Here is a 55,758-nt window from a genome sequence, read left to right as displayed (position 1 = left end):
CAGGATTGAGGGTAGTGGATCAGATCGTGGATACGCACCGTTTGTGAACTGGCGTTGCGATAAGCGTGCGGCCGATCGGCCTGAAAGCGCATCGCCTCGCCGGCGGCCAGGCTGTGCCATTCGCCGTCTATCGCCAACTCCAACCGGCCGCTGATCACGATCACATGCTCGATCACGCCCGGCTCATGGGGCGACGACTCGCTGAGCGCGCCCGGCGCAAGATCGATGACGAACATATCGAAACCCAGTTGGCGATCGTAGGGAAACAGCGGCACCACGCGCATGTCGGCGTTGTCCTGATCGTACACCGGCAGATCGCCGTAGCGGTGCAGCGTCGCCTGCTGCTGCGCGGGGGAGGCTTCGAGAAAAGCGGAGAACGCCACGTTGAAACCGGTGGCGATCTTCCACAGCGTCGCCACCGTCGGGCTGGATTCGCCGCGTTCGATCTGCCCGAGCATCGCCTTGCTGACGCCGGTGTATTCCGCCGCCTGAGTCAGGCTCCAACCGCGCTGTGCGCGCAGCGTGCGAAGGGTGTGTGCCAAATGGCCGGCAAGTTCCTGCATCCAGTTCTCCTCTGCGTGTCGAGCCCGATTATACCCGCTTGTGCGCTATAGCGCACGGTGCTATGCTGATTTCTCAACGTGCGTTATAACGCACAATCACCGATTGGAGCCACTCATGCGCCCAGCCCTCTCCCTGCGCCATCTGACCCTGCCCGCCATCATGGCCGGCTTTGTCGCCGTTCTGGTGGGTTACACCAGCTCCGCCGCGATCATTTTCCAGGCCGCCGCCGCTGCGGGCGCCACGCCGGCGCAGATCGGCGGCTGGCTGAGCGCGCTGGGGATCGCGATGGGCGTCACCTCGCTCGGACTCTCGCTTTACTACCGTACCCCGATCCTCACCGCCTGGTCGACGCCCGGTGCGGCGCTGCTGGTCACCAGCCTGCCCGGCACGCCGATCAACGAGGCGATCGGCGTGTTTATCTTCGCTTCCGGTCTGATCCTGCTGTGCGGCGTCACCGGGCTGTTCGCCCGCCTGATGGACTACATTCCGCAGGCGATTTCCGCCGCGATGCTGGCGGGGATCCTGCTGCGTTTCGGCCTGGACGCCTTCGCTTCGCTGCAGCTCAATTTCCCTCTGAGCGCCGGCATGGGGCTGGCCTATCTGCTCAGCCGCCGTTATCAACCGCGCTACGCCATCGTGCTGACGCTGGCGGCCGGGCTGGCGATCGCCGCGCTGCAGGGCAATATCCAGCTGACGCAGCATGCGCCGGCGTTCGCCATGCCGGAATTTATCACGCCGCACTTCAGCTGGCCGACGCTGCTGGGCATCGGCGTACCCTTCTTCGTGGTGACCATGGCTTCGCAGAATGCGCCCGGCATCGCCACGCTGCAGGCGGCGGGCTACCGCGTGCCTACGTCACCGCTGATCGCCTGGACGGCGCTGACCGCGTTGCTGCTGGCGCCGTTCGGCGGCTTCTCGGTGTGCATCGCCGCGATCACCGCCGCCATCTGCATGGGGTCGGACGTGCATCCCGATCCGCAGCGACGCTATATGGGCGCGGTGGCCGCCGGCGGTTTCTACCTGCTGGCCGGGCTGTTCGGCGGCGCCATCGGCCTGCTGTTCAGCGCGTTGCCGGTCGCCCTGATCCACACCATCGCCGGGCTGGCGCTGCTCGGCACCATCGGCGGCAGCCTGCAACGCGCCCTGCATGATGAAAAGCAGCGCGACGCGGCGCTGATCGCCTTCCTCATCACCGCCTCCGGCGTCACGCTGCTCGGCATCGGTTCGGCCTTCTGGGGCATTGTCGGCGGCGCCATCGCCCACCTGCTGCTGTCGCTGCCGCGGCGAGGAACGGCAGCATAAAATGCCAACCGCACGCCGTGCATTGACAAGCACGGCGGTGACGCCTTCACTGGATGGGCACACTGCGATTTCCGCACGAGGCCCACATGAAAGAAAAGGAACAATGGCCCCAGGTCGATCGCTATATCGTAGACAGCCTGGTAGAACAAGACGATGCCCTGTTGCAGGCGCTGGCGACCAACGCCGCCGCCGGGCTGCCGGCGCATGATGTGGCACCGAATCAGGGCAAACTGCTGCAGCTGTTCGCCCGCATGGTTAACGCCAAACGCATTTTGGAAATCGGCACGTTGGGCGGCTACAGCACTATCTGGCTGGCGCGCGCGCTACCGGCGGATGGCAAATTGATCATGCTGGAAGCGGATGAAAGCCACGCCGCCGTCGCCCGCCGGAATATCACGCGCGCCGGTCTCGACGGCCTGGTTGAGCTGCGCGTCGGCCCCGCCATGACTCACCTGCCGACGCTGCACACCCTGGCCCCCTTTGATCTCATCTTCATCGACGCCGACAAACCCAGCAACCCCGATTACCTGCGTTGGGCGCTTAAACTCGCGCGCCCGGGCACGGTGATTATCGGTGACAACGTGGTGCGCGATGGCGCAGTCACCGACGCCGCCAGTACGGACGCCCGTGTACAAGGCGTGCGCGAGTTCTTCACGATGATGGCGCAGGAACCCCGTTTGACCGCCACCGCCTTGCAAACCGTGGGCAGCAAGGGCTGGGACGGATTTTCTCTGGCTATCGTCAATTTTTAAGTGACAATGTCACCAAGGAAGCCTATGACTGAGAAAGCCGCGCTGTTAGCTCAGCGCTTGATACGCAATGTCGAACGGGTAGATAAGCAACACGATCGGCGGCCGCCGCTGTATGACAGCGTCGGCGCTCGCCTCGGCACCGGCACCGCCGCCGACAAGCTGGGCGCCTCCTTCGATTGCGTGGCGCCGGGCATGCGTTCCTGCCCCTACCATTTTCACTACGCTCAGGAGGAAATGTTCATCATTCTGGAAGGCAGCGGTACGCTGCGGGTGGCCGGAGAAATGCTGCCGATCGTCAGCGGGGATGTCATCTTCATTCCGCCGGGCCCGGAATACCCGCACCAGATCATCAATACCTCCGATGCGCCGCTGAAGTACCTGTCCGTCAGCACGCGCGAGCAGCCGGAGCTGGTAATGTACCCGGATTCCGGCAAATACCAGGCGATGGCGCGCAGCGCAGACGGCGAGCAGGTACGCTACCTGCAGCGCCCTTCAACCTCGCTCGATTACTGGCAGGATGAACCCTGAATCGCCGTCCGGGAGCGGGAGATCCAATGCGCGCGCCGCCAGCTCGGCCACGCGGAAGTCGATATCCGCCGCCTGCCCGTCTTCCATAAACCAGGCGGCAGAGAGCCCCGACCAGGCCAGGATCCATTGCAGCAAGCGCCGGCGCTCCAGCCCGGCCAAGCAACAGACCTGTTCCACGCGCCGCTGGAAAATGGCCGGGTCGGTGGCGATGCCGTAGTTGGGATTACAGAAGATATTGGCGTAATCGAAGCCCCGTTCGCCGTACAAACGCTTGGGATCGATCGCCAGCCAGCCGCGTTCGCCGAAGTCCAGCACGTTGTCATGGTGGATATCGCCGTGCAGCACGCTTTCTTCTCGCGGGCTGCTCAGCAGCTCCGCCGCCGTCGTGGCGCTGAGACGCAGCATGCCGCCGTGCGCCTGCGCCGCCGGCCACAGCGAGCTGAACCACTCCTGCAGCAGGATCAGCTCGGGCAACGGCGCGGCACGCGGCGCATGCAACGCGGCGATCGCCCGACAAAGGATCTGCGTGGCCTGCTCATCGTCGCCGTCACGCACCAGCTGCGCCAGCGAACCTTCACCCTGCGCGCGCTCCAGCAGAATACCGTCATCGTGCCACGCCAGCACCTGCGCGGCGCCTTCCCCGCGCCACCAGCACATCAGCTGGCCGCCGAAGCGCTCTTCCTGCTCGCGGGCGATCTTCAACATAGCCGCCTCGCCCCGGAAACGCACCGGCATCAGCAGGCTGCTGTGGGTTTCGAAGGCTTTGCCGTCCTGTTCCAGTTGCCAGCGTTGCAGGTAGGGAGTAAAAAGCGGGTTCATCGTCTCATGCGTCCTTGTGGCCGATCTGCGCCGCACTGTCACATTCTGGTGAGAGAGGGCGTATAAAATAAAGAAGGATGATACTCTCAAATATCATCGGTGCGCGGCGTCTGGCCGCCGTTTCCTCAGTATCCTAACCAAGTTTGTCGATTTTATTAACCGGTCTTGCGCGGGGTTTGATCATGACATCATTAAAACGCACGAATTATCCGCAGTTGCCTACGCCGGGCGGCCCCTATGTGCATGCGGTGCGCCACGGCGATCGCCTGTACGTGTCGGGATTGACGGCCTTCGCCACCGACGCGCAAGGCTTGAGCGCGCCGGAGCAAACGCAGGAGATCCTCGAGCAGTTAGCCACTATCGCCGCCAGCGAAGGCGTTAATCTTAAAGCGTTGATTAAAATCAGCGTGTTCCTGACCGACATCGCCGATCTGGCGGGCGTGCGCCCGGTGCTGTTTGACTATTTCGATGGCGCGCTGCCGGCCTGTTCACTGATGGCGGTCAGCGCGTTGTTTTCACCGCAGGTGTGCGTAGAGATAGAAGCGGTGATGGCGTTGCAATAATGCGCGGCTAGAGCGCGCCCTCATCCGGCACGCAGGGGCCGATCTTGAACCAGGCTTTGGCGATCCGCCCCTGTTCCACTTCGTAAATGGCGATGACATCCATTTTGCCGCGCCCCTGCGGGAAGTTGCGCGTCACCACTTCCTGATCGACCACCATGTTCCCCACCGCCATGCGTTTTATCCGTTCACCGTACAGACTCGGCTCCTGGAAACGCACCAGATGCCGTTCGCGGATCGCCGCCTTGCCGCTGGCCAGCAGCGTGTCGGGATGCTCGTAATACTGCGCGTCGTCCGCCCAGCAGGCCATGAAGGCGTCGATGTCGCGGGCGTTATAGGCGTCAAGCTGTTGCTGAACCACATCCTGCGGGCGTGCCGTTTTATCGTTCATCACATCCTCCTGCTGAAGTTAACCGCCGCATGTATCGAACCCATCACGTTAACCGCCCGGTGCTGCAGCTTGATGACACGGCGAATTTTGAATAAAAACCCAAAAATAGCGAATAAATAACCTACCACGCCCAATGGACAATTCAAGCGTCCGGCATAAATTTTCTGCCCCGCGCCAGCGGCGGGGAAAACCGCATGGCACCGCGCGTTAATCTTTGCGGCGGTTAGGGAAATTCTGCTAATTTAGCGTGAACAGCCTGATGATAACGAAACGCTATGCAGCAAAAACCGGTGTTGGACGAAGCCAGACAGTTAAAGCGACTCAACGCTGCCACGCGGCGTCAATCCCATATGTATAAATGGATCGCGCTGATTGCGGCGCTGGATGCGCTGCTGGTGTTTTGGTATGACCGGGATATGCGCAACGTCACCTTCTCGGGAGCGGTTGCGCTGGTGTGCGGCTATCTGTGGATCCGCGATCGCAACAAGGCCCGGGGTTACCGGCGCGAGTTCGACCGCAAATTCGGCAAGCGCAGCGGCGATTAAGGCTGCATCGCTTCCAGCACTTTGGCGCTGTCGACGATCTGCACGAACTTCACGATTTTGCCGCCGCGCAGCGTATAAATATGCGCAAAAGAGGCGCTGAAGGATTTGCCGGTGGCCCGGTAGGTGCCGTGATAAAAACCTTGCGCGATCACATTGTCGCCGGCGTCGTAAAAGTGGTCGACGTCGGCGCGGTAACCTTGCCATTCGCTGCCCAGGCGCTGATGCACGTTCTTGATGATATTTTCCGGGCCGATATAGGTACCGGCGTAGGGGAAACCGGCAGCTTCGGTCCACTCGGCATCGGGGGCCAGCGCCGCCAGCAGATTACGGCCGTTTTCTTCGGAGCTGCCTTCATAGGTTGCGCGCACTATTTCAAGAGGGGTTGGCATATCTCTTCTCCCATGGCTGATGAGGATATTCCGGCCATCTCCGCGGACACAGGCTCTCACCAAGCGGAGACGGCGGAATACGGCTATTCTAGGTTGCTTGTTTCGCTGCAAAAACCGCAGTTATGACAATAGTGGGTTGCACTTTAGTAAACAATAGCCGTTTTTCTGTCATTCTCCCGGCATCCGGCGCGGCTATGCTGATTGACCGATTTCCCCCAACAGGAGCTGAACGTGTCTTTACCCTCGCTGATGCAAGAGCTGTTACAACCTTTTTCCCCCTATCAGGCACTGGCGCAAACGCTGCTGCCGCTCACCCTCGAGTCGGACGATGGTTCGCATGACGTGGCGCATCTGCACCGGGTCTGGAAGAACTGCCGCCGGATCAGCAAGCTGGAAGGCGGCGACCGGCGCATTCTCTGTGCGGCGGTGCTGCTGCACGACGCCGTCGCGGTGGAAAAGAATTCGCCGCAGCGCCATCTGGCCTCACGCATGGCGGCGGAGCAAGCCACGCTGACGCTGACCCGGCTGGAATGGGCGCCGGCGGATATCGCGGCGGTGGCTCACGCCATCGAAGCGCACAGTTTTTCCGCCGGCATCCCACCGCAAACGCTGGAGGCGAAGATCCTGCAGGATGCCGACCGCCTCGACGCCATCGGCCTGATCGGCGTGGCGCGCTGCTTCTATATCGGCGGCCGCATGCGCAGCGCGCTGTACGACGCCGCCGACCCGCGGGCCGAACATCGCCAATACGACGACAAGCGTTTCAGCCTGGATCACTTCGAAACCAAGCTGTTCAAACTGCAAGACGGCTTCCAGACCGCCGCCGGGCGGCACATGGCCGAACTGCGCACCGAACGCATGCGGCGCTTTGTCGACGATCTGCTGGAAGAGGTGTAATGCCGGCTTACCGCGCATTTCGTTATGCCCATAACATTTTCGGTCACATAACGCCGCTAAACTGTAGGTCAACTTCACCGAACGGGCGGCACAGATGAAAAAGTTGACGTTGAAAGAGATGACGGAAAGCGAACAGCGGGAAGTGAAAACCGAACTGGACAAGGCGCGCAAGAGCCACGGCAGGCCGCTGACCAACGCCGAACAGCACAAGGTCAAGGATGAAGTGGTGGCGCGCATCATGGCCGTCAGAGCGAAGCTCGCCAAGGCGGAGCGTGCAGAACGCAAGGCCAACCGCTATCGGCCGAGCGGCGACACCTTCAGTTGGTCCGCCACCATCGGCTCCCGCCCGCCGCGCTGAACCAGCCAAACTCTCCCCGCCGCTGCGGGGATTTTTATTTATTAGCCAAACTCATCCTCGCTACCGAATCATGAATAACAATGTTATCAATCTGTTGTAAATTGACAGCCTGATGAAGAATATTCATTATCACCCCACTTCCCCTTTTCACGAGACCGCCATGGCCTACCCACGCAACGCCGACTTTCTGATAACACCTGCGTTGCCCGTTGGCGATTTGGCGGCGGTTAAATCGAAGAAACAGACGCTCATTTGACCGGGGCGAGCTGTCCCGTCAGATGAGCTGACTGGATGGCGCGCAACGCCCCGCCTTCAATTTTCTCATCTGGCTTCTCTGTCGGTCACACAGAAGGAATATTTTATGGCCTCATTTTCGGGTATTTGGGTGGCGATGGTTACCCCTTTCAATCACGATGCCGTCGATTTGCCGGCGGTGAAACGCCTGGCGCGGCACCTGCTCGACGCCGGCATCGATGGCCTGGTGGTCTGCGGCTCCACCGGTGAAGCCGCCGCGCTGAGCAAAGAAGAACAGCTGGCGGTGCTCGACGCCGTGCTGGAAGTGGCGCCCGCACACCAGGTCGTGATGGGCCTTTCCGGCAATAACATGGCCGCCACGCTGCAGATGCAGCAGGCCATTCAGCTGCGCGACATCGCCGGCGTGCTGATCCCGGCACCTTACTACATTCGCCCTTCGCAATGCGGCCTGATCGATTATTTCACCCAGTTGGCCGACGCCTCCAGCGTGCCGGTGATCCTGTACAACATTCCGCAGCGCACCGGCATCGCCATGGAGCTGGCCACATTGCGCCGGCTCGCGCGCCATCCGCGCATCACCGCCATCAAGGACTGCGGCGGCAATCCTGACGCCACCATGGCGCTGATCGCCGACGGCGAAATCGATGTGATGACCGGGGAAGACAATCTGATCCTCACCACGCTGTGCCTCGGCGGCACCGGTGCCATCTCCGCCGCCGCGCATGTTCACCCGGAACGTTTCGTGCAGCTGGTGCAGCAGGTCGCCGCCGGCGATTTGGCCGCGGCGCGCAGCAACTTCTATGAGCTGCTGCCGATGATCCACCAGATGTTCAGCTTCCCGAATCCGGCGCCGGTCAAGACGGTGCTGGCTCAGCAGGGGCTGATCGCCAACGAGCTGCGCTCGCCGATGCAGGTAGCGCCGCAGGCGTTGCAACAGCAGATCGCCGCAACGCTGACGCAGCTGCAGCCCGCCGAGGCGATCATCGGTTAAATTTGTTAGCTAAGCCGCTGTAATTTTGGCGCTATGGGACTACGATGAGAGGTTAAGCATGCCCGTCATTCGTCATCAACAAGGAGCTTCCGATGAAACTGTTCTATAAAGCCGGCGCCTGTTCGCTGTCCCCGCATATCGTGCTGCGTGAGGCAGGGCTGGATTTTACGGCGGAGAAGGTCGATCTGGCGCAGAAGAAGACCGAGAGCGGCGCCGATTACCTCGCCATCAACCCCAAGGGACAGGTACCGGCGCTGCTGCTGGATGACGGCAGCCTGCTGACAGAAGGCGTGGCGATCGTGCAATACCTGGCGGACCGCGTGCCCGATCGCAACCTGATCCCGGCGGCGGGCACCCTGTCGCGCTACCACGCGATCGAATGGCTGAACTACATCGCCACCGAACTGCACAAAGGGTTCAGCCCGCTGTTCAACCCGAAAACGCCCGAGGAATACCAAACCATCGCGCGCGCCAAGCTGGAGCAGCAGTTCAGCTATCTGGATTCGGTGCTGACGAAGCAGCACTTCCTGTTGGGAAGCCGTTTCAGCGTAGCCGACGCCTACCTGTTCACCGTGTTGCGTTGGGCGTTCGCCCTGCAGTTCGACGTGCGCAAGCACGCCCATCTGGCGGCCTGGTTCGATCGCGTTGCGGCGCGCCCGGCGGTAGATGCGGCGCTGAACGCCGAAGGATTGAAGTAAAGTTTCAGCCCCGGCGGCTGTCGCCGGGGCTCGATGCACTTACAGCTTTACCGCTTTGAATTCGCTGAGCGGCTGCACGATCCGATCCTGCGCCGCCACCACCTGCAGTTCGTATTCGCCCATCTCCTGCGTGGTCAGCATCACCTCATACACGGCGGCGGTCACGTGCTCCAGCGCTTTGTCCAGCGCCTCGCCCTTCAGCAGATCCACCAGCAGCAGACCGCTGGTCAAATCACCGACGCCAACCGGTTGACGCGCGCCGAAGTCCACCAGCGGCCGGCTGATGTGCCAGGCCTCGTCCGCCGTCACCAGCAGCATTTCGAAGCAGTCGGCGTGATAGCCGGCGCGGGCCAGGTGCTTGACCAGCACCAGCCGCGGCCCCTTGGCGATCAGCACGCGGGCGGCCTGCACCGCGTCGGCCACGTTGGCGACGGCCATCTGGCTCAGCATCTCCAACTCCAGCAGGTTCGGCGCCACCATGTCGCTGCACGGCAGCGCCTGGCGGCAGTGAAACTCGGCCACGCCCGGCGCCACGATGCAGCCCTTTTCAGGATGCCCCATCACCGGATCGCAGAAATACCAGGCGTTCGGGTTCGCCTGCTTAACCTGACGCACGATCTCCAGAATATGGTCGCCCTGCTCCGGCGAACCGATATAACCGCTCAGCACGGCATCACAGCGTTGCAGCTGCTCGATATTGGCAATACCCTGCGCGATCTCGGTCAGGTGGCTGGCCGGCATGACGCAGCCGGTCCACTGGCCGTATTGCGTATGGTTGGAGAACTGCACCGTGTTCAGCGGCCAGACATTGACGCCCATGCGGCGCATCGGGAATTCAGCCGCACTGTTGCCGGCGTGACCAAACACCACGTGCGACTGGATAGAAAGAATGTTTTTCATCGACAGAACTCGTTCGGAATACCGCAGCCGGGCGGCTGCGCAAAAATAAAGGGGCCACCAGGGCCCCTTACCGTCATTATTCGTTACTGCCAATCCACCAGGCAGTAGTGTTTCTTGCCGCGGCGCAGCAGCGTGTAGCGGCCGAACAGACGGTCCGCATCGCTGAAGCGGTATTCGGCATCCGATTGTTTCTCGCCGTTGATGGTCACCGCGTTGGAGCCGATCATGGTGCGCGCCTGGCCGCGTGACGGCACCAGTTCGGCATTCACCAGCGCCTGCTGCAGATCGGCGTCGCGCTCCAGTTTAATGGTCGGCATGCCGTCCTGTGCCAGCTGGGCGAAGTCCGCTTCGGTCATGTCGTGCAGCGCGCCGGAGAACAGGCTCTGAGTGATGCGCTTGGCGGCCGCTAGGCCTTCCGCACCGTGCACCATGCCGGTCACTTCTTCCGCCAGCACGTACTGGGCGCGCGGCGCCTTGCCGCTGTTCTTGTCTTCTTCCTCCAGCGCGTTGATGTCTTCCAGGCTCATGAAGGTGAAGAACTTCAGGAAACGGTAAACGTCGGCGTCGGCGGTGTTGATCCAGAACTGGTAGAACTTGTACGGGCTGGTTTTTTCCGGCGCCAGCCAGACCGCGCCGCCTTCGGTTTTACCGAACTTGGTGCCGTCTGCTTTGGTGATCAACGGCACGGTCAGGCCGAACACCTGCTTCTGGTGCTGACGACGCGTCAGATCGATGCCTGAGGTGATGTTGCCCCACTGATCGGAACCGCCGATCTGCAGCTCCACCTGGTGGCGGTTATATAGCTCGGAGAAATCGTAGCCCTGCAGCAGGTTATAAGAGAACTCGGTGAAGGAGATGCCGGAGTCGTCGCGATTCAGGCGCTGCTTGACCGCTTCCTTGTTGATCATCTGGTTGACGGAAAAGTGCTTGCCGATGTCACGCAGGAAGGTCAGCACGTTCATGCCGCCGAACCAGTCGTAGTTGTTGGCCGCGATAGCGCTGTTGCTGCCGCAGTCGAAATCGAGGAACGGGGAAACCTGCTTGCGGATCTTCTCGACCCACTCGTTCACCGTATCGGTGGTGTTCAGCTTGCGCTCCGCCGCTTTGAAGCTCGGATCGCCGATGAGGCCAGTGGCGCCGCCCACCAGTGCTACCGGCTTGTGGCCGGCCAGCTGGAAGCGCTTCAGGCACAACAGAGGAACCAGATGGCCCAAATGCAAGCTGTCAGCGGTCGGATCGAAACCGCAATACAGTGCAATTGGCCCTTGCGCCAGTCGCTCCGCTAACGCTTCCTCATCCGTAACCTGGGCAACGAGGCCCCGCTCTTGCAGTTGTTTAATCAAGTTGCTGCTTGCCATCAATGACTCCATGTATAAACGAATGCACCTTTGCCGGTACACGGCCTTTCGCCCAGTGGCGAAATAAAAATTCAGGGTAGCGCATAGAATAAAGCGCCGGCGGCGTCAGCACCAGCGCTTAGAGGGGATTTTCCGTCTTCAGGGTGCCAGTCGGTCAATTTTCCAGTCATTCCCGTCCCGCTGATACAGGAAACGGTCATGCAGGCGATGGGCGCCGCCCTGCCAGAACTCGACGGAGTCAAATTTCACGCGGAATCCGCCCCAGAAACTCGGCAATGGCACCTCGCCCTGCTGGAACTTCTGCTTCAGCTCAAGGAATTTGCTTTCCAGCACGCCGCGCGCGGAAATGCGCGACGACTGCTGCGACACCCAGGCGCCGATCTGGCTGTCTTTCGGCCGGCTGTTGAAATACTTCAGCACTTCGAGGGTCGACAGGCGCTCCGCCTGCCCGAGGAAAATCACCTGGCGATCGAGCATGTGCCAGGGGAACAGCAGGCTGATATGCGGGTTGTGCGCCAGCTGCTGCGCCTTGCGGCTGCCGAGGTTGGTGTAGAACACCAGCCCCTGCTCATCGAAATGCTTCAGCAGCACGATGCGTTGATAAGGCTGGCCGTGTTCGTCGACGGTCGCGACGCACATGGCGGTGGGATCGGCCAGGCGCGCGTCGCAGGCCTGTTTCAACCAACGCTCGAACAGTTCGAGCGGGTTGGCGGTCAGATCGTTGCGGCGCAGGCCGCCTCGGGTGTATTCACGGCGCAGGTCCGCAACATCAAACTCACTCTTTTCAATCATCTGGGTTATCGACCAACTGAAAAAATCCGTCGTTACATTCTGCGCCTGCGGCGTCAGGAACTCAATCGCTCCGACGCCGCCGTCGACCTTCACTCCGTCAACACGCAGTCGCTCATGACTACCTTGCCGTTGCGCTCAAGATAGGCGTTACTGTCTTTCGACCAAAAAGTGTATTTGCCGTCGCTGTATTTGGCGCCGGTCAACGCCAGCACCTGCTTGAGATGCAGCTGTTCGCCGTCCATCAGCAGGCTGACTTCGCTCGCCTTGCCGTCAAGCGCCACCGTCAGCGGCGTGGTGCCGCACTGGTAGTGCATCGTCTGGCTGCTTTGCGGCAGGATGTAGCTGCAGCCGGACAGCGCCAGCGCGCCGGCGACGAAAATGACTTTTTTCATGCTGTTGCTCCTTAGAAAAATCCTTCACAGGCTATCCTAACAGAGCTAACGGGCCCCCAATGGCAAAACCGGATAAATCCCACCCAACACCGTTTCACGGCTGGCGCCGGTCACCGAAGGCAGATTGCCGGCCTGGCCGGACAACGTGCGGAAGGCCAGCCAGGCAAAGGCCAGCGCCTCCATGTCGTCGCCGCTGACGCCAAAATCGTCGGTCAGCCCGACCTCCGTGCCCGGCAGCAGCGCCGACAGGCGCGCCATCAGCAGCGTGTTGCGCGCCCCGCCGCCGCAGACCAACAGGCGCTCGCACCCGCCGGCCAGCAATACCTGCTCGCTGATGCTGACAGCGGTCAGCTCCGTGAGCGTGGCCTGCACGTCGACCGGCGCAATCGCCGGCAATCCGGCCAGCTGCCGCTCCAGCCAGGCGATATTGAAATACTCGCGGCCGGTGCTTTTCGGCGCCGGCAGCGCGAAGTACGGATCCGCCAGCATCTGCTGCAACAGCGGCAAGCAGACTCGCCCCTGCATCGCCCAGCCGCCGTCCTGATCGTAAGGCTGCGCGCGGTGGCGCCATACCCAGGCGTCCATCAGCATGTTGCCCGGCCCGGTATCGAAACCGCGCACCGGCGTACCGGGCAACAGCAGAGAAAGGTTGGCGATGCCGCCGACGTTCAGCACCATGCGCCGCTCGACGGGATGCCCCAGCAGCGCCTGATGAAACGCCGGCACCAGCGGCGCGCCCTGCCCGCCGTAGGCCATGTCGCGCCGGCGGAAATCGCCGACGGTGGTGATATCGGTCAGCGCGGCGATGCGGTTGTTATCACCGAGCTGCATCGAGAAACGCGCGTCACCCTCCGGTTCGTGCCACACCGTCTGGCCGTGGCACCCGATGGCGGTGATCTGCTCAGCGCCGATGCCGGTTTGCTTCAGCAGGCCGAGCACCGCCTCGCCGAACAACGTGCCCAGTTGCGCGTCCAGCCGGCCGACGGCGGCCAACGTGGTTTGCTGCCCCTGGCACATGCCCAGGATCTCTTTTTTCAACGCCATCGGCATCGGATGGCTATAGCTGGCCTGCTGCGCCACCATGCGATCGTCGATCGCGGCCAATACCACATCGATTCCGTCCAGACTGGTGCCGGACATGACGCCTATATAGCGGCCTGACTTCATAGCAACATCCTCTAACCCGCGCGGTAAGCAAAATTCATCCTGACAAATAAACCAGAATTGCCGGATTAACGCCATGAATTATGATGCTTTTTTTACGGTTCGTGAGCCAGATACCCCCCGACGCCGCTGTGGCACGGGTTATGTGTTAAACCGTGCCATAACAGGCGACGGAATGTCGCCAAGGCTGTCATAAAGGTAAACCGCGGTTTATTATTGGTTGAACAGAGAAAAGTTAAGCTGCATGCAGCGATGAAGCATGGCGGTGTGTCAACTTTCAGCCATACTTTGTCTATCGTTTTCACTGAATCTTGCCTGGGGAGCATTACCAGGTTATGGACTACTACCATCAGGAGTTTTGTATGATCAAGCGTCTTCTCGTCGTTGCCGTCGCCGCCGTTACGCTGGCCGGCTGTGCCAATGAATCCATGTCCGGTGATGTCTACTCGTCCTCGCAGGCCAAGCAGGTGCAGAACGTCACCTACGGGACGCTGGTTTCCGTGCGTCCGGTTAAAATTCAGGGCGGCGAAGGCTCCAACGCCATGGGGATGATCGGCGGCGCGGTGATTGGCGGGCTGTTGGGCAACACCGTTGGCGGCGGCACCGGTCGTACGCTGGCTACCGCGGCGGGCGCTATCGCCGGCGGCGCGGCAGGTAACAGCATCGGTGAAGTGGCCGGCCGTACCTCCGGCTACGAGCTGGAGATCAAAACCGACCAGAAAGAAAACATCGTGGTGGTGCAGAAAGCGGGCGACACCAAGTTCAGCCCTGGCCAGCGCGTGCGCATGGCGCGCATGGGCGACACCATCACCGTTTCCCCGCTGTAAGCCAGCCGGCGACAAGCGGCAAACCGGAGGCAATCGCCTCCGGTTTTATTTCTGATGCTGTGAAACTGTAATCGTAGAAAATAAGAATATTATTATTTGTTCTGCAGTTCGGTGATATTTTGTTCTAACTTGCCAATCAGCCCTACCAACAGATGCACTTCGTCGGCGGTAATGCCGCTTAAAATCTCACTGCGCGTAGACGTGATCACACTGTCCACTTCCCTGATGATCGGATCGGCCGCTTCGGTCAGCTTGATGCGCTTCGCGCGGCGATCGTTGGCACAGGTGTGACGCGTGATCAGCCCTTTCTCCTCCAGTTGGTCCAGCGTACGGACCAGTGACGGTTGCTCGATACCGATCGCCTTGGCCAGCTGGATTTGCGACTGCTCCGGCGGCAAGCGATTGATATTGTGCAACGTGACCCAATGCGTTTGGGTCAGCTCCAACGGCTTGAGCCGATGATCGATGAGCGCGCGCCACACACGAACTAATCGTGCTAAATCTGAACCTAATGTTGACTCCACTTCCCCCTCCTTATAATTAGCATGCTAACATTACCTCCCAGAGCTTAGACTATTTTGGGTAACTCACATTAAAAACACAAATGTATATAATGTATATTGTGGAAATAGCCACTATTTTTAGCCGCTATTGTTTAATCGTTATGCAAATATTCAACATATTCACCCTTAGGGATTGTTAATGTGAATACATCATGGTTACACACCTCATCTCCCTTGCCCGATTTGGTCCTGGGAGCATCGCTTTATTTTCCACCTATATTTAAAGCTTTTTTACTAGGACTGCTCTTATGGCTGCTGATTCATCAGCTGCTGAGAGACTGGATGTATTCCGGTGAAATCTGGCATCCCATGTTGATGGACCTGTCCATTTTCGTTCTGACCGTCAGCGGTTCCTTATGGATTTTAGCGAGTTGGTAACCCATGCAGCATAAAACATTAAAATACTTCTCTACGGTGATCGTCTGCGCCATTGCCGTCTGCGCCGGTTGGTGGCTCTGGAATTATTATATGCAATCCCCATGGACCCGTGATGGAAAAGTGCGCGCCGAACTCGTCAATATCACCCCTGAAGTCTCTGGAAGATTAGAGAAAATAAGCGCGAATGACAATCAGTTCGTACCTGCGGGAAGTCTGATTTTTACCCTCGACCCGGTGCCCTACCAGATTGCGCTGGACAATGCCGAGGCCGCGGTGGCAAAAGCGCAATCCGATCTGGCCAAAGCGGACCACGAGGCTGCCCGCCGCCGCGGTTTACCGCGTAACGTTATTTCCGCTGAAGATTTGGACGAGTCAAATTTAGCCGCGCAGGCAATGAAGGCCGCCTATAAAGCCGCCCTGGCCAATCTGGAACAGGCCAAATGGAATTTGAGCAAAACCAAAATTTACGCGCCAACCGACGGTTATATCACCAACCTGCAGGCGCGGGTCGGGAACTACGCCAACGCCGGTACGCCGCTGGTGGCGTTGGTGGATGTGCATTCGTTTTATGTGCTCGGTTATTTCGAAGAAACCAAGCTGAAGCATATAAAAGAAGGCAATAAAGCGGACATCGTTTTATATAACGGCAACACGCCGCTACAGGGGGAAGTAGAGAGCATCGGCCGCGCCATTTACGATCAGAGCGTTGACAGCAGCAACGATCTATTAATGGACGTAAAGCCTAATGTTCCTTGGGTGCGTTTGGCTCAGCGCGTGCCGGTACGGATAAAATTGCTCAACGTGCCCGCCGATTTGACGCTGGTCGCCGGCACCACCTGCACCATTTCGATTCATCAGCGGAACTAAAGTGTGAACCTGCCTTTTTTGGAGTGGAGCCGCACCCCCTGGGGTAAGGCGACCGGCGGCCAATGGCGCTATGCGCTGCGCAACTCTCTGGCGATGTGTCTGGCGCTATGGGTAGCCTTCGTGCTCGAACTCGACGAACCCTATTGGGCGCTTACCTCCGCCGCGGTGGTGAGCTTCCCCACCATCGGCGGCGTGATCAGCAAAAGCATCGGCCGCATCTTCGGCAGCCTGGTAGGCGCCGCCGCGTCGGTGGCGATCGCCGGCCACTGCCTGAACGATCCCTGGCTGTTTACGCTGTTCATCGCCGCCTGGATCGGGCTGTGCACCTATGTCTCAAACCATTACCAAAACAACGTCTCTTACGCCTTCGCACTGGCGGGCTATACCGCCGCCATCATCGCCTTCGGCACGGTCAACGTCACCGATACCCAGCAGATCTTCGATATCGCGCAGGCGCGGGTTTGCGAAGTGATCACCGGCATTCTATGCGGCGGGTTGATGATGATGATCCTGCCCAGCACCTCGGACGGCGAAGCCCTGCTGACCTCGCTGCGGCGCATGCAGCTGCGCCTGCTGGAGCATGCCGCCATGCTGTGGCAGCCGGAGATCACCGCGCAGATGCGCACCTCGCACGAAGGGGTCATCGGCCAGATCCTGACCATGAACCTGCTGCGCATTCAGGCATTCTGGAGCCACTACCGGCTGCGGCGGCAAAATAACCTGCTCAACTATCTGCTGCACCAACAGCTGCGCATGACCAGCGTTATCTCCAGCCTGCGTCGCATGCTGCTGAACTGGCCGGATCGCCCCGCCAATCTGATGCCGGTGCTGACGCAACTGCTGGACGAGTTGCGCGATCCCGCCACCGACAAATACCGTTTGGCGCGCCTGCTTCAGCAGATCGCCCCGCAAGAGGCTACGGACTACCGCCATCGCGCCTTCTGGCTGCGGCTGCGCGATTTCTGTTGGCTTTACCTGCGCTGCAACCGCTGGCTGCGGCGGTTGGAAAGCGCCACGGCGGTCAGCGATCTCCAACCGCCGCGCGTCACTTCGCTGGCGCGCCATACCGACAGCTACGAAGCCGCCTACAACGGCCTGCGCACCTTTTTGTGCATCGTGATCGGCTGCGCCTACTGGATCAACACGCAGTGGGACGCCGGCAGCGCGGCGCTGACGCTCACCGCCATCAGCTGCGTGCTCTACTCTTCCACGCCTTCGCCGATCAACAGCGTCAGCACCTTGCTCAAGGCGATGCTGCTGCTCTCGGTCGCCTGCTTCGTGGTGAAATTCGGTTTGATGATCCAGATTGACGACTTCTGGGTGTTCTGCGCCTTCCTGTTCCCGATCCTGGTGACCATGCAGATGCTCAAGCTGCAGAATCCACCTTATGCCGCGCTCTGGGGGCAGTTGATCGTCTTTATGGGCTCGTTCCTGACCGTCAGCAATCCGCCGAGCTATGACTACCAGTCCTTTATCAATGACAACATCGCTAAAATCGTCGGCGTGCTCCTGGCCGGGCTGGCGTTTCAGATCCTGCGCCCCAGCTCGGACAAACGCAAAAGCCGCCGCATTATCCGCGCGCTGCGACGCGACTTTATCGATCAGTTGAGCAAACGGCCGCAGCAGAGCGAAAGCCAGTTCGAATCGCTGATCTACCATCGCATCAGCCAGCTTAATCAAAGTCAGGATCAGGACGCTCGCACCTGGCTGCTGCGCTGGGGCGTGGTGCTGCTCAACTGCAGCCATATCGTCTGGCAACTGCGCGACTGGCAAACCCGTTCCGATCCGCTCTCGGCGGTGCGCAACGTCTGTATCCACTGCCTGCGCGGCATCATGACGGAGAAAGGCGTGCAGCACAGTTCGCTGGACGCCACGCTGCAGGAGTTGCTGCGCATGAGCAACGCGCTGGCGCACCACCCGGAACAGGCGGCGCGCGATCTGGCCGGCCTGATCTGGCGGCTCTACTGCTCGCTGCAGCAGTTGCAACAGGCGATGGGCCAGCCCACCGCCGTACCGGCCGTTAGCGGCGGATAATCATTTGATCACACCGCAGGCGAAGCGTTCTCCGCCGCCGCCGAGCGGTTGTGGATGATCCGAATGGTTGTCGCCGCCGGCGTGCACCATCAGCGCTTTACCCTCAATGTCGCTGATTTTTTTCAGCCGCGGCGCCAACACCGGATAGTTCGCCATGCCGTCGGCGGTCACATAGATGGCCGGAAGGTCACCCAGGTGCCCGTCGGCATACGGCCCGAGGTGTTTTCCGGTCTTTTGCGGGTCGAAATGTCCGCCGGCCGCCAGCGCCGCCACCGCTTTGCCGTCCTTCATGCCCGGCTCGCAGCTGCCTTTCTCATGCACGTGGAAGCCGTGTACCCCGGCCGGCAATGCTTTCAGGCTCGGCGTGAAAAGCAGGCCATACGGCGTTTCGCTGATGGCCACCTTGCCGATGTCCTGACCGATCCCCTGCCCGGTCACCAGGTGCATCTCGACGTCGGTTGTCGCCGCCTGAGCCGCACCACACGCCATCAGGCCGAGCGCTGCATACCAATAACGTTTCATCAATCAGTCTCCTTAATGACTATATCGAGCTATCAGTATAGGAGAGCCTGCGCCGGCACTGTTAACCAACGCACAATCTCGCTAATTTGATTCGCGGGCCTAATATTTAACACTAATAATAATTCTACCGATGTTGGTCCTCTGACCAGCTGTCGTTCGGCTAACGTTGTTTCCCTGTTTCCACCGCCGACGCGTGTGAGTTCACTTACAGGCCCGCGGCATACTTCATAAGGAACTGATATGGGCATCTTTAGCTATAAGGATCTGGACGAAAAGGCGTCGAAAGCGCTATTTTCCGACGCCTTGGCCATCTCTACCTACGCTTACCACAATATCGATAACGGCTTCGATGAAGGCTATCACCAGACCGGTTTCGGGCTGGGCCTGCCGCTGACGCTGGTCACTGCGCTCATCGGCAGCACCCAATCGCAGGGCGGCCTGCCCGGCATTCCCTGGAATCCCGATTCCGAACAGGCCGCGCAGCAGGCGGTGAATAACGCCGGCTGGTCGGTGATCAGCGCCGCGCAGCTGGGTTACGCTGGCAAAACCGATGCACGCGGCACCTACTACGGCGAGACCGCCGGTTACACCACCGCTCAGGCCGAGGTGCTGGGCAAATATGACAGCGAAGGCAATCTCACCGCCATTGGCATCTCATTTCGCGGCACCAGCGGCCCGCGCGAGTCGTTGATCGGCGATACCATCGGCGATGTGATTAACGATCTGCTGGCCGGCTTCGGGCCGAAAGGCTACGCCGACGGCTACACGCTGAAGGCCTTCGGCCAGCTGCTGGGCGACGTGGCGAAGTTCGCGCAGGCGCACGGGCTGAGCGGAGAAGACGTGGTGGTCAGCGGCCACAGCCTCGGCGGGCTGGCGGTCAACAGCATGGCGGCGCAGAGCGACGCCAACTGGGGCGGCTTTTACGCGCAGTCCAACTATGTCGCCTTCGCCTCGCCGACCCAGTACGAGGCCGGCGGCAAGGTGATCAACATCGGCTACGAGAACGATCCGGTGTTCCGCGCGCTCGACGGCACCACGCTGACCGGGGCGTCGTTAGGCGTACACGATGCGCCCCATGCCTCCGCCACCAACAATATCGTCAACTTCAACGACCACTACGCGTCGGACGCCTGGAACCTGCTGCCGTTTTCCATTCTCAACATTCCGACCTGGCTGTCGCACCTGCCGTTCTTCTATCAGGACGGTCTGATGCGGGTGCTGAACTCCGAGTTTTATTCGCTGACCGACAAAGACTCGACCATCATCGTCTCCAACCTGTCGAACGTGACGCGCGGCAATACCTGGGTGGAAGACCTGAACCGCAACGCGGAAACGCACAGCGGGCCGACGTTTATCATCGGCAGCGACGGCAATGATCTGATCAAGGGCGGCAAAGGCAACGACTATCTCGAGGGGCGCGACGGCGACGATATCTTCCGCGATGCAGGCGGCTATAACCTGATCGCCGGCGGCAAAGGCCACAATATCTTCGATACCCAACAGGCGTTGAAAAACACCGAGGTCGCCTACGACGGCAACACGCTTTACCTGCGCGACGCCAAAGGCGGCATTACGCTGGCGGACGACATCAGCACCCTGCGCAGCAAAGAAACCTCGTGGCTTATCTTCAACAAACAGGTGGACCATCAGGTGACCGCCGCCGGATTGAAATCGGACTCTGGCCTCAAAGCCTATGCCGCCGCCACCGCCGGCGGCGACGGCGATGACGTCCTGCAGGCTCGCAGCCACGACGCCTGGCTGTTCGGCAACGCCGGCAACGACACCCTTAACGGCCACGCCGGCGGCAACCTGACCTTCGTCGGCGGCAGCGGCGATGACATCCTGAAGGGCGTCGGCAGCGGCAATACCTTCCTGTTCAGCGGTGACTTTGGCCGCGATCAGCTGTATGGCTTCAACGCCACCGATAAGCTGGTGTTTGTCGGCACCGAAGGCGCCAGCGGGAATATCCGCGACTACGCCACGCAGCAAAACGACGATCTGGTGCTGGCCTTCGGCCACAGCCAGGTCACGCTGATCGGCGTCTCGCTCGATCACTTCAACACCGATCAGGTGGTGTTGGCCTAAAGATCGACGTAAAAAAGCCGGGTGCTTTCGCCGCCCGGCTTTGCTCTTTTTTACTCCGCCTTAAGGCACGTCATACCCCAGCGCCGCCTTGCGAATGCGGAACCACTGCTGGCGGTTCAGCACCAGTTTCTGCGCCTTCAGCGCCGAACGCACCCGCTCAATCTTGCCGGAACCGATAATCGGCAGCGGCGACGACGGCAGGCGCATCACCCAGGCGTACACCACCTGCTCGATGGTCTCGGCGCCGATTTCTTGCGCCACCCGCTGCAGCTCGTCGCGCAGCGGCTGGAACTCGGCGTCGTTGAACAGGCGCCCGCCGCCCAGGCAGGACCAGGCCATCGGCTTGATGCGCAGTTGCTGGCACTGGTCGAGCGTGCCGTCGAGAATAGCCGGTTGGTGAATCGGCGAGATCTCCACCTGATTGGTCGCCAGCGAGAACGGCAGGCGCGACTGCAGCAGCTGGAACTGCGCGGGCGTAAAGTTGGAGACGCCGAAATGGCGCACCTTGCCGCTTTTGTGCAGCGCAACAAAGGCTTCGGCCACGTCGTCGGCGTCCATCAACGGATCCGGCCGGTGGATCAGCAGCAGATCGAGGTAGTCGGTATGCAGATGGCGCAGCGACTGTTCCGCGCTCTGTACGATATGGTCGCGGTCGGTGATGTAGTGGCCGATCGGGTTACCGGGCTTGGCGGTGGTGGCGATGCCGCATTTGCTCACCAGCTCCAGCGACTGGCGCAGCGCCGGCTTCAGGCGCAGCGCGTCGCCGAACGCCTGTTCGCAGGCATAGCCGCCATAGATATCGGCGTGATCGGCGGTGGTGACGCCCAGTTCGACATGCTGTTCGATGAACGTCAGCAGCTGCTGCGGCGACATGCCCCACTCCATCAACCGCCAGTAACCGCAAATCATGCGGGAAAATTCAGGCCCCTGCGGCGCGAGACTAATACGTTCTACCATTGCGAAAACCTCATGACATTAGTTGTCAGTCAGCATACACAAGCCGGTGAGGCACAGGGAAGCGGTAAGCCACACGAACGTGCGGCAGATCAGGAAAGGTTAAAACAGCGACGGCTGCTCCGGCAGCGGCTCGTCGGGCGCTTTATTGGCGCGCTGCAGGCGCAGGAAGCGCTGACGGCACAGGCGCAGCACCTCGCGCTTTTGCGCGTCGCTCATGTTCATCCAGCCAAAACGCTCCTCGCGGCTGCGCAGGCAGCCACGGCAGAATCCGCGATCGTCGGCCTGGCAAATGCCGCGACACGGGCTGGGAATGTCGAAAAACTCAAGCTGCTGCGCCACGGGGCTCCTCCTGCGTTCTCTTGCTAATTGAAGACGCCATCGCCGCCGCTGGCAAGTCCCTTTTCGCCATTGCGGCGAAAATAGTCGCGCAAATAGCGCAGCGCCTGGCGGCTTTTCTCCGGCACGTTGCGCTCGAGCGTCAGCGCATGCAGCCGCAGCGGCGCCGGCCGCCACTCAGGCAACAGCAGCAACAGCTCGCCGCGCTGAAGCTCGTCGCCAATTTCATACAGCGGCTGAACGGAAATGCCCAGCCCGGCGCGGGTAAAGGCGCGCATCACGTTCATGCTCTCGCTGACGATCTGCCCTTCCGCCAGCCGCAGCTTAACCTGCTGGCCGGACTGGTGCAGCAAGTCCAGATGGGCCCCGCTGTAGCCGCTGGAGATCCAGCGGTGCTGCACCAAATCCTGCGGCTTTTCCGGCACCCCATGCTGGCTGAGATAACGCGGCGCGGCGCACAGCACCATCGGCCACGCCGTCAGCGGATGCGCGATCATATTGGCGTCCGCCAGTTGACGGTTGGCCCGCAGCGCGATGTCGACCCGCTGCTCTATCATATCGACGATGCGATCGTCCGCCAGCACCCGCAGCGTCAGCTTGGGGTGCGCCTGCAACAGCGGCGCCAGCGCCTCCGCAAGCGATCGGCCGCCGATGCCGACCGGGGTGGCGATGCGCAGCTCGCCCACCAGCGTATCCCGCAATTCCGCCAGCCGCTGCTCCGCCTGCTGCGCCTGTTGCAGCATCGCCTCGCAGCCGGGGTAAAACGCCGCCCCGGCCTCGGTCAGCGCCAGACGGCGGGTGGAGCGATGCAGCAACGGCACCCCAAGCGCCTTCTCCAGCGAGCGCATGTGCTGGCTGACCGCCGACGGCGTCATGCCCAGCCGCCGCGCCGCGCCGGCCAGCGATCCCTCCGCCACCACGGTGGCGAATACCGCCATTCGATTGAGTTTATCCACGATTATGAAGTTTTACTTAATCAAGAAAGCATGAATATGGCACTAATCACGGCTATTGTTAAGGACTAGAGTAAACACCACGCAGCAGGCACATCGGCCTGCGTCACGATACTGAACCTATCCCCGAAGGAGCATGCAGATGAAAGTAGCCATTATTGGAGCAACCGGTTTTGTTGGCCGCCGCGTGGTGGATGAAGCGCTGGCTCGCGGTATTCAGGTGACGGCAATCGCCCGCCAGAAAAAAGATTTGCCGGAGCACGCCAACCTGACCGTCGCGCTGGGCGACGTTGCCGATACCGCCTGGCTGGCGGGGCAATTGCGCGGTCAGGATGCGGCGATCAGCGCCTACAACCCCGGCTGGGGCGAAGACAACCTGTATGAGAAAACCCTCCGCGGCGCCCAACAGATCCTCACCGCGGTCGAACAGGCCGGCGTCAAGCGCCTGCTGGTGGTCGGCGGCGCCGGCAGCCTGGAAGTGGCGCCCGGCGTTGAACTGGTGGATACGCCGCAGTTCCCGGAAAATATCCGCCCCGGCGCGCAGGCGGTGCGCGATCTGCGCAACAAACTGCGCAATGAATCGGCGCTCGACTGGACCTATCTCTCGCCGGCCGCCCTGCTGGAGCCGGGCAAACGCACCGGCCAGTTCCGCCTCGGCACCACGCAACTGCTGATGAACGGCGAAGCGCCGGCCAGCATTTCGGTAGAAGACCTGGCGGTCGCTATCGTTGATGAAATTGAAAAACCTCAGTTTATTCGCGCGCAATTCACCGCCGCCTACTAAACCGCCCCACAGCCAGGCCGCCCGGCCTGGCGTTTTCCGCGCATGTTCCGCCGCCAATATTCTGAGTTTCTAAGGTTTCCTTAAGTTTCATCCGGTAGATTTCAAAGCATTATCTACTTTCAGGATCCCGATTCGGCAATGTGGTTACGTCAACGCTTACGGTGCAACAGCCTCGGTTTTACCCTCGCCACCGCCCTGTTCTTCACTCTGTTTCAAAACGCGTTATTCCTGCATCGCGCCTGGTCGTATATCACCTTCGATAGCGTCCACAGCGTGATTTTCGCTGCCAGCATGCCGGTGGTGATCTTCTGTGCGCTGAATATCATCTTCAGCGTGTTGACCGTGCCCTACCTGCGCAAGCCGCTGATCATCTTTTTCTTGCTCGGCAGCGCCGCAGCCAACTATTTCATGTTCAGCTATGGTGTGGTGATCGACGGCAACATGATGCAAAACGCCTTCGAAACCAACCCTCAGGAGGCGACGGCGCTGCTAACGCCGCGCATGGGATTGTGGCTGGCGCTGCTCGGCATTCTGCCGGCGGTAGCGGTCTGCTTCACCCAGATTCGCCAGACTCGCCCCTGGTGGTACATGGTTGGACTGCGCGCCGCCAACGTCATGCTGTCGCTGGCGGTGATCCTGATCGTCGCCGCGCTGTTCTACAAAGACTATGCTTCGCTGATCCGCAACAATAAAAGCGTGGTGAAGATGTTGACCCCTTCCAACTTCGTCGCCGGCACCATCAAGTTTACCGAACAGCGTTACTTCACCCGCAATCTGCCGCTGGTCAAGATCGGCGAGGACGCGCGCAAAGGGCCGCTGATCGCCGGGCAGGCCAAGAAAACGCTGGTGATCCTGGTGGTGGGCGAAACCGCCCGCGCCGAAAACTTCTCCCTCGGCGGCTATCAACGCGAAACCAACCCGCGCCTGAAGCAGGACGATGTGATCTACTTCAAGAACGCCAGTTCCTGCGGCACCGAAACGGCGATCTCCGTGCCCTGCATGTTCTCCAACATGCCGCGCAAGGAGTACGACGCGACTCAGGCAACGCATCAGGAAGGCATGCTCGACGTGCTGGCGCATGCCGGCGTCAGCGTGCTGTGGCGCGATAACGACGGCGGCTGCAAAGGCGCCTGCGACCGGGTGCCGCACATCGACATGACCAAGCTGAAACTGCCGCAGGACTGCGACGGCGAGGTTTGCATGGACAACGCGCTGCTGTACAAGCTGAACGACTATATCAATGGCCTGAAAGACGACGGCGTGATCGTGCTGCACCAGATGGGCAGCCACGGCCCGGCTTACTACCGCCGCAGCACGCCAGAATTCCAGACATTTTCGCCGACCTGCAACAGCAATCAGATCCAGGATTGCAGCCATGAACAGCTGGTGAACACCTATGACAACTCCATCCTGTATACCGACGCGATGCTCGATGCCACCATCAAGCTGCTGCGGCAGTATGACGACCGGTTCAATACCGCGCTGGTCTATTTGTCCGATCACGGCGAATCGCTGGGGGAAAACGGCATGTATCTGCACGGCACGCCCTATGTCTTCGCGCCGAGCCAGCAGACGCACGTGCCTTTTCTGATGTGGATGTCGGCCGACTATCAGCGCAACTTCGGCGTCGATCGCCAGTGCCTGAACGCGCTGGCGGAAAAGGACGACGTGTCGCAGGACAACCTGTTCCACACCCTATTGGGCATGCTGAACGTACAGAGCCGCGAGTATCAATCCCGGCTGGATATCCTGCAGCCTTGCCGCAACGCGGCGTAAGGGCTTAACTTCCGCGTGCCGCTGGGGCACAATAGTTTGCAGACAACCGGCGTTTTGTGCGCCGGTTTTTTTATTCCCATTGACCTAGACCAATCGGTCTATTATGCTCGGCACCATGATGACCAAATCAACGCATTGCAACGTGGACACACGTGAACATCTGCTCGCCACCGGCGAAACCCTCAGCCTGCGCCTGGGCTTTACCGGCATGGGGCTGAGCGAACTGCTGGCCACTGCGGGCGTGCCGAAAGGCTCGTTCTACCACTATTTTCGCTCGAAGGAAGCCTTCGGCGAAGCGATGCTGCAACGCTATTTCGCCCATTATGATGCAGAAATGCAGGCGCTGTTTGCCGACAGACGCGGCGATGCCCGCCACCAGCTGCTCGGCTATTACGCTCAGGCCATCAGCTACCACTGCCGCAGCGAATGCCACAACGCCTGCCTGGCGGTGAAGCTTTCCGCCGAGGTGAGCGATCTGTCGGAACCGATGCGTCATGCGCTGGAAACGGGCACCGCTCGCGTGATCGGCCACCTGCAGGAGGCCATCGAGCGCGGTATCGCCGAGGGCTCGCTGTCGGTGGCCATGAGCCCCGCGGCGACCGCAGAAACGCTGTATTCACTGTGGCTCGGTGCCTCGCTGCGCGCCAAGATCCGCCACTCGCTGGCGCCGTTAACCAGCGCGCTGGAAAGCATCGAGTTGCTGCTGCGCCCGCCGCAAGCGTAACGGTAACAATTTCTTTTTATTGAAAATGCAGTTCGTGGTTTTTTATCGCCCACCACTAGACGACCGGTCTATTAAATACAGGATGCACTATGAAGACTGAAAAATTGCTCTCTCCGCTGAAGGTTGGCGCCATCACCCTGCCCAACCGCGTGTTTATGGCTCCGCTGACGCGTTTGCGCAGCATCGAGCCGGGCGACATTCCTACGCCGCTGATGGCGGAATATTATGCACAGCGCGCCAGCGCCGGCCTGATCGTGACCGAAGCGACCCAGGTTTCCTTCCAGGCGAAAGGCTACGCCGGCGCGCCGGGGTTACATACGCCGGAGCAGATCGCCGCATGGAAAAACATCACGCAGGCAGTGCATGACAACAACGGCCATATTGCCGTGCAGCTGTGGCACGTAGGCCGCATCTCCCACGCCAGCCTGCAGCCGGGCGGGCAAGCACCGGTCGCCCCTTCGGCAATCAACGCCGAAACCCGCACCACCGTGCGTGATGAAACCGGCGCCTGGGTGCGCGTGCCGACCTCCACGCCGCGTGCGCTCGAAACCAGCGAGATCCCGGGCATCGTCAACGATTTCCGCCAGGCAACCGCCAATGCGCGGGAAGCCGGCTTCGACTTCATCGAACTGCATGCGGCGCACGGCTATTTGCTGCATCAATTCATGTCACCGGCCTCCAACCAACGTACCGATCAATACGGCGGCAGCATCGAGAATCGCACTCGCCTGACGCTGGAAGTGGTCGACGCCACCATCGCCGAATGGGGTTCCGAACACATCGGCATCCGCATCTCGCCGCTGGGGCCGTTCAACGGGCTGGACAACGGTGAAGATCAGGAAGAAGCGGCGCTGTATCTGGTGGAAGAGCTGAATAAGCGCAACATCGCTTACCTGCACATCTCCGAACCGGACTGGGCCGGCGGCAAACCGTATTCCGACGCCTTCCGCGACTCGGTGCGCGCCCACTTTAACGGGGTGATCGTCGGCGCCGGCGCCTACACCGCCGAGAAAGCCGAAGCGTTGATCGAAAAAGGCTTCATCGACGCGGTGGCCTTCGGCCGCAGCTACATCGCCAACCCGGATCTGGTAGAGCGTTTCCGTCAGCACGCTCCGCTGAACGAACCTAAGCCGGAAACCTTCTACGGCGGCGGCGCCGAAGGCTATACCGACTATCCGTTTCTGGCGAAGTAACCCTTCCTGACCCCAACGGCCACGCAATCGCATGGCCGTTTTTTTGTGCGCCGCGCGCAAAAAGGCCCGCACGAGGCGGGCCGGTGTTCCCTGGTGTTGTTCTCTATTGCCGTTCAATTTTTACACGATTGCCGCTGGAATAGATAATTGATTGTGCAGATCAATTACTCTGTATCGATCGGTACGCTCGATCAATATTTAGACACCGTTGACGGAAAACTAATACGTGACATCGTCACTCACTCGTCACGTTGAATTCCCTTGCGGGACAAGGCTATACTCGCTTGTGCTTCAATCCACCCGCCGTCTGCCACGGCACAGTCAATCCAGAGGAATTATGCGCTTACTCCATACCATGATCCGCGTCGGTGACCTGCAACGCGCCATCGACTTCTACACCAAGGTATTAGGCATGCGCCTGCTGCGCACCAGCGAAAACCCCGAGTACAAATACTCGCTGGCTTTCGTCGGCTATACGGAAGAGAGCGAAGGCGCAGTTATCGAACTGACCTATAACTGGGGCACCGACAGCTACGACATGGGCACCGCCTTCGGCCACCTGGCGCTGGGCGTGGACGACGTTGCCGTCACCTGCGACAGCATCCGCCGCGCAGGCGGCAAGGTCACCCGCGAAGCCGGCCCGGTGAAAGGCGGCACCACGGTCATTGCCTTCGTTGAGGATCCGGACGGTTACAAAATCGAGCTGATCGAAAACAAACACGCCGGCCAGGGCCTCGGCCACTAAGCCTCCCCTTCAGGGCGCACCGGCGCCCTGCTGATTCTCCGCGCGATAGCGCCTGCAACCGGGCGCAAAATTTGCCATAATGCGCGCTGCATTCGATGAAGATAAGAAACTGATGGCCGAAAAAAGTGATCTTAACGCCCTGAGTGGTCGTTTTCGTGGGTTTTATCCCGTAGTAATAGATGTTGAAACCGCCGGCTTTAACGCCAATACCGATGCGCTGCTGGAGATCGCCGCCGTCACGCTGAAAATGGATGAGGACGGCTGGCTGCAGCGGGACGAGACCCTGCACTTCCACGTGGAGCCTTTCGAGGGCGCCAACCTGCAGCCGGAAGCGCTGGCGTTTAACGGCATCGATCCGCACAACCCGCTGCGCGGCGCGGTCAGCGAATATGACGCGCTGCACGCCATTTTCAAAGCGGTGCGCAAAGGGCTCAAGGATCGCGGTTGCAACCGGGCCATTATCGTGGCGCACAACGCCAACTTCGATCACAGCTTCCTGATGGCCGCGGCCGAACGCGCCGGCCTGAAGCGCAACCCGTTCCATCCGTTCGCTACCTTCGACACCGCCGCGCTGAGCGGCCTGGTGCTGGGCCAAACGGTGTTGGCGAAGGCCTGTATCGCGGCCGGTATGCCGTTCGACAGCAGCCAGGCGCACTCTGCGCTGTACGACACCGAGCAAACCGCCCTGCTGTTTTGCGAGCTGGTTAACCGCTGGAAACGTCTCGGCGGTTGGCCGCTGCCCGCCGGCGATCTCGCCGAATAAGCCCAACAAAAAAGGCGGCCCAGTTTGCACTGGCGCCGCCCGTTACGCGATAACCGCAAGCCCGTCGATTAAGACTGCTGGTCTTCCTGCGCTTTATACTTTTCTGCCGTTTCTTTGATCAGCTGCTGCAGTTCGCCGCGCTGATACATTTCGATAATGATATCGCAACCGCCGACCAGCTCACCGTCTACCCACAGCTGCGGGAACGTCGGCCAGTTGGCGTATTTTGGCAGCTCGGCGCGGATGTCCGGGTTCTGCAGAATGTCCACGTAAGCGAAACGCTCGCCGCAGGCGGACAGCGCTTGCACAGCCTGTGCGGAGAAGCCGCAGCTCGGCAGCTTTGGCGAACCTTTCATGTACAGCAGAATCGGGTTTTCAGCGATCTGGTGCTGAATTTTTTCAAGTGTCGTCGTCATTTATTGCTTCCTCAAGCCACATTTCATGGCTACAACATGCATCACGCGGGCTATTGTAGCGGCTGGAACAGTCGCAAGAAAACGCCATCTTTTGCAAGGATATTCGCCCGCCGCCGATCGCGTTTCACCGGCCACGTCATTCCGGTCAAAACATACGTTGAGAATAACATTTTTAATCCGACCATTTCACTAATATATTGCGCGGCGCTGACGGCGCGGATTAATTATATCCATAGCCCCCTGCCGGCGCTTTTTCATACACCAACGGGCTGATTTTGAACCAAAAAAAATGTCATTAACGTTTTCTCACAATATGGATTATTATTTATGAGTTCTTCGCTGTTTTATATGGCGAAATTCGGGAATACTGTAACTCTTTCGATATCCGTTTCGGGGCCAAGGTTGGTGACGTCGACATGCGTTTAATTCTTACGCTCTTTGCGCTGCTGTTTACGCAGCTCTTCTTCAATTTGGCGCACGCTGCGCCACAGGCGCGTGTTGCCGCCGAGCAGCGTAAAAGCCATGCTAATGAAGCGCGGCCCGATGACCGCAGAAAAAAGAAAGCGGACAAAACCGCTAAAAAAGCCAAAGTGACGGCCCCCGCGAAAAAAACCAAGACCGCCAAGGCGAAAAGCGAGAAAAGCGCGAAAAAGATCGCCAGCGCCAAACCCAAGGCCAAAGCGCAGAAAACCGCCAAGATTAAAGTCACCCCGCCGAAAAAGGGCTACAAAAAAGGCTACGGCCGCCACCGCGAAGCCGGTATGGCCACCGCCAAGCTGGCGCGTGATGAAAAACCGTTGAAACTCAGCCCGGCGCACAAAAAACGCTATCAGCATGCCAAGCAGACCGCGATGGCCAAGCTGATGGGCCAGATGGGCAAACCTTACCGCTGGGGCGGCAGCTCGCCGCGCACCGGTTTCGACTGCAGCGGCCTTATCTATTACGCCTATAAAGACGTGGTAAAAATCAAGATGCCGCGCACCGCCAACGAGATGTACCACCTGCGCGACGCGGCGCCGATCAAGAAAAGCGAACTGGAAAGTGGCGATCTGGTATTCTTCCGCATCAACAACCGCGGCGTGGCGGATCATGTCGGCGTTTATCTCGGCAACGGCAAATTCATCCAGTCGCCGCGCACCGGCGAAGAGATCCGCATCAGCCAGCTCGACAACGACTATTGGCAAAACCACTACATCGGCGCGCGCCGCGTAGTAACGCCGAAAACCATTCGTTAATTCCCTGCTCTGCGCGGTTGCGGCACCGGTCGCAACCGCCTGCTCAAGCTATCACCCCTAACACCACCTCACGCGCATTTCTCGCTTTTCTTCCTGTTTTTTATGATGAAAATTGTTAAGATTGAAAGACCACAATAAAAAACGGCCCATTCAGCTCCCGCTCCGGCGGAAAAAGAGTGGCGCTGTAAAGGAGGAAGCAATGTCGTTTGAATTACCTGCATTACCGTATGAGAAAAACGCGCTCGAGCCGCACATCTCCGCCGAGACCCTGGAATACCACTACGGCAAACACCACAACACCTACGTGGTTAACCTGAACAACCTGGTGAAAGGCAGTGAGTTCGAGGGCAAATCGCTCGAAGAGATCATCAAGACCTCAAACGGCGGCGTCTTCAACAACGCCGCGCAGGTGTGGAACCACACCTTCTACTGGCACTGCCTGTCGCCACAGGGCGGCGGTGAACCGCAGGGCGAACTGGCGGCGGCGATCGTCAAATCCTTCGGTTCTTTCGCTGCGTTCAAAGAGCAGTTTACCGATGCCGCAGTGAAAAACTTCGGCGCCGGTTGGACCTGGCTGGTGAAAAAACCGGACGGCGCGCTGGCGATCGTCAACACCTCCAACGCGGCCACCCCGCTGACCGGTGAAGACAAACCGCTGCTGACCGTTGACGTGTGGGAACACGCGTATTACATCGATTACCGCAATGCGCGTCCAAAATACCTGGAAAACTTCTGGGCGTTGGTCAACTGGACCTTCGCAGCGGAAAACCTGGCGTAAGCGCAGGTTCTGAGGTGATGAGGCGCAGCCAGGCTGCGCCTTTTTTATAACCGGGGGTAAATCAGTTCAACGCGGCAACGAAGCTGAAAGCGATAATGACCGCCAAGGCGCAGACGGTGGTGAACAGCGACATCTTCAATTCGGTATCCATGACAACTCCTTTAAAATGGGCTTTCCTAAGGATAAAAGGCGCACAATTAGTACGTCAAATCATTTTCCCACAGTTCGCCGATAAAATCTTGTTATCATTTCCCGGTTTATAATCTCGATTACCTCTTCCACTTTTGTTCAATATGCGACAAAATTCGCAGTTCACAACTGCGTACCGGCATCCATGCCCCTCCTGATTAAGCGCTGAAGACTTCAACACACTAAAAACTCAGTTTTCGCTTCTCTGGAGAAGGATCTACGTAGGCAAACGATTAACATCACACTTACATGCTGTAAACATGTGAGTTCAGGAGTCATTCCTTACATGGCAACGATTAAAGATGTGGCCAAACGCGCGGGCGTTTCCACCACCACCGTTTCGCACGTCATCAATAAGACTCGTTTCGTCGCCGAAGAGACCAAAGCGGCCGTGTGGGCCGCCATCAAAGAGCTGCACTACTCGCCGAGCGCCGTGGCGCGCAGCCTGAAAGTCAATCACACCAAGTCGATCGGCCTGCTGGCCACCTCGAGCGAAGCGCCCTACTTTGCCGAAGTGATCGAGGCGGTGGAAAACAGCTGCTACAGCAAAGGCTACACCCTGATCCTGTGCAACTCGCACAACAATCTGGACAAGCAACGCGCCTACCTGGCGATGCTGGCGCAAAAGCGCGTCGACGGCCTGTTGGTCATGTGCTCCGAGTACCCGGATCAACTGCTGGGCATGCTGGAAGACTACCGCAACATCCCGATGGTGGTGATGGACTGGGGCGCCGCGCGCGGCGACTTCACCGACACCATCATCGATAACGCGTTCGAAGGCGGCTATCTGGCCGGCCGTTACCTGATCGAGCGCGGCCACCGCGATATCGGCGCCATTCCGGGCCAGCTGTCGCGCAACACCGGCGGCGGCCGTCATCAGGGCTTTATGAAGGCGCTGCAGGAAGCGCATATCGACATTCGCGAAGAGTGGATCGTCCAGGGTGACTTCGAGCCGGAGTCCGGCTACAAGGCGATGCACCAAATCCTGTCGCAAAAACAGCGGCCGACCGCGGTATTCTGCGGCGGCGACATCATGGCGATGGGCGCCATCTGCGCGGCCGACGAGCTGGGGCTGCGGGTGCCACAGGATATTTCCGTGATCGGCTACGACAACGTGCGCAACGCCCGCTACTTCACCCCGGCGCTGACCACCATTCACCAGCCGAAAGAGCGTCTGGGCGAAATGGCCTTCACCATGCTGCTGGATCGCATTATCAGCAAACGCGAAGAGTCGCAGGTGATCGAAGTGCATCCGAAGCTGATCGAACGCCGCTCGGTCGCCGACGGCCCATTCATCGACTACCGCCGCTAATCCCCCGCGCCGGAAGCCTGCGCGGCTTCCGGTTCCACCTCGCTCAGCCACTCCTGATTCAGCGTCTCCCCATCGCCCAGATACGCCAGCAGCCAGCTCATCGCCGGTGACGGTTTATCCTGCTGCCAGGTCAGGCAGCAAGGGCTGGCGGGAAACGGCTGCTGCAGCTGCAACGCCGTCAGCTCACCGCGCTGCACCCGCGGCAGCGCCCGATGCGCCGGCATCATGCCGACGCACAGCCCGGCGCACAGACAGTCGAGCGCCGAAGTCCAATCCGGCACCACCAGCCGCCGCTGGTTATCCAGCGTCCAGGTGACGCGCTTGGGCAGATTGCGCGAGGTGTCCTCCAGGCAAAGCGAAGGGTACGGCCGCAGCTGATCGTCATTCAGCGGCCCCGTCAACTGCGCGAGAGGATGTTGCGGGCTCACCACGCACAGCCAGTTCATATAACCCATGTCGCGGAAGGCGAAGCCGCCGCCGACCGGCACCGCGCGCGTGGCGCCGATCGCCATGTCCGCCCTGCCGTCCACCAAGGCATCCCACACGCCGTTGAACACTTCGGGTTGCAGCATCAATTCGACGTCGGGGAAATGACGGTAGAAATCCAGCACCAGTTGGCGGCTGCGCTGCGGTTTGACGATGATGTCGACCGCAATATTCAGCTGGCCGCGCCACCCGTTGGCCACCTGCTGACAGTGGCGGCGGGTGTCGAGCATTTTTTTGATAACAACTCGCGCATCTTTGATAAACAGCGCACCGGCGGGCGTCAACTCCACATCGCGATGACGCCGCTCGAACAAGGGCACCGCCAGCCATTGCTCCAGCTGCCGTACGGTATAGCTGACCGCCGACGGCACCCGGTGCAGCTCCTGCGCCGCCGCGCTGAAACTGCCGGTGCGCGCCACCGCATCGACCACTTCAAGAGAATATTCAGACCACATCGCCTTGCCTTCAATTTTTTTAACAGCACTTTGCAAATATTACCGTTTCACAAGCAGAGATCCAGCCGGATACACTGGCCGGCGCTAAAAACCTGCGACATTAAAATATTAACGAGAAATACCATGCGAAATTCCTTTGGCTTTATGTTCTACCTCGCCGGCCTGAGCATGCTGGGTTATCTGGCGACCGATATGTACCTGCCCGCCTTCGGCGCCATGCGGGAGGAACTGCAAATTTCCGCCGGCGCGGTGAGCGCCAGCCTAAGCATCTTCCTGGCCGGCTTCGCCTTCGCGCAGCTGTTGTGGGGGCCGCTCTCCGACCGTCTGGGCCGCAAACCGGTATTATTGATCGGGCTGACGCTGTTCGCCCTCGGCTGCCTGGGCATGCTGTGGGTGGAAAACGCCGTGCAGCTCTGGATCCTGCGCTTTATTCAGGCCGTCGGCGTCTGCGCCGCCGCCGCCATCTGGCAAGCGCTGGTGGTTGACCGTTACCGCGAAGGCCAGGCCAACCGCGTGTTCGCCACCATTATGCCGCTGGTAGCGCTGTCGCCGGCGCTGGCACCGCTGCTCGGCGCCTGGTTGCTGAACCACGCCAGCTGGCGCGCGATCTTCGCCGCACTGTTGGCCATCACCGCGCTGCTGCTGCTGCCGACGCTGCTGCTCAAAGAGCGCGCCAAAACGCAACCCAGCGCCGATGCGCCAAAAAACGGCGTCAGCTTTTGGCAACTGTTGAGATCCCCGGTGTTCAGCGGCAACGTCGCCATGTACGCCGCCTGCTCGGCCGGCTTCTTCGCCTGGCTGACCGGCTCGCCGTTCATCCTCGGTGACATGGGCTACAGCCCGAGCGATATCGGCCTGAGCTATGTGCCGCAAACGCTGGCCTTCCTGCTGGGTGGCTACGGCTGCCGCGCCGCGCTTAAGCGCATCAACGGCAAAACCCTGCTGCCTTGGCTGCTGGTAGCTTATGGTGTCAGCATGGTGGCGCTGTATCTGGTGGCCACCCTGACCGATCCGACGCTCACCACGCTGCTGATCCCATTCTGCGTGATGGCGCTGGTCAACGGCGCCGGCTACCCGATCATGGTGGCGAATGCGCTGATGCCGTTCCCGGAAAGCAGCGGCAAGGCCGCCGCGCTGCAAAATACGCTGCAGTTGGGGCTGTGCTTTGTGGCGAGCATGCTGGTGTCGGCATTTATTGCCCAGCCGCTGTTGGCGACGGTGACGGTGATGGTGTCTACGGTAATCCTGGCCGCGCTGGGGTATTTCCTGCAGCGGGGAAAAGCGGCCGATGCGCAGCAAAAGCCGCAGCGGGAACATGCTAACTCAGCGTCATAATTGCCAAGTTTAATAATCACTTAAAGAATATGCGTGCCGAGTGCGATTTACAGTTGAGTCAACGCCTCGGCACGCCTATACTCAAAAACAACCTTGTAAAGTAACACCTTATAATCTCTATATCTCAATTAGCGCTTGTGTACGCGCTTTGCGTCACACTCTTTTTTTAAGGATGCGTTTATCCCGCGCCGTTCGCGCCGGGTCGCTTCTTTAAATTTCCTCTGTTCATAGTCGGATATCAGACGCCGCGGGCCTATTTTCCGCCGGTAAACGTATGCACCCGCAGAAATTGTCTAAGCTGTTTCCTAACGGGTCATCAGTCAGAAGAAGGTGATGGAGAAGCTATGAGTTCATCGTGTATAGAAGATCTGAGCATCCAGGACAATCAGTGGTACCGTATCGCGCACGAAATGCTCGGCCTGGCCGGCATTGAAATCAACGGTTCGCGCCCCTTCGATATTCAGGTTAAAAACCCCGATTTCTTTAAACGCGTCTTGCAGCAAGGGTCGCTGGGCCTGGGCGAAAGCTATATGGACGGCTGGTGGGAATGCGAGCGGCTGGATATGTTCTTCCAGCGCGTGGTCAGCGCCGGGCTGGAGAAGAAACTCCCCCACCACCTGAAAGATACCCTGCGTATCGCCGCCGCGCGCCTGACCAATCTGCAATCGAAAAAGCGCGCCTGGATCGTCGGCAAAGAACATTACGATCTCGGCAACGATCTGTTTACCCTGATGCTCGATCCTTACATGCAATATTCCTGCGGCTACTGGAAAGACGCCACCACGCTGGAGGAGGCACAGGAAGCCAAGCTGCGGATGATCTGCGAGAAACTGCAGCTGCAACCGGGCATGCGCTTGCTGGACATCGGCTGCGGCTGGGGCGGCCTCTCCGCCTATGCGGCGAAAAATTACGGCGTATCGGTGGTCGGCGTGACCATCTCCGCAGAACAACAGAAGCTGGCTCAGGCGCGCTGCGCCGGGCTGGATGTGCAGATCCTGCTGCAGGATTACCGCGATCTGCATCAGCAGTTCGATCGCATCGTCTCGGTCGGCATGTTCGAGCACGTCGGGCCGAAAAACTACCGCACCTATTTCAATGTGGTAGAACGCAATCTGGCACCGCACGGTCTGTTCCTGCTGCACACCATCGGCTCCAACAAAACCGACATGAACGTCGATCCGTGGATCAACAAGTACATTTTCCCGAACGGCTGCCTGCCTTCAGTGAGCCATATCGCCGAAGCCAGCGAGGGCCATTTCGTGATGGAAGACTGGCACAACATCGGCGCCGACTACGATCGCACGCTGATGGCCTGGTTCGAGCGCTTCAAACAAGCGTGGCCGCAGCTTGCCCCGCGCTATTCCGAACGCTTCGAGCGGATGTTCAGCTATTACCTGAACGCCTGCGCCGGCGCGTTCCGGGCGCGCGATCTGCAGCTGTGGCAGGTGGTGTTCAGCCCGAAAGGCGTTGAAGGCGGCATCCGCGTCGCCCGCTAAGCGCTTGCCCGACAAAAAAGGCCCCGGCAGCAATATCGCCGGGGCCTTTTTTTGCTCGTTCGACGCGTACGGCTTAGCCGCAGTAGACGCGGATGATTTTATCGTCGCTGTCGCCAAGGAAGTTCAGGCGGCGCAGGTTGAAATCCATGGTGACGGCAGAGTTGTACGGAATGGCGCGCACCTTGGCGTCGATCCGCACGCCTTCCAGCGAGGTCATCGGTTTGCCGACGAAGTTTTGATACTGCGAAGCGCCGCAGGTATCATCCGCATCGGCCATTTGCGCGCCCGCGCCCTGCTCAGGCGAACTGCTGCAGGCGCTCAGCGCCAGCAACGCGGTTAACATCAACGTTTTCCCATAAAACTTCACGCGTTTCTCCTCTCTGCTTATGATTCGATTCCGGCGGCAACGCCCGAATCGCTGTCAGTCTTTGTGCGCCGGCGCCATCGCCGCCGCCAGCGCCGCTTCCCGATTGGCCAGCACGCGCTCGACGGTGTCCACCACCGCCTGCGTTTGCGGATCGATCTCGATGTTCACCTTGTCACCCAGGCGTTTCTTACCCAGCGTGGTGCGATCCAGTGTTTCCGGGATCAGGTGCACGCAGAAACGGTTATTCACCACTTCGCCGATGGTCAGGCTAATGCCGTCGATGCCGATGAAGCCTTTGTGCAGCACATATTTCATCAATTCGGCATTCGGCATGCGCAGCCATACCTGCCGGTTATTTTCCGAGGTATAAATCTTGGCCACTTCCGCCGTGCAGATAATATGGCCGGACATCAAATGGCCGCCAATTTCGTCATTGAACTTCGCCGCGCGCTCGATATTGACGATGTCGCCCAGCGCCAGATCGCCGAGGTTGGTCAGGCGCAGCGTTTCCTTAATCAAATCGAAGCTGACGCGGTTGCCTTCCACCGCGGTGACGGTCAGGCAGCAGCCGTTATGGGCCACCGACGCGCCCAGCTCCAGCCCCGGCAGCAGCTCGGCAGGCATTTCGATCACGTGGGTGCGGAAATTGGGTTTCTCATCAATGGCGACCAGCGGCGCGGTGCCTTGTACGATACCGGTGAACATATGTGCCTCTTTTACTAAATAGGTTAAAACGCTATCGGCAGTTTGCCCCAGTTGGCGCTGAAAACCAAATCCGCGACGGCAAAAAACGAATGGCTGCGCATTTAATAACTATTTATCTGCGGCGTTTGCTTAACGACGCCGAGCAGGTACAATCTTTTTGACAAAATTCCGCTATTTTAATTGTTGTCCTCTCGCGGCAGCCCTCCCTCCCACATATATAAATAGAAAAGGTGTATGCGTGCAGAAGTACTTAATTGAAGCGCGTAGTTTATTGGCTCTCGCTATCCCGGTCATCATCGCGCAAATATCGCAAACCGCCATGGGCGTGGTGGATACCATCATGGCCGGCGCTTACAGCGCCACCGACATGGCGGCGGTTGCGGTCGGCACTTCAATCTGGCTGCCGGCCATCCTGTTCGGCCACGGCCTGCTGCTGGCGCTGACCCCGGTTATCGCCCAGCTCAACGGCGCCGGGCGTCGCGATCGCATCGCTCACCAGGTGCGCCAGGGTTTTTGGCTGGCTTCCGGCGTGTCCGTGCTGCTGATCGTCGTGCTGTATAACTGCAAGTTCGTCATCGACATGATGCACAACATCGATCCGCAGCTGGCGGATAAAGCCGTCGGTTATCTGCACGCCATCATGTGGGGGGCGCCGGGTTACCTGTTCTTCCAGGTGATGCGCAACCAGTGCGAGGGGCTGTCCAAAACCAAGCCCGGCATGGTGATCGGCTTCCTCGGCCTGCTGGTGAATATCCCGATCAACTACATCTTCATCTACGGCAAATTCGGCATGCCGGAGCTGGGCGGCGTCGGCTGCGGCGTCGCCACCGGCAGCGTCTACTGGATCATGTTCCTGATGATGCGCGGCTACGTGAAGCGCGCGCCGTCGCAGCGTGACATCAAACGCCAAACCGGCGATCTCGGCGGCCCAGACTGGGCGGCGCTGAAGCGCCTGATCGGCATCGGCATGCCGGTAGCGCTGGCGCTGTTCTTCGAAGTCACGCTGTTCGCCGTGGTGGCGCTGCTGGTGTCGCCACTGGGGATCGTCGCGGTCGCCGGCCACCAGATCGCGCTTAACTTCAGCGCGCTGATGTTCGTACTGCCGCTGTCGCTGGGCGTCGGCGCCACCATCCGCGTCGGTTATCGTCTGGGGGAAGGCTCGGTCGAAGGCGCGCGCGTCGCTGCTTACTCCGCCATCGGCGTCGGCATCACCATGGCCGTCTGCACCGCGCTGTTTACCGCCGCCTTCCGCGAACCGATCGCCCTACTGTACAACGACAGCCCGGCGGTGGTGGCGATGGCCTCGCAGCTGATGCTGCTGGCGGCGCTGTACCAGATATCGGATTCTGTCCAGGTGATCGGCAGCGGCGTGCTGCGTGGTTATAAAGATACCCGCGCGATCTTCTTCATCACCTTCATTGCTTATTGGGTGTTGGGCCTGCCGAGCGGCTATCTGCTGGCGTTAACCGACGCGGTGGTGTCGGCGATGGGGCCGAGCGGTTTCTGGATCGGCTTTATCATCGGCCTGACCTTCGCCGCCATCATGATGGCGCTGCGCATGCGCTGGCTGCAGAAACAGCCGACCACCGTCATCCTGCAGCGATCCACGCGCTGAATCCGCAGCCCGGCCGGTTTCATCCCCGGCCGGGCTGCGGTTTGCGGAAAAAAACGCCGGACTGCGCACAACCTCAGCAATCGCGTGAAATACCAAATAAAATTGCGCTTTTCCCCTTGCCAGCACGCGGGTAGCTCGTTAATATTCGTCCCCGCTGTCAGCCATGACAGACAGGAAAAGATGCGTCCGTAGCTCAGTTGGTTAGAGCACCACCTTGACATGGTGGGGGTCGGTGGTTCGAGTCCACTCGGACGCACCATATTGCTGATTCACCTCCCCCTGTCGCGTTATACTTCCCGTTATTTCGTCTCTGCCCGACCGCCTGCTCGTTATGTCGATCGCGCCGTGCTACCGTCATCAGGAACGCCACATGACCACTTTTACCGCCAAAACCGCCTTTTTACCGCTCGACAATGGCCTTGCCCGCCGTGAAGGCGTGATGAGCGACGGTTCGCCGGCGGCGGAAGTGCGTTTCGAGGCCGGCGCCTTCGGCCAGTTGCAAAAGCCCCCGCACGCGCTGCAAACCCGAGTGATATCCGGTGAATTCGAGTTCACTCTCGGCGGCGATACGCGAGTGGTGCGGGCCGGCGAGAGCCTGATATTGCCGGCCAACGTCGCCAGCGGCTGCTTCTGCCTGAGCGCCGGCGTGCTGCTGGAAATCCCCCTAACGCGGTAAGCCATATTTACAGAAAGGTTATTTGCGCAACAAGCGGCCCACAACGCGTTGCATTTGCGCCACATTTGGCCCCGTTTTGCTATATCCGCCGCACCGCCGCGGTTTTTTATTTTGTTTCCCGCCGCTTAGCCTTTATAATGCGCAACGTCTATCAGTTGAATGGTTTCAGCCCTTGATCTGCGAAAACGCAATAACAACACGATGTGATCTTACCCCGTTGCGCAGCATCCCCGCGCCCCCGCGCGGGCTGAATTTTTCCGCCCCACTTCAACTGTCGTCACCTATCCTTAACTATGTTTTTCACCACCAGGCACGGCCCAAATTCCCTACCGGCGTAAACCGCGCCGGTCAAATTCGTTTTTTTATCCATCACAACTTGTAGAAAACTCCGCCATGAAAAAGACCAAAATTGTTTGTACCATCGGTCCAAAAACCGAATCGGAAGAAATGCTGACCAACCTGCTCAATGCGGGCATGAACGTGATGCGTCTCAACTTCTCTCACGGCGACTATGAAGAGCACGGCAACCGCATCAAGAACATGCGCGCCGTGATGGCGAAAACCGGCATCAACGCCGGCATCCTGCTGGATACCAAAGGCCCGGAAATTCGCACCATGAAACTGGAAGGCGGCAAAGACGCCTCGCTGGTCGCCGGCCAAACCTTCACTTTCACCACTGACCAGAGCGTGATCGGCAACAGCGAACGCGTGGCGGTCACCTACGCCGGCTTCGCTGCCGACCTGAAAATCGGCAATACCGTGCTGGTTGACGACGGCCTGATCGGCATGGAAGTCACCAACGTGACCGAGAACGAAGTCGTTTGTAAAGTGCTGAACAACGGCGACCTGGGCGAGAACAAGGGCGTCAACCTGCCGGGCGTATCCATCCAGCTGCCTGCGCTGGCCGAAAAAGACAAACGCGACCTGATCTTCGGCTGCGAGCAAGGCGTCGACTTCGTGGCGGCGTCCTTCATCCGTAAACGCTCAGACGTGCTGGAGATCCGCGAACACCTGAAAGCCCACGGCGGCGAGCAAATCCAGATCATCTCCAAGATCGAAAACCAGGAAGGCCTGAACAACTTCGACGAGATCCTCGAAGCGTCCGACGGCATCATGGTTGCCCGTGGCGACTTGGGCGTGGAGATCCCGGTCGAAGAAGTGATCTTCGCCCAGAAGATGATGATCGAGAAATGCAACCGCGCGCGTAAAGTGGTGATCACCGCCACCCAGATGCTCGACTCCATGATCAAGAACCCGCGCCCTACCCGCGCGGAAGCCGGCGACGTTGCCAACGCCATCCTGGACGGCACCGATGCCGTCATGCTGTCCGGCGAGAGCGCCAAGGGCAAATACCCGCTGGAAGCGGTCAACATCATGGCGACCATCTGCGAGCGTACCGATCGCGTGATGCCAAGCCGCATCGACGCCCTGAACGATCGCCGCAAGCTGCGCATCACCGAAGCGGTGTGCCGCGGTGCGGTTGAAACCGCCGAGAAACTGGACGCGCCGCTGATCGTGGTCGCCACCAGCGGCGGCAAGTCAGCGAAATCCGTGCGTAAATACTTCCCGAACGCGGTGATCCTGGCGCTGACCACCAATGAAACCACCGCGCACCAGCTGGTGCTGAGCAAGGGTGTCATCCCGCAGATGGTCAAGGAAATCGCCTCTACCGACGACTTCTACCGCATCGGTAAAGAAGCCGCCCTGGCCAGCGGCCTGGCACAGAAAGGCGACGTCGTGGTGATGGTTTCCGGCGCGCTGGTGCCGAGCGGCACCACCAACACTGCCTCGGTACACGTGCTGTAATATAAAACGTGACATAATTGCCTTGATCAAAACGCCGCTTTGCGGCGTTTTTTTTATCGGCAGTAAACTATTTTTCTCAAAACGCAACCGCGATCCGCTCATTATTTAGCTAATAAAGAATCGGAGTAGTCCCATGGAAGCCGGCTGTTTTCCCTCGTTTTTTTAACTAATTTGTAAAACCAGATGCAAGTTTGAGCGAACGATCAAAATAAAGCACCTCAACACTAAAAAATTATTCTCTTTCGAAAAAAGTTTGTGTAATACTTGTAACGCTACATGGAGATTAACTCAATCTAGAGGGTGTTATAATGAATCGTACTAAACTGGTACTGGGCGCGGTAATCCTGGGTTCCACTCTGCTGGCTGGCTGCTCTAGCAACGCTAAAATCGATCAACTGTCTTCTGACGTTCAGACTCTGAACGCTAAAGTTGATCAGCTGAGCAACGACGTGAACGCAATGCGTTCTGACGTTCAAGCTGCTAAAGACGACGCAGCACGCGCTAACCAGCGTCTGGACAACCAAGCTCACGCTTACAAAAAGTAAGATAGCTTTGGTTATTGAAAACGGCGCACATTGTGCGCCGTTTTTTTTTGCCTGTCCCTTGGACTGGTTTTTCCTGCACCGCAGGCAAAAAAAGAGGCTCAGCACGCTGAACCCCTCTTCGACCACACAATCCTGCAAACTTAGTTCACGGAACTGATTGGCGCTGCCTTGAATGGGCTCTTATTCGCCTCAGGCGTCGCTGCAGGCGTCAAACTCACCGCCGACGGGCTCTCCCCTACGTTGACCAGCACCGGCATGCCAGAACGGCGTACAACCGCGCTATCGAACACGGCGCGATCGGTCTGAGCATCCGCAGCGAAGGCTTTCTCCGCTTTTGACAACGCAATCGGCATGGTCTGCGGATCGTCGCTTTCTACCCGCGACAGCGGCTGATGCACTTCCACATAGCGTTTGCCGTCCGGCTCAACCGAAATCTTCACCGGATCGTTGATCACCTGCACCCGCGTACCGCGCGGCACCTGATTGAACAGCGCTTCGATATCCGTCGGACGCAGACGAATGCAGCCGGAGCTGACGCGCATGCCGATACCGAAGTTGGCGTTGGTGCCGTGGATCAGGTATTCACCGCGCCCCATCGCCAGACGCAGGGCGAACAACCCCATCGGGTTCTCAGGGCCGGCCGGCACCACCGCTGGCAGCGTCACGCCCTGGGACTGATAGCGTTTGCGGATATTGGCGGTTGGCGTCCAGGTCGGGTTAGGGATCTTCTGGCTGACGGAGGTCACCTCCAGCGGCGTGTGCATCCCGGTCTGGCCGATACCGATCGGATAGACGATCACTTTGTTCTCGCCTTTCGGGTAGTAGTAAAGACGCAGCTCGGCCAGGTTGACGATGATCCCTTCACGCTTGGTGTCAGGCAGCAGCATTTGGGTCGGAATGGTCAGCACCGTACCCGGCTTGGGCAGGAACGGGTCAGTGCCGGAGTTGGCTTCCAGCATGCCCAGCAGGCCGATCTTGTAGTCGGCGGCGATCGCCTCCAGCGGACGGCCGTCGTTTGGCACGGTATAAGTGGTGTTTTCACCGATCAGACGGCTGTCCGGCGGCGGCAGCGGGTACTCGGTCGCACTGGCGGCCTGAGTGCCGGCCAATACGGTGGCGAAGACCATGCCCATTAAACTCAACGCACGTTTCATTATCATCCCTATATTTTTTTATGACGGTTCGCCCCCAAGGCTAACGAGCGCCTGGCGGTGGGTAAATCAGACAATACCTGATTAATACTAGCAACGCTGGTATCAAAGGCAATAAGTCCTCTAAAAATCAACACGTTATAACGTAATCGCCGCCGCTGATTGTCAACGAAACGTCAATAGGTAAGCTGCTGAAATATCACTGAATTGGGAGCATTGCCCAGGGGAAAACTGCGGATTGTAAAGACTCATTGACAAAGCGAAGGTATCAATGAGCCTTGAGGATACGGGCGTTATGGGTCAGGCCAGCTGCGCCGCTTTGCTGCGAATGGCGCGGATCATCGCCTCCAACCCCTGTGAACGCGAAGGCGTCAGATGTTGGCTGAGCGCCAACTCGCTGAAAAACGGCCGCACATCGAGATCGACGATCTGCTGTGGCGTCAATTGACGATAAAGAATAAACACCACCGCCAGCAGCCCTTTGACGATCGCCGCGTCGCTGTCGCCGTGAAACTCGACCTGCCCCTGCTCATCACGGCGCATCACGATCCATACCTGGCTCTGACAGCCGGAGATCAGGTTGCCGGCCTGCCGCTCGGCCTCGTCCAGCGGCGGCAATTTGGCGCCGAGTTCAATCACGTACAGGTATTTCTCCTCCCAGTTCAAACAGCGGGAGAAATTACGCACCAATTTATCTTTGTCCGGCAAATTCGCCATGGGGATCCTTTTGTACCGCCGGGGATGCGCCCCGGCCTAGCCTAATAGCTGATGAATGCGTTGCAGCCCGGCCACCAGCCGGTCCACCTCTTCGCGGGTATTATATAACGCCAGCGAAGCGCGGCACATGCTCGGCACCTGATAAAACGCCATCAGCGGCATTGCGCAGTGATGGCCGGTGCGAATGGCGATGCCGTACTGGTCGAGGAAGCTGCCGACATCATAGGCATGGTGCTCCCCCAGGTTGAAGGCGATCACCCCGGCGCGATGGGCCGGACCATAAACTTTCAGCGTCGGCACCTGCCTGAGCGCCTCCAGCGCGTAGTGCATCAGCGACTGTTCATAATCGTGGATCGCATTCAGGCCCAGGGCTTCAACGTAATCGAACGCCGCCCCCAGCCCCATGATGCCGGCGGTGTTCGGCGAACCGGCTTCAAAGCGCCACGGCGGATCGGCGAAGGTGGTGCCCGCCGTCAGGCTGACCTGGCGGATCATCGAGCCGCCCCCTTCCCACGGCGGCATCTGCTGTAACAACGCCTGGCGGCCGTACAGCATGCCGATGCCGGAAGGGCCGTACAGCTTATGGCCGGAAAATACGTAAAAATCGCAGTCCAGCGCCTGAACATCGACGCGCTGGTGCATCACCGCCTGCGCGCCGTCCACCAGCACCGTCAGCTCCGGCGCCAGGGCTCTGGCGCGGGCGATGATGTCGCGCACCGGGTTGACGGTGCCCAGCACGTTGGAGACCTCGGTCAGCGCCAGCAGTTTGCAGGACGAGTCGACCAGCTCCGGCAGCAGCGCCAGATCCAGCGTACCGTCCGGCTGCAGCGGCCACACCCGCAGCTGCAGCCCGCGCTCCTGCGCCAGCATCTGCCACGGCACGATATTGGCGTGGTGCTCCATCTCGGTGATGAGAATCGCATCGCCCGGCTGCAGCAGGTGGCGGCCAAAGCTGTTGGCCACCAAATTGATGCCTTCGGTGGTGCCCTTGACGAACACCATCTCTTCCGCCGAGGCGGCGTTGATAAAGCGCGCCGCCTGTTCCCGCACCGCTTCCATCTGCTGGGTCGCCTCGGCGCTCAGGGTGTGGATGCCGCGATGCACCGCCGCATAACCGTGGCGGTAGAACTCCAGCTCGCGGTCGATCACCACCTGCGGTTTCTGCGCGCTGGCGGCGCTGTCGAGATAGGCCAGCGGTTGGCCATTCACCTCACGCGCCAGCAGCGGGAAATCGCCGCGCACGCGTTCAATCGGATAACTCATTCAGCCTCCCCCGGCAGGCGCTGGGCGATACGCGCCAGCACCCGTTCCCGGATGGTGTCATTGGCGATGCCTTCGGTGAGCTCGGCGGCGAAGGCGAAAATGATCATCTGCTGCGCCGCGTGTTTGTCGATGCCGCGCGACTGCAGATAGAACAGCTGCTCTTCATCGATGCGCCCCACGGTGGCGCCGTGGCTGCATTTGACGTCGTCGGCGTAGATCTCCAGCTGCGGCTTGGTATCCACCTCCGCCACCTTGCCCAACAGCAGGTTATGGTTAGTCATCTGGCCGTCGGTTTTAATCGCGTGCTTGGCCACTTTGATCATGCCGTTGAACACCGCCTTGCCGCGATCGCTGACCACGGTTTTATGCAGCTGGCGGCTTTCGCAATAGCCCTTGTTGTGCTCCAGATAGGTGCGGGTATCGCAGATCTCTTTGCCTACCGGCAGCACCAGGCTGTTGATCACCAGATTTGCGCCTTCGCCGTTCAGCTGCGCGCTGGTGTTGTGGCGCGTCAGGCCGGCGCCCAGCAGGAAGCTGTCGCTTTTCACCCGCGCGTCGCGACCGATGACCAGATCGTTGTGGGCAAAGTGATAGCTCGGCTGGCTCTCAAACGCCAGCTTGCAGTGCAACAGCCCGGCGTTGTCCGCCACGTTGGCGGTCAGGCGCGCGCCGGTGAAGTGCGCGGCCTCGCCCAGGCTGACGTAGTGTTCAATCACTTCCGCCTCGGCCCCGCGCCCGATCTCCAGATGGTGACGATGATGCACGGTGTTCACTTCCCCGGTGGCGCCGCGTCCGCTGCTGATGTGCAGCAGGTACAGCGGGCGGGCTGGGACCTTGCCGGCCGGCAAGCGAATCAGGCTGGTTTCCTGCGCCAGGCTTTCGGTCAGGTGCAGGAAAATTTCCGGCTGGATCGGCTCCGGCAGCGCCTGCGGCGTGCCGTAGGCGGTCAATTCAAACTGGTAGTCGCCCAAATCGCCATCGCTCAGCGCGGCGCTGTAGCGGCCGTCGATAAACACCAGCCGACAGGCATCGATGCCGAGCGCCAGCGCCTCCAGCTGCTCAGCGCTCACCGGCGCGGGCTGCGGTTCGAGGAACTGCTGCTCCAGCAGGCTCTCCAGCGGCGTGTATTTCCAGTTTTCATGCTTGCGCGTTGGCCAGCCGAGGCGCAGCGCCTGCTGCCAGTGCGCCAGCGCATGCGGCGAACGCTCGCCGCCGCGGCCTTCGAACAGGCGATACAGCTGCTGCAGCGCGTTTGAATTACTGTTGGTCGGTAAGCCAGCCATAGCCCTGCTCCTCCAACTGTTTCACCAGCGAGAAATCGCCGGATTTGACGATGCGCCCCTGGGACAGCACGTGTACGTAATCCGGCTGGATGTAGTCCAGAATGCGCTGATAGTGGGTGACGATGATAAACGCGCGCTTGCCGTCCCGCAGCGAGTTGACGCCGTTGGCGACGATCTTCAGCGCGTCGATGTCCAGGCCCGAGTCGGTTTCATCGAGAATGCACAGATCCGGCTCCAGCGCCGCCATCTGCAGAATGTCGTTGCGCTTTTTCTCGCCGCCGGAGAAGCCGACGTTGACCGAACGGGTCAGCAGATCGGCCGGCATATCCAGCAGCGCGATTTTCTCTTCGATGAAATCGGCGAAGTCAAAGCGATCCAGCGGCTCCTGCTCGCGGTATTTGCGCACCGCGTTGACCGACGTCTGCAGGAAGAAGTGGTTGCTGACACCGGGGATCTCCACCGGGTACTGGAAGGCCAGGAACACGCCTTCGCCGGCGCGATCTTCCGGATCCAGCTCCAGCAGATCCTTGCCTTTGAAAGTGACTTCCCCTTCGGTCACTTCGTACTCTTCACGCCCGGCCAGCGTGGCGGACAGCGTGCTCTTGCCCGAGCCGTTCGGCCCCATGATGGCGTGCACTTCGCCCGGTTTGATCTCCAGATCCAATCCCTTGAGGATCTCGTTGCCTTCCACGCTGACTTTCAAATTCTTGATGCTTAACATGCTGTGTCCTCAGATAGCGCCGGCGGCGCTAAAAATGCGGCGATTAACCCACGCTGTGTTCCAGGCTGATGGCCAGAAGTTTCTGCGCCTCGACGGCGAACTCCAGCGGCAGCTCGGAGAAAACGTCCTTGCAGAAGCCGTTGACGATCATCGAAATGGCGTCATCCTCGCTGATGCCGCGCTGCAGACAGTAGAACAGCTGGTCGTCGCCGATCTTCGAGGTGGTGGCTTCGTGCTCCAGCTGAGCGCTGTTGTTGCGCGCTTCAACGTAAGGGAACGTGTGGGCACCGCTGTCCGGCCCGATCAGCATCGAGTCGCACTGGGTAAAGTTACGGGCGTTTTCCGCCCCCGGCAGGATTTTCACCAGGCCGCGATAGGTGTTCTCGCTGTGGCCAGCGGAGATGCCTTTGGCGATGATGGTCGACTTGGTGTTTTTGCCGATGTGGATCATCTTGGTGCCGGTATCGGCCTGCTGATGGCCGCTGGTCAGCGCCACCGAGAAGAATTCGCCGATCGAATTGTCGCCCTGCAAAATCACGCTCGGGTATTTCCAGGTGATGGCCGAGCCGGTTTCCGACTGGGTCCAGGACATTTTCGAGCCGGCGCCTTCGCACAGCGCGCGCTTGGTGACGAAGTTGAGGATACCGCCCTTGCTCTCGCCGCCGGAGAACCAGTTCTGCACCGTCGAGTATTTCACTTCGGCGTCTTTATGCAGGATCACCTCCACCACCGCCGCGTGCAGCTGATAGCTGTCGCGCACCGGGGCGGAACAGCCCTCGATATAGCTGACGTAGCTACCTTCGTCGGCGATCAGGATGGTGCGCTCGAACTGGCCGGTTTTGGCGGCGTTGATGCGGAAGTAGGTCGACAGTTCCATCGGGCAGCGTACGCCCTTCGGCACATAAACGAAGGTGCCGTCGGAAGCCACCGCGGCGTTCAGCGCGGCGAAGAAGTTATCGTTGGACGGCACCACGCGCCCCAGGTACTGACGCACCAGATCCGGGTATTCCTGGATCGCTTCGCCGAACGAGCAGAAAATCACCCCGCTCTCCGCCAGTTTTTCACGGTAAGTGGTAGCGACAGAGACCGAGTCGAAGATGGCGTCCACCGCCACCTCGCTGCCCTCGCGCACCGGCACGCCGAGCTGGTTGAACGCCAGCTCCACTTCGCTGGTCAGGTAATCTTTTTCCGTCGCCGCGCCCGGTTGCTGCTCGGCGCCGGGTTGCGAACCGCAGGCGTCGTCGCAGCTGCCGCAGGACGGCGCCGAATAGTAACTGTAGTCCTGGTAGTTCAGGCGATCGTAATTGGCCTTCAACCAGTGCGGCTCTTCCATCTGCAGCCAGGCGCGGTAGGCCTCGAGGCGGAATTCCAGCATCCACTCGGGTTCGTTGCGCTTGGCCGAGATGGCGCGCACCACCTCTTCGTTGATGCCTTTGGCCAACTCATCGGTTGCCAGCTGGGTGAAGAAACCTTCTTTGTAGCGACCTTCGCTGACCCAAGCCTGCACTTCATTAGGCATTTCTACATTGCTTCGTGTCATGTTGATTGCATCGCTCAAACGCCAAAGCTCTCGCCGCACCCGCAGGCATGCTGAGCTTTAGGGTTGTTAAATTTGAATATCTGATTCAGCCCTTCGCGGACGTAATCTACCGTGGTGCCATCGATGAACGGCATGGCCTTCAGCGGCACATAGAGTTTGGCGCCGTCGCGCTCAAACAGCAGATCGTCATCGGCGGGTTCGCGGGTCAGATCCAGCACATAGGCAAAGCCGGCGCAGCCGGATTGTTTCACCCCTAGCTGCAGCCCTTTCACCTGCGGATCCTGCTGCATCAGTTTGGTTATTTGTTGTACGGCGCTGTCGCTGAGCGAAATGCCTTGCCAGACATTTTCATCCAGAGAAAAAGTGCCGACATTTTCCGTTTGCATAGGGTCTACCTCACACTCGTGTTTGGCCACAGCCAATCTGGGTTGCTTATATGTTAGTGATAACGATTATCACTTCAACCGTTTGTTTTGCGGGGGTATCCGCCGCGAGCGCGGTTTTTCGCTGCGGCGCGCGGCAAGCCAACGGGACACCCGTGGCGGCTTGCGGCGTCTGGCGGCAAGGCGTGCATGCTATCCCTATGAATTTGTTCTCTATCCTGCATCACCGTACCGCACTCCCCGGTGGCCCGTCAGCGTTACAGCGCCGCGGGGCGTTGCCGATCTAAACATTCATAGAAAATACCTATTTCTGCATTCTGTCTGTCGTAAATGTGCGTTTATCGGCATTTCGTGGCGCGGCTCAAGCGCGCACCCTCAGGTTAAAGTTTAGTCGCTCAGGATTAAATTGGGTCGTCGGCGGCCTTTTACACCCCCGCGCGATGAAAAAACGCCGCGCCGGGGATTGATCGGCAACGCGGCAGTTTATATGATAATGATTATCATTCAATTGTAATTTGAGCGCGAAGCCAATGACTCTTTCGATCAACGCATGGTTGCTGGGCAAGATTGATGACTACAAATTCAGCGTGCGCGACGCCACGGTGGACTTTTACATGGCCGAAGCGGCGCTGCGGCGCCCGGAATGCAATATCGACCACCTGAAGCGGTATAACAGCGTCAGCCTCACCATGGCCAATCTGTGTCTGGAGAACGGCGACGACGACAGCTACCTGCATGCGCTCAGCAAGCTGCACAACCGGCTGATCGTCGAGATCAACAACCCACAGCGCTGCCAGCTTTTTCGGGTGCAAAGCTACCACTTCGCTCGCCACACGCTGACGCTGATTTGCCAAAAATATGCAATGGAAGGCACCTGGGAGAAGGCAAACGCGTTTCAGAAGGACTTCGTCAAACGCGTGCCGTTTCAGCTGTAAGGCGCAAGGCTCCGCAGGCCGATCGCCTGCGGAAACCGGCGGGAATCAGTCGATGACCGCCGTGGTCAGACGCGAAGTGCAGCACAGCCGATCGCGCGCGTCGAAGATCTCGATTTGCCACACCTGATGACGGCGGCCAACGTGCAGTGCGCGGCACACCCCGCGCACCTGGCCATCGAACACCGCGCGCAGGTGGTTGGCGTTGATCTCCAGCCCCACCACTTTCTGCTCGCCCTCGCTGCACAGGTAACCGGCCATCGATCCCATCGATTCCGCCAGCACCACCGACGCCCCGCCGTGCAACAGCCCGAACGGCTGCCGGGTGCGGCCATCGACCGGCATGGTGGCCTCGAGGAAATCCTCGCCCAGCTGGGTAAACTCGATGCCCACATGGCTGACCATGCAGCCGTCGCCGGCGCGGTTCAGCTGCTCCAGCGATGTTTCACGTTTCCACAATTTCACTCAATCATCTCCAGAAGTGCCTGTAAGGGGTGGCGCACGCCATTGCCCTCGATGCGTTTCACCTGGCTGCGGCAGGAATAGCCGGTCGCCAGGCAGCGCTGCCGCGGCAAACGCTGCAGCGTCGGGTGCCATGATAGCTCATAAATGCCGAGCGAGTTTTGCAGGTTCTTGGCTTCATGGCCGTAAGTGCCCGCCATGCCGCAGCAGCCGACGCTGACGTTCTCCAGTTTGGCGCCGAAGCGCGCGAAGATCGCCGCCCACTGTTGGCCACTGGCCGGCAGCGCGGTGGTTTCGGTACAGTGGCCGAACAGATACCAGGGTTCGCCGGTCGCCGGCTGTTCGGCGCGATCCGCGATCCGCTGCTGCAGCCATTCGTGCACCAGCAGCACCTGGAAATCGCCGCGTTCGGCGCCGAGGATCTCGCGGTATTCGTCGCGGTAACACAGCACCAGCGCCGGATCGACGCCCACCAGCGGCATGCCGAGCTGCGCCACGCGGTTGAGGAAATCGGCGGTTTTGCGCGCGGTGCGGGCGAACCGCGTCAGGAAACCTTTCACATGCTGCGCCTTGCCGTTCGGCGAGAACGGCAGCAGCACCGGTTTATAGCCGAGCTTCTCCACCAGCCGGACAAAGTCCGCCACCACTTTGGCGTCGTAATAGCTGGTGAACGGATCCTGGACGATCAGCACGTGATCTGCGCGCTGCTCGGCGCTCAGCCCTTCCAACTGCTCCAGCGTCAGCGTGGTCGCGCGGTGGCCGGACAGCTGCTGACGCAGCGTCGGGCTGGACAGCAGCGGCAGATCGACCATGCCGATGGCGTTGCGGCTCATCTCCCGCAGCCACGGCTGGCGGAAGAAGAAGTTGAACACCTTCGGCGCGCGGGCCATCAATGGGGTATAGCTCTCCACGCCGGCGACCATGTAGTCGCTTACCGGGCGCAGATAGCGGGTGTGGTAGAGCTGCAGGAAGCGCGAACGGAATCCTGGCACGTCAATCTTGATCGGGCACTGGGTGGAGCAGGCCTTGCAGGCCAGACAACCGGACATCGCCTCTTTCACTTCGTGCGAAAAGTCGTACTCGCCCTTGCCGGCGTGCCAGCTGTTGCGGGTCTTCTCGATCAGGCCGCGCAGGCTGAGGCGCTGCTGCGGCAGCTGTTTCTCCAGCGCCAACGGATCGACGCCCTGCTCGGCCAGCAGACGCAGCCACTCGCGCACCAGCGTCGCCCGCCCTTTCGGTGAATGAATGCGGTTGCCGCTGATCTTCATCGACGGGCACATCGGGCTGCGCACGTCGAAGTTGAAGCACAGGCCGTTGCCGTTACACTCCAGCGCGCCGCGGAATGAGGTGCGCACCTCGACCGGGATCTGGCGATCGAAGGTGCCGCGTTTGACCGCGTCCACCTGCATCATTGGCGCATCCACCGCCAGCGGCGCACAGATCTTGCCCGGGTTCAGACGGTTATCCGGATCGAACGCCGCTTTGATGCGGCGCAGCTCCTCATACAGCGTTTCCCCGAAGAATTCAGGGCTGTATTCCGCGCGGAAGCCCTTGCCGTGCTCACCCCACAGCAGGCCGCCGTATTTGGCGGTCAGCGCCACCACCCGATCGGAGATCTGCTTCATCAGCACTTCCTGCTGCGGGTCGCACATATCAAGCGCCGGGCGCACGTGCAGCACCCCAGCGTCGACGTGGCCGAACATGCCATAGCTCAGGTTATGGTCGTCGAGCAGTTGGCGAAATTCGACGATATAGTCCGCCAGGTGTTGCGGCGGCACGCAGGTGTCCTCGGCGAATGGAATCGGCTTGGCGCGCCCTTTGGCGTTGCCCAGCAGCCCGACCGCCTTCTTGCGCATGTTATAAATGCGCTCGATGCCCGCCAGATCGCCACAGATCTGGTAACCGATCACGCCGCCCTGCCGCTGCGCGATCAATTCGTCCAGCCGTTGACACAGGGTTTCCATCTGGCCGTCGATCAGCGCCCGATCGTCGCCGGCGAACTCGACGATGTTCAGCCCGAGCATCTCTTTATCCGGCACATCGGCGATCAGTTCGTTCACCGAGTGCCAAACGATGTCTTCACGCGCCAGGTTCAACACCTTGGAATCGATGGTTTCCACCGACAGCGCCTTGGCTTCGACCATAAAGGGCGCATTGCGCAGCGCCGAATCGAAGGAATCGTACTTCACGTTGACCAGGCGACGCACTTTCGGCAGCGGCGTGATGTCCAGCCGCGCCTCGGTGATAAACGCCAGCGTGCCTTCGGCGCCGGTCAGGATGCGCGTCAGATCGAAGGTTTGCAGATCGTCGCTCAGCACGTGGCGCAGATCGTAACCGGTGAGGAAGCGGTTGAGCTTGGGGAATTTCTCCAGGATCAGCGAGCGCTGCTCGCGGCAGCGGTTCAGCACCGTGCGGTAGATACGCCCTTCGGCGGTCTCGTCCAGAGCAATCGTTTCCGCCAGCGCCGTCGGCATGGCGCGGGTATCGATCATCTCGCCGCCCAGCAGCACCGCCCGCAGGCCCAACACGTGATCGGAGGTTTTGCCGTACACCAGCGAACCCTGGCCGGAGGCGTCGGTATTGATCATGCCGCCCAGGGTGGCGCGGTTGCTGGTGGACAGTTCCGGCGAGAAGAAGTAGCCGAACGGCCGCAGATATTGATTCAGCTGATCCTTGATCACCCCGGCTTCGACTTTTACCCAGCCTTGTTCAACGTTGATCTCCAGAATGCGGTTCATATGGCGCGACATATCGACCACGATGCCGGTATTGAGCGACTGGCCGTTGGTGCCGGTGCCGCCGCCGCGCGGGCTGAAGGTCAGCGCATTGAATCGCTCTTCCCCGGCCAGGCGGGCGATCAGCGCCACGTCGGCGGTGGAACGGGGAAACACCACCGCATCGGGCAACAGCTGATAGATGCTGTTGTCGGTGGCCATCGTCAGCCGGTCGGCATAGCTGGTGGCGGTATCGCCGTTGAATCCGTTTTGCTTCAGTGCTTCCAAAAAGTCGAGCACCCGTTGAACGAGGCCGGGCGCCTGAGAAATCTGTGGGATCATTCGCTTTTTTGACCCTGTCCGTCTATTTTTTATGCGCTGATGTACGCTGAATCGGGCCTTTAATTCAGACCCACCCTATTTTTTAGTGACACTAAAAACTAACATACTCGTTTAGTGAAGGCATTCACATTATTACCGCCCTGCGAACGCCGCCACAGGCGGCCGTCCGGCGGTAATAAACCGACCGACAGGCACCCGATTCGCCGGTGCCAGGGATTTAATTGACCAGGATGAGAAGCCACTGATGCCACTCCCGCAATCGCGTTACGACTTACCGCGAATTATTTTCGGCGTGCTGTTTATCGCCATCATGATCGTCGCCTGTTTTTGGGTGATCCAACCGTTCATTCTCGGCTTCGCCTGGGCGGGAATGGTGGTGATCGCCACCTGGCCGCTGCTGCTCAAACTGCAAAAGCTGCTGTGGGGCCGCCGCTCGCTGGCGGTGCTGGTGATGACCCTGCTGCTGATCCTGCTGTTCATTTTGCCTATCTCTCTGCTGATCAGCAGCGTGGTGGATAACAGTGCGCCGCTGATCGCCTGGGCCAGCTCGCCGGGCAAGCTGCATATTCCCGATCTCGCCTGGCTGCAGTCCGTGCCGATGATCGGCGACAGGCTCTATACCAGCTACCATACGCTGGTTAACGCCGGCGGCGCCGCGCTGCTGGCGAAGGTGCAGCCGTACTTCGGCCAAACCGCCACCTGGTTCGTGGCGCAGGCCGCGCATATCGGCCGTCTGCTGCTGCACTGCGCGCTGATGCTGCTGTTCAGCGCCCTGTTGTATGCGCGCGGCGAGCAGGTGGCGCTGGGTATCCGCCACTTTGCGGTGCGCCTCGGCTCTGCGCGCGGCGATGCGGCGGTGCTGCTGGGCGGCCAGGCGATCCGCGCCGTCGCGCTGGGTGTGGTGGTGACGGCGCTGGTGCAGTCGGTGCTGGGCGGCATCGGTCTGGCGGTGAGCGGCATTCCGGCCGCCACTCTGCTGACGATGCTGATCTTCATCTGCTGCGTGGCGCAATTGGGGCCGCTGCTGGTGCTGGTGCCGGCCATCATCTGGCTGTACTGGCACGGCGATACCACCTGGGGCACCGTGCTGCTGGTCTGGAGCTGCGTGGTGGCTACGCTGGATAACGTGCTGCGCCCGGTGCTGATCCGCATGGGCGCCGATCTGCCGCTGCTACTGATCCTGTCCGGCGTTATCGGCGGCTTGCTGGCCTTCGGCATGATTGGCCTGTTCATCGGCCCGGTGGTGTTGGCGGTATCTTATCGCCTGCTGACCGCCTGGATGGATGAAGCGCCGGAGCCGACCACCGCGCCGGAGCAAGTCATCGAAGATTTGGAAAAACGCTGATTCCCCTCTTCCGCCCGCATCGTCGGGCGGAACTTTTCATTCCTGCCGTTATTCCTACCCCATTCGAGTAATATCTCCACCCAATATAATGCCGCCATATATTGATTACGGTACCGCGAATGAAAGGTGCAATGTAAATCCCTGTTTGTTGCAAACGGCAAAAAGAGATAACTCCCGCAAATAAAATGTGATGCCGCTATCGATTAGGATGATTCTTAATGACTAGTCGCGTTCAAAAATCTAGTATTATGGCCATCTATTGCTTCAAATCACTGATTTTAAAGCAACCTTTCTGAACAATGTAATGCCATACATGTGAATTGCTGT

General features: G+C 59.8%; 59 protein-coding genes, 1 tRNA gene and 1 other RNA gene (2 of these 61 only partly in view). 33 read left to right on the top strand and 28 right to left on the bottom strand.

Annotated elements, in window-relative coordinates:
• Positions 1-563, bottom strand: partial view of a helix-turn-helix domain-containing protein gene (locus REA38_RS11425; RefSeq protein WP_033638405.1) — the 5' portion only. 1 nt of this gene lie to the left of the window's left edge; the window shows 563 of its 564 coding nt (coding positions 1-563); its start codon is at positions 561-563; the stop codon is cut by the window's left edge — 2 of its three bases fall inside, at positions 1-2.
• A gap of 115 nt (positions 564-678) precedes the next feature.
• Between REA38_RS11425 and REA38_RS11420 the strand changes: the two genes are divergently transcribed.
• From REA38_RS11420 to REA38_RS11410, 3 genes are all read left to right on the top strand, one after another.
• On the top strand, positions 679-1,866 hold the full coding sequence (locus REA38_RS11420; RefSeq protein WP_308885873.1) for a benzoate/H(+) symporter BenE family transporter: 1,188 nt from the start codon (positions 679-681) through the stop codon (positions 1,864-1,866).
• Between the two features lie 86 nt (positions 1,867-1,952).
• Complete coding sequence (locus REA38_RS11415; RefSeq protein ID WP_308885872.1) at positions 1,953-2,618, top strand: O-methyltransferase; 666 nt, start codon at positions 1,953-1,955, stop codon at positions 2,616-2,618.
• A 24-nt stretch (positions 2,619-2,642) separates the two neighbouring features.
• Entirely contained in the window at positions 2,643-3,146 is a 504-nt protein-coding gene (locus tag REA38_RS11410) for a cupin domain-containing protein (RefSeq protein ID WP_048233594.1), read from the top strand.
• On the opposite strand, the gene REA38_RS11405 is transcribed toward REA38_RS11410, so the two are convergent.
• Entirely contained in the window at positions 3,111-3,965 is an 855-nt protein-coding gene (locus REA38_RS11405) for an aminoglycoside phosphotransferase family protein (RefSeq protein ID WP_159317960.1), read from the bottom strand. The two genes, REA38_RS11410 and REA38_RS11405, sit on opposite strands and share 36 nt — an antisense overlap.
• 182 nt (positions 3,966-4,147) lie before the next feature.
• Between REA38_RS11405 and REA38_RS11400 the strand changes: the two genes are divergently transcribed.
• A complete protein-coding gene (locus REA38_RS11400) occupies positions 4,148-4,528 on the top strand; it encodes a RidA family protein (protein WP_041037983.1) in 381 nt (126 codons plus the stop codon).
• A 7-nt stretch (positions 4,529-4,535) separates the two neighbouring features.
• On the opposite strand, the gene REA38_RS11395 is transcribed toward REA38_RS11400, so the two are convergent.
• Positions 4,536-4,916 carry a nuclear transport factor 2 family protein gene (locus tag REA38_RS11395; RefSeq protein ID WP_033638401.1) on the bottom strand — a complete coding sequence of 127 codons (381 nt, stop codon included), beginning with the start codon at positions 4,914-4,916 and terminating at the stop codon, positions 4,536-4,538.
• 275 nt (positions 4,917-5,191) lie between these two features.
• On the opposite strand from REA38_RS11395, the gene REA38_RS11390 reads away from it, so the two are divergent.
• Positions 5,192-5,461, top strand: a complete 270-nt coding sequence (locus REA38_RS11390; protein WP_004938382.1) for a hypothetical protein — start codon at positions 5,192-5,194, stop codon at positions 5,459-5,461.
• On the opposite strand, the gene REA38_RS11385 is transcribed toward REA38_RS11390, so the two are convergent.
• On the bottom strand, positions 5,458-5,850 hold the full coding sequence (locus REA38_RS11385; protein WP_033638399.1) for a nuclear transport factor 2 family protein: 393 nt from the start codon (positions 5,848-5,850) through the stop codon (positions 5,458-5,460). The two genes, REA38_RS11390 and REA38_RS11385, sit on opposite strands and share 4 nt — an antisense overlap.
• Before the next feature lie 249 nt (positions 5,851-6,099).
• On the opposite strand from REA38_RS11385, the gene REA38_RS11380 reads away from it, so the two are divergent.
• From REA38_RS11380 to gstA, 4 genes are all read left to right on the top strand, one after another.
• Positions 6,100-6,747 carry an HD domain-containing protein gene (locus tag REA38_RS11380; protein WP_308885884.1) on the top strand — a complete coding sequence of 216 codons (648 nt, stop codon included), beginning with the start codon at positions 6,100-6,102 and terminating at the stop codon, positions 6,745-6,747.
• Positions 6,748-6,841: 94 nt separating this feature from the next.
• The gene (locus REA38_RS11375) at positions 6,842-7,105 is read left to right on the top strand and encodes a DUF3811 domain-containing protein (RefSeq protein WP_308885871.1); all 264 of its coding nucleotides are present in this window, start codon (positions 6,842-6,844) and stop codon (positions 7,103-7,105) included.
• A 361-nt stretch (positions 7,106-7,466) separates the two neighbouring features.
• Entirely contained in the window at positions 7,467-8,351 is an 885-nt protein-coding gene (dapA, locus tag REA38_RS11370; protein ID WP_041034916.1) for a 4-hydroxy-tetrahydrodipicolinate synthase, read from the top strand.
• A gap of 92 nt (positions 8,352-8,443) precedes the next feature.
• Positions 8,444-9,049 carry a glutathione transferase GstA gene (gene gstA, locus REA38_RS11365; protein ID WP_308885870.1) on the top strand — a complete coding sequence of 202 codons (606 nt, stop codon included), beginning with the start codon at positions 8,444-8,446 and terminating at the stop codon, positions 9,047-9,049.
• Positions 9,050-9,088: 39 nt separating this feature from the next.
• Here gstA and pdxY read toward each other — a convergent pair whose 3' ends face one another.
• From pdxY to anmK, 5 genes are all read right to left on the bottom strand, one after another.
• Positions 9,089-9,949, bottom strand: coding sequence for a pyridoxal kinase PdxY (gene pdxY, locus REA38_RS11360; RefSeq protein ID WP_060420856.1), 861 nt, complete (start codon positions 9,947-9,949; stop codon positions 9,089-9,091).
• An 83-nt stretch (positions 9,950-10,032) separates the two neighbouring features.
• Positions 10,033-11,307 (bottom strand): tyrosine--tRNA ligase, encoded by a 1,275-nt coding sequence (gene tyrS, locus REA38_RS11355; RefSeq protein WP_033648189.1) that lies wholly within the window; start codon positions 11,305-11,307, stop codon positions 10,033-10,035.
• Positions 11,308-11,445: 138 nt separating this feature from the next.
• Positions 11,446-12,099: a pyridoxamine 5'-phosphate oxidase gene (gene pdxH, locus REA38_RS11350; RefSeq protein WP_033648477.1), complete on the bottom strand. Its 654-nt coding sequence runs from the start codon at positions 12,097-12,099 to the stop codon at positions 11,446-11,448.
• An 89-nt stretch (positions 12,100-12,188) separates the two neighbouring features.
• Positions 12,189-12,491: an MliC family protein gene (locus REA38_RS11345; protein ID WP_033648188.1), complete on the bottom strand. Its 303-nt coding sequence runs from the start codon at positions 12,489-12,491 to the stop codon at positions 12,189-12,191.
• 45 nt (positions 12,492-12,536) lie between these two features.
• On the bottom strand, positions 12,537-13,658 hold the full coding sequence (anmK, locus tag REA38_RS11340) for an anhydro-N-acetylmuramic acid kinase (protein WP_033638392.1): 1,122 nt from the start codon (positions 13,656-13,658) through the stop codon (positions 12,537-12,539).
• A 359-nt stretch (positions 13,659-14,017) separates the two neighbouring features.
• Here anmK and REA38_RS11335 point away from each other — a divergent pair, with 359 nt between their 5' ends.
• Entirely contained in the window at positions 14,018-14,482 is a 465-nt protein-coding gene (locus REA38_RS11335) for a glycine zipper 2TM domain-containing protein (protein WP_033638390.1), read from the top strand.
• 92 nt (positions 14,483-14,574) lie between these two features.
• Here the strand turns inward: REA38_RS11335 and slyA are convergent, their stop codons facing one another.
• Positions 14,575-15,006 carry a transcriptional regulator SlyA gene (gene slyA, locus REA38_RS11330; protein ID WP_004931301.1) on the bottom strand — a complete coding sequence of 144 codons (432 nt, stop codon included), beginning with the start codon at positions 15,004-15,006 and terminating at the stop codon, positions 14,575-14,577.
• Between the two features lie 180 nt (positions 15,007-15,186).
• On the opposite strand from slyA, the gene REA38_RS11325 reads away from it, so the two are divergent.
• The 3 genes from REA38_RS11325 to REA38_RS11315 are packed head-to-tail and all read left to right on the top strand — an operon-like array spanning position 15,187 to position 18,324.
• Entirely contained in the window at positions 15,187-15,423 is a 237-nt protein-coding gene (locus REA38_RS11325; RefSeq protein WP_049234481.1) for a DUF1656 domain-containing protein, read from the top strand.
• Positions 15,424-15,426: 3 nt separating this feature from the next.
• Positions 15,427-16,290, top strand: a complete 864-nt coding sequence (locus REA38_RS11320; protein ID WP_004931305.1) for an HlyD family secretion protein — start codon at positions 15,427-15,429, stop codon at positions 16,288-16,290.
• Positions 16,291-16,293: 3 nt separating this feature from the next.
• The gene (locus tag REA38_RS11315; protein ID WP_033648186.1) at positions 16,294-18,324 is read left to right on the top strand and encodes an FUSC family protein; all 2,031 of its coding nucleotides are present in this window, start codon (positions 16,294-16,296) and stop codon (positions 18,322-18,324) included.
• On the opposite strand, the gene sodC is transcribed toward REA38_RS11315, so the two are convergent.
• A complete protein-coding gene (gene sodC, locus REA38_RS11310; protein WP_033648185.1) occupies positions 18,325-18,846 on the bottom strand; it encodes a superoxide dismutase family protein in 522 nt (173 codons plus the stop codon).
• Between the two features lie 240 nt (positions 18,847-19,086).
• Between sodC and REA38_RS11305 the strand changes: the two genes are divergently transcribed.
• Entirely contained in the window at positions 19,087-20,931 is a 1,845-nt protein-coding gene (locus REA38_RS11305) for a polyurethanase (protein WP_033648183.1), read from the top strand.
• Positions 20,932-20,991: 60 nt separating this feature from the next.
• On the opposite strand, the gene REA38_RS11300 is transcribed toward REA38_RS11305, so the two are convergent.
• From REA38_RS11300 to REA38_RS11290, 3 genes are all read right to left on the bottom strand, one after another.
• Positions 20,992-21,888, bottom strand: a complete 897-nt coding sequence (locus tag REA38_RS11300; protein ID WP_308885869.1) for an aldo/keto reductase family oxidoreductase — start codon at positions 21,886-21,888, stop codon at positions 20,992-20,994.
• A gap of 99 nt (positions 21,889-21,987) precedes the next feature.
• Positions 21,988-22,227: a DUF1289 domain-containing protein gene (locus REA38_RS11295; protein ID WP_015377731.1), complete on the bottom strand. Its 240-nt coding sequence runs from the start codon at positions 22,225-22,227 to the stop codon at positions 21,988-21,990.
• Positions 22,228-22,250: 23 nt separating this feature from the next.
• Positions 22,251-23,180, bottom strand: coding sequence for a LysR substrate-binding domain-containing protein (locus tag REA38_RS11290; RefSeq protein WP_187325707.1), 930 nt, complete (start codon positions 23,178-23,180; stop codon positions 22,251-22,253).
• 139 nt (positions 23,181-23,319) lie between these two features.
• Between REA38_RS11290 and REA38_RS11285 the strand changes: the two genes are divergently transcribed.
• The 6 genes from REA38_RS11285 (at position 23,320) to rnt (ending at position 29,162) form a co-directional block, all read left to right on the top strand.
• Positions 23,320-23,961, top strand: coding sequence for an NAD(P)-dependent oxidoreductase (locus tag REA38_RS11285; protein ID WP_033648179.1), 642 nt, complete (start codon positions 23,320-23,322; stop codon positions 23,959-23,961).
• 138 nt (positions 23,962-24,099) lie between these two features.
• Positions 24,100-25,737: a phosphoethanolamine transferase EptA gene (gene eptA, locus REA38_RS11280; RefSeq protein WP_033654774.1), complete on the top strand. Its 1,638-nt coding sequence runs from the start codon at positions 24,100-24,102 to the stop codon at positions 25,735-25,737.
• A 103-nt stretch (positions 25,738-25,840) separates the two neighbouring features.
• Positions 25,841-26,461 (top strand): TetR/AcrR family transcriptional regulator, encoded by a 621-nt coding sequence (locus REA38_RS11275; RefSeq protein ID WP_033654775.1) that lies wholly within the window; start codon positions 25,841-25,843, stop codon positions 26,459-26,461.
• Between the two features lie 89 nt (positions 26,462-26,550).
• The gene (locus REA38_RS11270) at positions 26,551-27,654 is read left to right on the top strand and encodes an alkene reductase (protein WP_033638377.1); all 1,104 of its coding nucleotides are present in this window, start codon (positions 26,551-26,553) and stop codon (positions 27,652-27,654) included.
• Positions 27,655-27,991: 337 nt separating this feature from the next.
• Positions 27,992-28,399 carry a lactoylglutathione lyase gene (gene gloA, locus REA38_RS11265; RefSeq protein WP_047567752.1) on the top strand — a complete coding sequence of 136 codons (408 nt, stop codon included), beginning with the start codon at positions 27,992-27,994 and terminating at the stop codon, positions 28,397-28,399.
• Positions 28,400-28,478: 79 nt separating this feature from the next.
• Positions 28,479-29,162 (top strand): ribonuclease T, encoded by a 684-nt coding sequence (gene rnt / locus REA38_RS11260; protein WP_016927925.1) that lies wholly within the window; start codon positions 28,479-28,481, stop codon positions 29,160-29,162.
• Positions 29,163-29,230: 68 nt separating this feature from the next.
• Here the strand turns inward: rnt and REA38_RS11255 are convergent, their stop codons facing one another.
• Positions 29,231-29,578, bottom strand: a complete 348-nt coding sequence (locus tag REA38_RS11255) for a Grx4 family monothiol glutaredoxin (protein WP_004931329.1) — start codon at positions 29,576-29,578, stop codon at positions 29,231-29,233.
• Positions 29,579-29,994: 416 nt separating this feature from the next.
• Here REA38_RS11255 and REA38_RS11250 point away from each other — a divergent pair, with 416 nt between their 5' ends.
• Positions 29,995-30,813 carry a C40 family peptidase gene (locus REA38_RS11250; protein WP_033638376.1) on the top strand — a complete coding sequence of 273 codons (819 nt, stop codon included), beginning with the start codon at positions 29,995-29,997 and terminating at the stop codon, positions 30,811-30,813.
• A 199-nt stretch (positions 30,814-31,012) separates the two neighbouring features.
• Positions 31,013-31,591, top strand: a complete 579-nt coding sequence (sodB, locus tag REA38_RS11245) for a superoxide dismutase [Fe] (RefSeq protein ID WP_004931333.1) — start codon at positions 31,013-31,015, stop codon at positions 31,589-31,591.
• A 61-nt stretch (positions 31,592-31,652) separates the two neighbouring features.
• Here the strand turns inward: sodB and REA38_RS11240 are convergent, their stop codons facing one another.
• Positions 31,653-31,742 carry a YnhF family membrane protein gene (locus REA38_RS11240; RefSeq protein WP_019455989.1) on the bottom strand — a complete coding sequence of 30 codons (90 nt, stop codon included), beginning with the start codon at positions 31,740-31,742 and terminating at the stop codon, positions 31,653-31,655.
• Between the two features lie 324 nt (positions 31,743-32,066).
• Here REA38_RS11240 and purR point away from each other — a divergent pair, with 324 nt between their 5' ends.
• Positions 32,067-33,092, top strand: a complete 1,026-nt coding sequence (gene purR, locus REA38_RS11235) for an HTH-type transcriptional repressor PurR (protein ID WP_033638375.1) — start codon at positions 32,067-32,069, stop codon at positions 33,090-33,092.
• Here purR and punR read toward each other — a convergent pair.
• Positions 33,089-34,033, bottom strand: coding sequence for a DNA-binding transcriptional activator PunR (punR, locus tag REA38_RS11230; RefSeq protein ID WP_047567756.1), 945 nt, complete (start codon positions 34,031-34,033; stop codon positions 33,089-33,091). The genes purR and punR overlap by 4 nt on opposite strands.
• Positions 34,034-34,156: 123 nt before the next feature.
• Here punR and punC point away from each other — a divergent pair, with 123 nt between their 5' ends.
• Together punC and cfa are read left to right on the top strand one after the other, a co-directional pair.
• Positions 34,157-35,368 (top strand): purine nucleoside transporter PunC, encoded by a 1,212-nt coding sequence (gene punC, locus REA38_RS11225; protein ID WP_033638373.1) that lies wholly within the window; start codon positions 34,157-34,159, stop codon positions 35,366-35,368.
• Positions 35,369-35,712: 344 nt separating this feature from the next.
• On the top strand, positions 35,713-36,864 hold the full coding sequence (gene cfa / locus REA38_RS11220) for a cyclopropane fatty acyl phospholipid synthase (protein ID WP_033638372.1): 1,152 nt from the start codon (positions 35,713-35,715) through the stop codon (positions 36,862-36,864).
• 73 nt (positions 36,865-36,937) lie between these two features.
• On the opposite strand, the gene REA38_RS11215 is transcribed toward cfa, so the two are convergent.
• Together REA38_RS11215 and REA38_RS11210 are read right to left on the bottom strand one after the other, a co-directional pair.
• A complete protein-coding gene (locus tag REA38_RS11215; protein WP_308885867.1) occupies positions 36,938-37,231 on the bottom strand; it encodes an I78 family peptidase inhibitor in 294 nt (97 codons plus the stop codon).
• Positions 37,232-37,285: 54 nt separating this feature from the next.
• Positions 37,286-37,936, bottom strand: a complete 651-nt coding sequence (locus REA38_RS11210; RefSeq protein WP_033638371.1) for a riboflavin synthase — start codon at positions 37,934-37,936, stop codon at positions 37,286-37,288.
• Positions 37,937-38,174: 238 nt separating this feature from the next.
• On the opposite strand from REA38_RS11210, the gene REA38_RS11205 reads away from it, so the two are divergent.
• The 5 genes from REA38_RS11205 (at position 38,175) to REA38_RS11185 (ending at position 42,578) form a co-directional block, all read left to right on the top strand.
• Positions 38,175-39,551, top strand: a complete 1,377-nt coding sequence (locus tag REA38_RS11205; RefSeq protein WP_308885866.1) for an MATE family efflux transporter — start codon at positions 38,175-38,177, stop codon at positions 39,549-39,551.
• A 182-nt stretch (positions 39,552-39,733) separates the two neighbouring features.
• Positions 39,734-39,810, top strand: a tRNA-Val gene (locus REA38_RS11200).
• Between the two features lie 111 nt (positions 39,811-39,921).
• On the top strand, positions 39,922-40,227 hold the full coding sequence (locus REA38_RS11195) for a cupin (RefSeq protein WP_049196154.1): 306 nt from the start codon (positions 39,922-39,924) through the stop codon (positions 40,225-40,227).
• 393 nt (positions 40,228-40,620) lie between these two features.
• Positions 40,621-42,033: a pyruvate kinase PykF gene (pykF, locus tag REA38_RS11190; RefSeq protein ID WP_033638367.1), complete on the top strand. Its 1,413-nt coding sequence runs from the start codon at positions 40,621-40,623 to the stop codon at positions 42,031-42,033.
• Between the two features lie 308 nt (positions 42,034-42,341).
• Entirely contained in the window at positions 42,342-42,578 is a 237-nt protein-coding gene (locus tag REA38_RS11185; RefSeq protein WP_004931354.1) for a major outer membrane lipoprotein, read from the top strand.
• 140 nt (positions 42,579-42,718) lie between these two features.
• Here REA38_RS11185 and REA38_RS11180 read toward each other — a convergent pair whose 3' ends face one another.
• The 7 genes from REA38_RS11180 to sufA all read right to left on the bottom strand — a co-directional run bounded on the left by REA38_RS11180 (position 42,719) and on the right by sufA (position 49,639).
• Positions 42,719-43,732, bottom strand: coding sequence for a L,D-transpeptidase family protein (locus REA38_RS11180; RefSeq protein WP_308885865.1), 1,014 nt, complete (start codon positions 43,730-43,732; stop codon positions 42,719-42,721).
• A gap of 297 nt (positions 43,733-44,029) precedes the next feature.
• A complete protein-coding gene (gene sufE, locus REA38_RS11175) occupies positions 44,030-44,446 on the bottom strand; it encodes a cysteine desulfuration protein SufE (protein ID WP_033646295.1) in 417 nt (138 codons plus the stop codon).
• Positions 44,447-44,482: 36 nt separating this feature from the next.
• The gene (gene sufS, locus REA38_RS11170) at positions 44,483-45,709 is read right to left on the bottom strand and encodes a cysteine desulfurase SufS (protein WP_060426223.1); all 1,227 of its coding nucleotides are present in this window, start codon (positions 45,707-45,709) and stop codon (positions 44,483-44,485) included.
• Positions 45,706-46,992: a Fe-S cluster assembly protein SufD gene (sufD, locus tag REA38_RS11165; protein ID WP_308333242.1), complete on the bottom strand. Its 1,287-nt coding sequence runs from the start codon at positions 46,990-46,992 to the stop codon at positions 45,706-45,708. Before sufD ends, sufS begins: the two co-directional genes overlap by 4 nt.
• Positions 46,967-47,713 (bottom strand): Fe-S cluster assembly ATPase SufC, encoded by a 747-nt coding sequence (sufC, locus tag REA38_RS11160; protein ID WP_016927936.1) that lies wholly within the window; start codon positions 47,711-47,713, stop codon positions 46,967-46,969. Before sufC ends, sufD begins: the two co-directional genes overlap by 26 nt.
• Positions 47,714-47,756: 43 nt before the next feature.
• Positions 47,757-49,253 carry a Fe-S cluster assembly protein SufB gene (gene sufB, locus REA38_RS11155; protein ID WP_033638360.1) on the bottom strand — a complete coding sequence of 499 codons (1,497 nt, stop codon included), beginning with the start codon at positions 49,251-49,253 and terminating at the stop codon, positions 47,757-47,759.
• A 14-nt stretch (positions 49,254-49,267) separates the two neighbouring features.
• Positions 49,268-49,639: a Fe-S cluster assembly scaffold SufA gene (sufA, locus tag REA38_RS11150; protein WP_308885864.1), complete on the bottom strand. Its 372-nt coding sequence runs from the start codon at positions 49,637-49,639 to the stop codon at positions 49,268-49,270.
• A gap of 527 nt (positions 49,640-50,166) precedes the next feature.
• Here sufA and REA38_RS11145 point away from each other — a divergent pair.
• Entirely contained in the window at positions 50,167-50,571 is a 405-nt protein-coding gene (locus REA38_RS11145; protein WP_004931369.1) for a hypothetical protein, read from the top strand.
• A 45-nt stretch (positions 50,572-50,616) separates the two neighbouring features.
• Here the strand turns inward: REA38_RS11145 and menI are convergent, their stop codons facing one another.
• Entirely contained in the window at positions 50,617-51,033 is a 417-nt protein-coding gene (gene menI, locus REA38_RS11140; protein ID WP_016927938.1) for a 1,4-dihydroxy-2-naphthoyl-CoA hydrolase, read from the bottom strand.
• Positions 51,030-54,086, bottom strand: coding sequence for an FAD-binding and (Fe-S)-binding domain-containing protein (locus tag REA38_RS11135; protein ID WP_308885863.1), 3,057 nt, complete (start codon positions 54,084-54,086; stop codon positions 51,030-51,032). The genes menI and REA38_RS11135 overlap by 4 nt, the downstream gene beginning before the upstream one ends.
• Before the next feature lie 244 nt (positions 54,087-54,330).
• On the opposite strand from REA38_RS11135, the gene ydiK reads away from it, so the two are divergent.
• Both ydiK and rprA read left to right on the top strand, forming a co-directional pair.
• Positions 54,331-55,431: an AI-2E family transporter YdiK gene (gene ydiK / locus REA38_RS11130; protein WP_033646299.1), complete on the top strand. Its 1,101-nt coding sequence runs from the start codon at positions 54,331-54,333 to the stop codon at positions 55,429-55,431.
• A gap of 256 nt (positions 55,432-55,687) precedes the next feature.
• Positions 55,688-55,758: antisense sRNA RprA (gene rprA / locus REA38_RS11125), an RNA gene on the top strand; it runs 41 nt beyond the window's last position.

The sequence above is a fragment of the Serratia sp. MF1(2023) genome (genome assembly GCF_030954545.1).
GTDB lineage: Bacteria > Pseudomonadota > Gammaproteobacteria > Enterobacterales > Enterobacteriaceae > Serratia > Serratia sarumanii.
This window is presented reverse-complemented; position numbering and strand designations above follow the sequence as displayed.

Bases quoted from the DNA above. Each gene is read 5' to 3' on its own strand.
- REA38_RS11420 (WP_308885873.1), top strand. From the start codon at position 679: ATGCGCCCAGCCCTCTCCCTGCGCCATCTGACCCTGCCCGCCATCATG.
- REA38_RS11415 (WP_308885872.1), top strand. From the start codon at position 1,953: ATGAAAGAAAAGGAACAATGGCCCCAGGTCGATCGCTATATCGTAGAC.
- REA38_RS11410 (WP_048233594.1), top strand. From the start codon at position 2,643: ATGACTGAGAAAGCCGCGCTGTTAGCTCAGCGCTTGATACGCAATGTC.
- REA38_RS11405 (WP_159317960.1), bottom strand. From the start codon at position 3,965: ATGAACCCGCTTTTTACTCCCTACCTGCAACGCTGGCAACTGGAACAG.
- REA38_RS11400 (WP_041037983.1), top strand. From the start codon at position 4,148: ATGACATCATTAAAACGCACGAATTATCCGCAGTTGCCTACGCCGGGC.
- REA38_RS11395 (WP_033638401.1), bottom strand. From the start codon at position 4,916: ATGAACGATAAAACGGCACGCCCGCAGGATGTGGTTCAGCAACAGCTT.
- REA38_RS11390 (WP_004938382.1), top strand. From the start codon at position 5,192: ATGCAGCAAAAACCGGTGTTGGACGAAGCCAGACAGTTAAAGCGACTC.
- REA38_RS11385 (WP_033638399.1), bottom strand. From the start codon at position 5,850: ATGCCAACCCCTCTTGAAATAGTGCGCGCAACCTATGAAGGCAGCTCC.
- REA38_RS11380 (WP_308885884.1), top strand. From the start codon at position 6,100: ATGCAAGAGCTGTTACAACCTTTTTCCCCCTATCAGGCACTGGCGCAA.
- REA38_RS11375 (WP_308885871.1), top strand. From the start codon at position 6,842: ATGAAAAAGTTGACGTTGAAAGAGATGACGGAAAGCGAACAGCGGGAA.
- dapA (WP_041034916.1), top strand. From the start codon at position 7,467: ATGGCCTCATTTTCGGGTATTTGGGTGGCGATGGTTACCCCTTTCAAT.
- gstA (WP_308885870.1), top strand. From the start codon at position 8,444: ATGAAACTGTTCTATAAAGCCGGCGCCTGTTCGCTGTCCCCGCATATC.
- pdxY (WP_060420856.1), bottom strand. From the start codon at position 9,949: ATGAAAAACATTCTTTCTATCCAGTCGCACGTGGTGTTTGGTCACGCC.
- tyrS (WP_033648189.1), bottom strand. From the start codon at position 11,307: ATGGCAAGCAGCAACTTGATTAAACAACTGCAAGAGCGGGGCCTCGTT.
- pdxH (WP_033648477.1), bottom strand. From the start codon at position 12,099: ATGATTGAAAAGAGTGAGTTTGATGTTGCGGACCTGCGCCGTGAATAC.
- REA38_RS11345 (WP_033648188.1), bottom strand. From the start codon at position 12,491: ATGAAAAAAGTCATTTTCGTCGCCGGCGCGCTGGCGCTGTCCGGCTGC.
- anmK (WP_033638392.1), bottom strand. From the start codon at position 13,658: ATGAAGTCAGGCCGCTATATAGGCGTCATGTCCGGCACCAGTCTGGAC.
- REA38_RS11335 (WP_033638390.1), top strand. From the start codon at position 14,018: ATGATCAAGCGTCTTCTCGTCGTTGCCGTCGCCGCCGTTACGCTGGCC.
- REA38_RS11320 (WP_004931305.1), top strand. From the start codon at position 15,427: ATGCAGCATAAAACATTAAAATACTTCTCTACGGTGATCGTCTGCGCC.
- sodC (WP_033648185.1), bottom strand. From the start codon at position 18,846: ATGAAACGTTATTGGTATGCAGCGCTCGGCCTGATGGCGTGTGGTGCG.
- REA38_RS11305 (WP_033648183.1), top strand. From the start codon at position 19,087: ATGGGCATCTTTAGCTATAAGGATCTGGACGAAAAGGCGTCGAAAGCG.
- REA38_RS11300 (WP_308885869.1), bottom strand. From the start codon at position 21,888: ATGGTAGAACGTATTAGTCTCGCGCCGCAGGGGCCTGAATTTTCCCGC.
- REA38_RS11285 (WP_033648179.1), top strand. From the start codon at position 23,320: ATGAAAGTAGCCATTATTGGAGCAACCGGTTTTGTTGGCCGCCGCGTG.
- eptA (WP_033654774.1), top strand. From the start codon at position 24,100: ATGTGGTTACGTCAACGCTTACGGTGCAACAGCCTCGGTTTTACCCTC.
- REA38_RS11275 (WP_033654775.1), top strand. From the start codon at position 25,841: ATGCTCGGCACCATGATGACCAAATCAACGCATTGCAACGTGGACACA.
- REA38_RS11270 (WP_033638377.1), top strand. From the start codon at position 26,551: ATGAAGACTGAAAAATTGCTCTCTCCGCTGAAGGTTGGCGCCATCACC.
- gloA (WP_047567752.1), top strand. From the start codon at position 27,992: ATGCGCTTACTCCATACCATGATCCGCGTCGGTGACCTGCAACGCGCC.
- rnt (WP_016927925.1), top strand. From the start codon at position 28,479: ATGCGCGCTGCATTCGATGAAGATAAGAAACTGATGGCCGAAAAAAGT.
- REA38_RS11255 (WP_004931329.1), bottom strand. From the start codon at position 29,578: ATGACGACGACACTTGAAAAAATTCAGCACCAGATCGCTGAAAACCCG.
- REA38_RS11250 (WP_033638376.1), top strand. From the start codon at position 29,995: ATGCGTTTAATTCTTACGCTCTTTGCGCTGCTGTTTACGCAGCTCTTC.
- sodB (WP_004931333.1), top strand. From the start codon at position 31,013: ATGTCGTTTGAATTACCTGCATTACCGTATGAGAAAAACGCGCTCGAG.
- REA38_RS11240 (WP_019455989.1), bottom strand. From the start codon at position 31,742: ATGGATACCGAATTGAAGATGTCGCTGTTCACCACCGTCTGCGCCTTG.
- purR (WP_033638375.1), top strand. From the start codon at position 32,067: ATGGCAACGATTAAAGATGTGGCCAAACGCGCGGGCGTTTCCACCACC.
- punR (WP_047567756.1), bottom strand. From the start codon at position 34,033: ATGTGGTCTGAATATTCTCTTGAAGTGGTCGATGCGGTGGCGCGCACC.
- punC (WP_033638373.1), top strand. From the start codon at position 34,157: ATGCGAAATTCCTTTGGCTTTATGTTCTACCTCGCCGGCCTGAGCATG.
- cfa (WP_033638372.1), top strand. From the start codon at position 35,713: ATGAGTTCATCGTGTATAGAAGATCTGAGCATCCAGGACAATCAGTGG.
- REA38_RS11210 (WP_033638371.1), bottom strand. From the start codon at position 37,936: ATGTTCACCGGTATCGTACAAGGCACCGCGCCGCTGGTCGCCATTGAT.
- REA38_RS11195 (WP_049196154.1), top strand. From the start codon at position 39,922: ATGACCACTTTTACCGCCAAAACCGCCTTTTTACCGCTCGACAATGGC.
- pykF (WP_033638367.1), top strand. From the start codon at position 40,621: ATGAAAAAGACCAAAATTGTTTGTACCATCGGTCCAAAAACCGAATCG.
- REA38_RS11185 (WP_004931354.1), top strand. From the start codon at position 42,342: ATGAATCGTACTAAACTGGTACTGGGCGCGGTAATCCTGGGTTCCACT.
- REA38_RS11180 (WP_308885865.1), bottom strand. From the start codon at position 43,732: ATGAAACGTGCGTTGAGTTTAATGGGCATGGTCTTCGCCACCGTATTG.
- sufE (WP_033646295.1), bottom strand. From the start codon at position 44,446: ATGGCGAATTTGCCGGACAAAGATAAATTGGTGCGTAATTTCTCCCGC.
- sufS (WP_060426223.1), bottom strand. From the start codon at position 45,709: ATGAGTTATCCGATTGAACGCGTGCGCGGCGATTTCCCGCTGCTGGCG.
- sufD (WP_308333242.1), bottom strand. From the start codon at position 46,992: ATGGCTGGCTTACCGACCAACAGTAATTCAAACGCGCTGCAGCAGCTG.
- sufC (WP_016927936.1), bottom strand. From the start codon at position 47,713: ATGTTAAGCATCAAGAATTTGAAAGTCAGCGTGGAAGGCAACGAGATC.
- sufB (WP_033638360.1), bottom strand. From the start codon at position 49,253: ATGACACGAAGCAATGTAGAAATGCCTAATGAAGTGCAGGCTTGGGTC.
- sufA (WP_308885864.1), bottom strand. From the start codon at position 49,639: ATGCAAACGGAAAATGTCGGCACTTTTTCTCTGGATGAAAATGTCTGG.
- REA38_RS11145 (WP_004931369.1), top strand. From the start codon at position 50,167: ATGACTCTTTCGATCAACGCATGGTTGCTGGGCAAGATTGATGACTAC.
- REA38_RS11135 (WP_308885863.1), bottom strand. From the start codon at position 54,086: ATGATCCCACAGATTTCTCAGGCGCCCGGCCTCGTTCAACGGGTGCTC.
- ydiK (WP_033646299.1), top strand. From the start codon at position 54,331: ATGCCACTCCCGCAATCGCGTTACGACTTACCGCGAATTATTTTCGGC.